General features: G+C 66.7%; 52 protein-coding genes (2 of these 52 cut by a window edge). 41 read left to right on the top strand and 11 right to left on the bottom strand.

From position 1 onward, the window contains the following. A protein-coding gene (locus tag AL3_RS12595; protein ID WP_066301400.1) for an MFS transporter crosses the window boundary here: on the bottom strand, window positions 1–848 show its 5' portion. The gene continues 583 nt to the left of window position 1, outside the view; only the first 848 of its 1,431 coding nucleotides appear in the window; it begins with the start codon at window positions 846–848; its stop codon lies beyond the left edge, outside the window. A gap of 188 nt (window positions 849–1,036) precedes the next feature. Between AL3_RS12595 and AL3_RS12590 the strand changes: the two genes are divergently transcribed. The 7 genes from AL3_RS12590 (at window position 1,037) to AL3_RS12560 (ending at window position 8,511) form a co-directional block, all read left to right on the top strand. Beyond that, the gene (locus AL3_RS12590) at window positions 1,037–1,249 is read left to right on the top strand and encodes a heavy-metal-associated domain-containing protein (RefSeq protein ID WP_066301399.1); all 213 of its coding nucleotides are present in this window, start codon (window positions 1,037–1,039) and stop codon (window positions 1,247–1,249) included. After that, window positions 1,246–2,247, top strand: a complete 1,002-nt coding sequence (locus tag AL3_RS12585) for a DUF8832 domain-containing protein (RefSeq protein WP_066301395.1) — start codon at window positions 1,246–1,248, stop codon at window positions 2,245–2,247. The genes AL3_RS12590 and AL3_RS12585 overlap by 4 nt, the downstream gene beginning before the upstream one ends. 109 nt (window positions 2,248–2,356) lie before the next feature. Then, a complete protein-coding gene (locus tag AL3_RS12580) occupies window positions 2,357–4,627 on the top strand; it encodes a heavy metal translocating P-type ATPase (protein WP_066301393.1) in 2,271 nt (756 codons plus the stop codon). 53 nt (window positions 4,628–4,680) lie between these two features. Further along, window positions 4,681–4,953, top strand: a complete 273-nt coding sequence (locus AL3_RS12575) for a YHS domain-containing protein (RefSeq protein WP_066301387.1) — start codon at window positions 4,681–4,683, stop codon at window positions 4,951–4,953. A 149-nt stretch (window positions 4,954–5,102) separates the two neighbouring features. After that, a complete protein-coding gene (locus tag AL3_RS12570; protein WP_151723922.1) occupies window positions 5,103–6,437 on the top strand; it encodes an FNR domain-containing protein in 1,335 nt (444 codons plus the stop codon). A gap of 176 nt (window positions 6,438–6,613) precedes the next feature. Further along, entirely contained in the window at window positions 6,614–7,387 is a 774-nt protein-coding gene (locus tag AL3_RS12565) for an SDR family NAD(P)-dependent oxidoreductase (RefSeq protein WP_066301381.1), read from the top strand. Between the two features lie 14 nt (window positions 7,388–7,401). Further along, on the top strand, window positions 7,402–8,511 hold the full coding sequence (locus AL3_RS12560) for a PQQ-dependent sugar dehydrogenase (protein ID WP_066301378.1): 1,110 nt from the start codon (window positions 7,402–7,404) through the stop codon (window positions 8,509–8,511). A gap of 15 nt (window positions 8,512–8,526) precedes the next feature. Here AL3_RS12560 and AL3_RS12555 read toward each other — a convergent pair whose 3' ends face one another. After that, entirely contained in the window at window positions 8,527–9,138 is a 612-nt protein-coding gene (locus tag AL3_RS12555) for a GNAT family N-acetyltransferase (RefSeq protein WP_066301377.1), read from the bottom strand. A 157-nt stretch (window positions 9,139–9,295) separates the two neighbouring features. Here AL3_RS12555 and AL3_RS12550 point away from each other — a divergent pair, with 157 nt between their 5' ends. Continuing rightward, complete coding sequence (locus AL3_RS12550; protein WP_083521709.1) at window positions 9,296–10,882, top strand: FAD-dependent monooxygenase; 1,587 nt, start codon at window positions 9,296–9,298, stop codon at window positions 10,880–10,882. Between the two features lie 10 nt (window positions 10,883–10,892). Then, complete coding sequence (locus AL3_RS12545; RefSeq protein WP_066301372.1) at window positions 10,893–11,300, top strand: RidA family protein; 408 nt, start codon at window positions 10,893–10,895, stop codon at window positions 11,298–11,300. 34 nt (window positions 11,301–11,334) lie between these two features. Here AL3_RS12545 and AL3_RS12540 read toward each other — a convergent pair whose 3' ends face one another. Then, the gene (locus AL3_RS12540) at window positions 11,335–11,724 is read right to left on the bottom strand and encodes a winged helix-turn-helix transcriptional regulator (protein WP_066301367.1); all 390 of its coding nucleotides are present in this window, start codon (window positions 11,722–11,724) and stop codon (window positions 11,335–11,337) included. A gap of 96 nt (window positions 11,725–11,820) precedes the next feature. On the opposite strand from AL3_RS12540, the gene AL3_RS12535 reads away from it, so the two are divergent. The 8 genes from AL3_RS12535 (at window position 11,821) to AL3_RS12500 (ending at window position 18,232) form a co-directional block, all read left to right on the top strand. Beyond that, window positions 11,821–12,426 carry an NAD(P)-dependent oxidoreductase gene (locus tag AL3_RS12535; protein WP_066301365.1) on the top strand — a complete coding sequence of 202 codons (606 nt, stop codon included), beginning with the start codon at window positions 11,821–11,823 and terminating at the stop codon, window positions 12,424–12,426. Window positions 12,427–12,543: 117 nt separating this feature from the next. Beyond that, entirely contained in the window at window positions 12,544–14,259 is a 1,716-nt protein-coding gene (locus AL3_RS12530; protein ID WP_083521708.1) for an MFS transporter, read from the top strand. Next, window positions 14,256–14,843: a TetR/AcrR family transcriptional regulator gene (locus tag AL3_RS12525; protein WP_066301362.1), complete on the top strand. Its 588-nt coding sequence runs from the start codon at window positions 14,256–14,258 to the stop codon at window positions 14,841–14,843. Before AL3_RS12530 ends, AL3_RS12525 begins: the two co-directional genes overlap by 4 nt. Before the next feature lie 46 nt (window positions 14,844–14,889). Continuing rightward, window positions 14,890–15,465 carry a class I SAM-dependent methyltransferase gene (locus AL3_RS12520; protein WP_066301355.1) on the top strand — a complete coding sequence of 192 codons (576 nt, stop codon included), beginning with the start codon at window positions 14,890–14,892 and terminating at the stop codon, window positions 15,463–15,465. A gap of 158 nt (window positions 15,466–15,623) precedes the next feature. Further along, window positions 15,624–16,094, top strand: a complete 471-nt coding sequence (locus tag AL3_RS12515; RefSeq protein WP_066301353.1) for an FHA domain-containing protein — start codon at window positions 15,624–15,626, stop codon at window positions 16,092–16,094. Between the two features lie 12 nt (window positions 16,095–16,106). Then, the gene (ftsR, locus tag AL3_RS12510) at window positions 16,107–16,862 is read left to right on the top strand and encodes a transcriptional regulator FtsR (RefSeq protein WP_066301351.1); all 756 of its coding nucleotides are present in this window, start codon (window positions 16,107–16,109) and stop codon (window positions 16,860–16,862) included. A 5-nt stretch (window positions 16,863–16,867) separates the two neighbouring features. After that, a complete protein-coding gene (locus tag AL3_RS12505) occupies window positions 16,868–17,365 on the top strand; it encodes a bifunctional nuclease family protein (protein WP_066301348.1) in 498 nt (165 codons plus the stop codon). A gap of 276 nt (window positions 17,366–17,641) precedes the next feature. After that, on the top strand, window positions 17,642–18,232 hold the full coding sequence (locus AL3_RS12500; protein WP_066301345.1) for a MerR family transcriptional regulator: 591 nt from the start codon (window positions 17,642–17,644) through the stop codon (window positions 18,230–18,232). Between the two features lie 84 nt (window positions 18,233–18,316). On the opposite strand, the gene AL3_RS12495 is transcribed toward AL3_RS12500, so the two are convergent. Beyond that, window positions 18,317–19,159, bottom strand: coding sequence for a ParA family protein (locus AL3_RS12495; protein ID WP_066301342.1), 843 nt, complete (start codon window positions 19,157–19,159; stop codon window positions 18,317–18,319). Between the two features lie 243 nt (window positions 19,160–19,402). Here AL3_RS12495 and AL3_RS12490 point away from each other — a divergent pair, with 243 nt between their 5' ends. Together AL3_RS12490 and AL3_RS12485 are read left to right on the top strand one after the other, a co-directional pair. Next, on the top strand, window positions 19,403–22,801 hold the full coding sequence (locus AL3_RS12490) for a pyruvate carboxylase (protein ID WP_066301339.1): 3,399 nt from the start codon (window positions 19,403–19,405) through the stop codon (window positions 22,799–22,801). A gap of 41 nt (window positions 22,802–22,842) precedes the next feature. Next, window positions 22,843–24,273, top strand: a complete 1,431-nt coding sequence (locus AL3_RS12485) for a mycothione reductase (protein WP_066301337.1) — start codon at window positions 22,843–22,845, stop codon at window positions 24,271–24,273. Window positions 24,274–24,385: 112 nt separating this feature from the next. Here AL3_RS12485 and AL3_RS12480 read toward each other — a convergent pair whose 3' ends face one another. After that, a complete protein-coding gene (locus AL3_RS12480; RefSeq protein ID WP_066301335.1) occupies window positions 24,386–26,194 on the bottom strand; it encodes an AMP-dependent synthetase/ligase in 1,809 nt (602 codons plus the stop codon). A 254-nt stretch (window positions 26,195–26,448) separates the two neighbouring features. On the opposite strand from AL3_RS12480, the gene AL3_RS12475 reads away from it, so the two are divergent. Next, window positions 26,449–27,411: an ROK family glucokinase gene (locus AL3_RS12475; protein ID WP_066301333.1), complete on the top strand. Its 963-nt coding sequence runs from the start codon at window positions 26,449–26,451 to the stop codon at window positions 27,409–27,411. Window positions 27,412–27,427: 16 nt separating this feature from the next. On the opposite strand, the gene AL3_RS12470 is transcribed toward AL3_RS12475, so the two are convergent. Together AL3_RS12470 and AL3_RS12465 are read right to left on the bottom strand one after the other, a co-directional pair. Beyond that, on the bottom strand, window positions 27,428–27,958 hold the full coding sequence (locus AL3_RS12470) for a hypothetical protein (RefSeq protein WP_066301331.1): 531 nt from the start codon (window positions 27,956–27,958) through the stop codon (window positions 27,428–27,430). Next, window positions 27,955–28,719 (bottom strand): alpha/beta hydrolase, encoded by a 765-nt coding sequence (locus tag AL3_RS12465; protein ID WP_066301328.1) that lies wholly within the window; start codon window positions 28,717–28,719, stop codon window positions 27,955–27,957. The genes AL3_RS12470 and AL3_RS12465 overlap by 4 nt, the downstream gene beginning before the upstream one ends. A 166-nt stretch (window positions 28,720–28,885) precedes the next feature. Here AL3_RS12465 and AL3_RS12460 point away from each other — a divergent pair, with 166 nt between their 5' ends. Both AL3_RS12460 and AL3_RS12455 read left to right on the top strand, forming a co-directional pair. Further along, the gene (locus tag AL3_RS12460) at window positions 28,886–29,797 is read left to right on the top strand and encodes a lysophospholipid acyltransferase family protein (RefSeq protein WP_083521706.1); all 912 of its coding nucleotides are present in this window, start codon (window positions 28,886–28,888) and stop codon (window positions 29,795–29,797) included. A 75-nt stretch (window positions 29,798–29,872) separates the two neighbouring features. Next, window positions 29,873–31,261: a class II 3-deoxy-7-phosphoheptulonate synthase gene (locus tag AL3_RS12455; RefSeq protein ID WP_066301327.1), complete on the top strand. Its 1,389-nt coding sequence runs from the start codon at window positions 29,873–29,875 to the stop codon at window positions 31,259–31,261. A gap of 18 nt (window positions 31,262–31,279) precedes the next feature. On the opposite strand, the gene AL3_RS12450 is transcribed toward AL3_RS12455, so the two are convergent. Both AL3_RS12450 and AL3_RS12445 read right to left on the bottom strand, forming a co-directional pair. Continuing rightward, on the bottom strand, window positions 31,280–33,397 hold the full coding sequence (locus AL3_RS12450; RefSeq protein WP_246168515.1) for a Stk1 family PASTA domain-containing Ser/Thr kinase: 2,118 nt from the start codon (window positions 33,395–33,397) through the stop codon (window positions 31,280–31,282). 113 nt (window positions 33,398–33,510) lie between these two features. Continuing rightward, entirely contained in the window at window positions 33,511–34,863 is a 1,353-nt protein-coding gene (locus AL3_RS12445; protein WP_083521705.1) for a LysM peptidoglycan-binding domain-containing protein, read from the bottom strand. Window positions 34,864–35,087: 224 nt separating this feature from the next. Here AL3_RS12445 and AL3_RS12440 point away from each other — a divergent pair, with 224 nt between their 5' ends. Beyond that, complete coding sequence (locus AL3_RS12440; RefSeq protein ID WP_066301324.1) at window positions 35,088–35,441, top strand: Rv2175c family DNA-binding protein; 354 nt, start codon at window positions 35,088–35,090, stop codon at window positions 35,439–35,441. A 10-nt stretch (window positions 35,442–35,451) separates the two neighbouring features. On the opposite strand, the gene AL3_RS12435 is transcribed toward AL3_RS12440, so the two are convergent. Next, a complete protein-coding gene (locus tag AL3_RS12435; protein WP_066301322.1) occupies window positions 35,452–36,564 on the bottom strand; it encodes a polyprenyl synthetase family protein in 1,113 nt (370 codons plus the stop codon). Window positions 36,565–36,573: 9 nt separating this feature from the next. After that, window positions 36,574–37,092, bottom strand: coding sequence for a hypothetical protein (locus tag AL3_RS12430; protein WP_066301317.1), 519 nt, complete (start codon window positions 37,090–37,092; stop codon window positions 36,574–36,576). A 140-nt stretch (window positions 37,093–37,232) separates the two neighbouring features. On the opposite strand from AL3_RS12430, the gene dinB reads away from it, so the two are divergent. From dinB to AL3_RS12340, 18 genes are all read left to right on the top strand, one after another. Continuing rightward, window positions 37,233–38,468, top strand: coding sequence for a DNA polymerase IV (gene dinB, locus AL3_RS12425; protein WP_066301315.1), 1,236 nt, complete (start codon window positions 37,233–37,235; stop codon window positions 38,466–38,468). Between the two features lie 137 nt (window positions 38,469–38,605). Next, window positions 38,606–38,986 carry an SCO2097 family morphological protein gene (locus AL3_RS12420; RefSeq protein ID WP_066301313.1) on the top strand — a complete coding sequence of 127 codons (381 nt, stop codon included), beginning with the start codon at window positions 38,606–38,608 and terminating at the stop codon, window positions 38,984–38,986. 282 nt (window positions 38,987–39,268) lie between these two features. Continuing rightward, window positions 39,269–39,700, top strand: a complete 432-nt coding sequence (mraZ, locus tag AL3_RS12415; RefSeq protein ID WP_066301308.1) for a division/cell wall cluster transcriptional repressor MraZ — start codon at window positions 39,269–39,271, stop codon at window positions 39,698–39,700. Window positions 39,701–39,917: 217 nt separating this feature from the next. Continuing rightward, window positions 39,918–40,916 (top strand): 16S rRNA (cytosine(1402)-N(4))-methyltransferase RsmH, encoded by a 999-nt coding sequence (gene rsmH, locus AL3_RS12410; protein WP_066301306.1) that lies wholly within the window; start codon window positions 39,918–39,920, stop codon window positions 40,914–40,916. After that, a complete protein-coding gene (gene ftsL, locus AL3_RS12405) occupies window positions 40,913–41,599 on the top strand; it encodes a cell division protein FtsL (RefSeq protein WP_066301304.1) in 687 nt (228 codons plus the stop codon). The genes rsmH and ftsL overlap by 4 nt, the downstream gene beginning before the upstream one ends. A gap of 26 nt (window positions 41,600–41,625) precedes the next feature. Beyond that, a complete protein-coding gene (locus tag AL3_RS12400) occupies window positions 41,626–43,413 on the top strand; it encodes a peptidoglycan D,D-transpeptidase FtsI family protein (RefSeq protein ID WP_246168516.1) in 1,788 nt (595 codons plus the stop codon). A gap of 51 nt (window positions 43,414–43,464) precedes the next feature. Then, window positions 43,465–45,054 (top strand): UDP-N-acetylmuramoyl-L-alanyl-D-glutamate--2,6-diaminopimelate ligase, encoded by a 1,590-nt coding sequence (locus AL3_RS12395; protein WP_066301294.1) that lies wholly within the window; start codon window positions 43,465–43,467, stop codon window positions 45,052–45,054. A 6-nt stretch (window positions 45,055–45,060) separates the two neighbouring features. After that, complete coding sequence (locus AL3_RS12390) at window positions 45,061–46,554, top strand: UDP-N-acetylmuramoyl-tripeptide--D-alanyl-D-alanine ligase (protein WP_066301291.1); 1,494 nt, start codon at window positions 45,061–45,063, stop codon at window positions 46,552–46,554. After that, complete coding sequence (gene mraY, locus AL3_RS12385) at window positions 46,554–47,660, top strand: phospho-N-acetylmuramoyl-pentapeptide-transferase (RefSeq protein ID WP_066301288.1); 1,107 nt, start codon at window positions 46,554–46,556, stop codon at window positions 47,658–47,660. The genes AL3_RS12390 and mraY overlap by 1 nt, the downstream gene beginning before the upstream one ends. Continuing rightward, window positions 47,657–49,198 carry a UDP-N-acetylmuramoyl-L-alanine--D-glutamate ligase gene (gene murD / locus AL3_RS12380; RefSeq protein ID WP_066301285.1) on the top strand — a complete coding sequence of 514 codons (1,542 nt, stop codon included), beginning with the start codon at window positions 47,657–47,659 and terminating at the stop codon, window positions 49,196–49,198. The genes mraY and murD overlap by 4 nt, the downstream gene beginning before the upstream one ends. Before the next feature lie 186 nt (window positions 49,199–49,384). Next, on the top strand, window positions 49,385–50,536 hold the full coding sequence (gene ftsW, locus AL3_RS12375; RefSeq protein ID WP_151723984.1) for a putative lipid II flippase FtsW: 1,152 nt from the start codon (window positions 49,385–49,387) through the stop codon (window positions 50,534–50,536). Next, window positions 50,533–51,642 carry an undecaprenyldiphospho-muramoylpentapeptide beta-N-acetylglucosaminyltransferase gene (gene murG, locus AL3_RS12370; protein WP_066301284.1) on the top strand — a complete coding sequence of 370 codons (1,110 nt, stop codon included), beginning with the start codon at window positions 50,533–50,535 and terminating at the stop codon, window positions 51,640–51,642. Before ftsW ends, murG begins: the two co-directional genes overlap by 4 nt. Then, window positions 51,639–53,060 carry a UDP-N-acetylmuramate--L-alanine ligase gene (murC, locus tag AL3_RS12365; protein WP_066301283.1) on the top strand — a complete coding sequence of 474 codons (1,422 nt, stop codon included), beginning with the start codon at window positions 51,639–51,641 and terminating at the stop codon, window positions 53,058–53,060. Before murG ends, murC begins: the two co-directional genes overlap by 4 nt. A 193-nt stretch (window positions 53,061–53,253) precedes the next feature. Further along, complete coding sequence (locus tag AL3_RS12360; protein WP_161599341.1) at window positions 53,254–54,210, top strand: cell division protein FtsQ/DivIB; 957 nt, start codon at window positions 53,254–53,256, stop codon at window positions 54,208–54,210. Between the two features lie 219 nt (window positions 54,211–54,429). Next, entirely contained in the window at window positions 54,430–55,599 is a 1,170-nt protein-coding gene (ftsZ, locus tag AL3_RS12355) for a cell division protein FtsZ (protein ID WP_066301280.1), read from the top strand. A 62-nt stretch (window positions 55,600–55,661) separates the two neighbouring features. Continuing rightward, complete coding sequence (locus AL3_RS12350; RefSeq protein WP_066301278.1) at window positions 55,662–56,390, top strand: purine nucleoside phosphorylase YfiH/LACC1 family protein; 729 nt, start codon at window positions 55,662–55,664, stop codon at window positions 56,388–56,390. 90 nt (window positions 56,391–56,480) lie between these two features. Further along, a complete protein-coding gene (locus tag AL3_RS12345; RefSeq protein ID WP_066301275.1) occupies window positions 56,481–57,227 on the top strand; it encodes a YggS family pyridoxal phosphate-dependent enzyme in 747 nt (248 codons plus the stop codon). A gap of 100 nt (window positions 57,228–57,327) precedes the next feature. Then, window positions 57,328–57,671, top strand: the 5' portion of a protein-coding gene (locus AL3_RS12340) for a cell division protein SepF (RefSeq protein WP_066301273.1). 190 nt of this gene lie beyond the right edge of the window; the window shows 344 of its 534 coding nt (coding positions 1–344); the start codon lies at window positions 57,328–57,330; its stop codon lies beyond the right edge, outside the window.

Here is a 57,671-nt window from a genome sequence, read left to right as displayed (position 1 = left end):
CAAGCTGCGCCCAGCAGGAACTGCGCGCCGTTGGCTGCACCAAGCTGGGGTGCGCGGAACAGTCCAAGGCCAAGCAGTGGATTGCGGATCCGCGCCTGGATGAGGAAGAAGACCAGCAGCAGCACCAGGCCTGCGGCCAGCACACCCAGGGTTGGCCACGTGAGCCAGCCGATCTCCGGAGCATTGACGACCGCGTAGACGACCACGGCCAGCCCTGCTGTCACGGTGAGGGCACCGCTGATATCGATCGATCCCGCTGTCTTTCGTTCGGTCCGGGGGAGTGCGCTGCCCGTGAAAGCCAGGACCAGGAGGGCTATCGGAACGGTGACATAGAACACCCAGGGCCAGCTCGCGTATTCGGTCAGGACTCCGCCGAGGAACACGCCGGCCGTGCCGCCGATCGGTGCGGCCGCGCCGTAGACGGCAAAGGCTTTGGGGAGATCGGATGTTCCCCCGAAGAGCATCATGAGCAGGGTCAGGGCAGCCGGAGCGATCAGTGCGGAACCGGCGCCCTGGACGGCGCGGCCGGCAATCTCGAGCCCGGCGTTGTCAGCGGCTCCTGCGAGCAGGGATCCTGCGATGAGGACAAGCCAGCCCAGTACGAAAATCTTCCTGGCGCCAAAGACGTCTGCCAGGCGGCCGCCCAGCAGCAGCAGGCCGCCGAAGGCAACCACATAGGCGTTGAATACCCAGGAGAGGGATTCCGGAGTGAAGCCGAGGCCTCGTTGGATGTCGGGCAAAGCGACACCGATGATCGAGGTGTCCATGATGACGACGAACTGCGCTGTGGCGATCAGCGCCAGGCCGAACCACCTTTTCGCCGGTGATAAGGGTGGATGGGGTGACATGGAATTCCTCCTGAGACTGAGAAACCGGAATACCCGGTAGGGGTATAACCTATACCCATAGGGGGTATAGGTTGGCAATCAGGTCGATCGTACGGTTGACCCCTTTGCGTAGTACCCCCATGGGGTATATAGTCGGCGACATAGGTCATACCCAGTGGGGGTATGCGCCACGACGGAAGGAAGACACCATGGCCACGAACGAATACCAGGTAACCGGAATGACCTGCGGGCACTGCGAACTCTCGGTCCGCGAAGAAGTGGAGCAGATCCCCGGCGTCGAGAACATCCAGGTCAGTGCCCAGTCCGGCAAGCTTGCCGTGACGGCCTCCGCTCCGCTCGACGACGCCCAGGTCCTCACCGCGGTGGAGGAGGCAGGCTATTCGGCGGTGCGGACAGCATGAACGCCGGCTCACGCCTGGGGCTCTACGGGGCTGGGCTGGTGGTGGCCTTCGGCGGCGCCTTCGGCGCCGCCGGCGCCGTAGTCCCTGAGAGCGCCGTTGTGGAATGGACCGAAGGCAGCCCGGCAGGAGGAACCGATATGAAAGCCCACGGTGCGGAGCAGGACACTGCCAACACAACGCCGGCCGCAGCAACGCCGGCACCGGAGAGCGTCAAGGGCCTCGCGGCCGGTACCGACGGATATCTCCTGTCCCCGGTCCAGGCACCCGGAGCAGCGGGGGAGACGGGCACCCTCAGCTTCCAAATCCAGGACGCTGCCGGGAAGCCGGTCACGGACTACCAAACCTCGCACGAGCAGGACCTGCACCTGATCGTTGCCCGCACCGACGGCAGCCACTTCCGCCACGTGCACCCGGTGCTCGATGAATCCACCGGTACCTGGTCAATCCCCTGGGAATGGACTGAGGCCGGCAGCTACCGTGTCTACGCGGACTTCACGCCGGCAGCAGCCGGGGAGGACGCAGGGTCCCTGACGCTGACGCGAACGGTGCAGGTGGCTGGAGACTTCACGCCCGCAGCAGCGCAGCCCACCCGGTCGGCCCAGGTGGAGGGCTTCACCGTCTCGCTTGGGGGTGACCTGACAGCGGGCACCTCCAGCGACCTCACTCTTACGGTTACCCGCGGCGGGGAGCCGGTCACCACCCTGGAACCCTATCTGGGCGCCTTTGGGCACCTCGTGGCGCTCCGCGACGGGGACCTGGCGTATCTGCATGTCCACCCCCAGGGCGAGGAACCTGCACCGGGAGAGACTTCCGGGCCGGAGATCGGATTCGCAGCCGAGGTCCCCACGGCGGGCCGCTACCTGCTGTATCTGGATTTCCAGGTGGATGGCCAGGTCCACACCGCCGCATTTGTGCTGGACGCCGCGCACGGCAGCGCCACCAGCAGCAGCGCCTCCCCGGACACCGGAGGCGGACCGCATTCTGAACCCGGCCACTGACCCGGTCCCGGCCACTGACCCGGTCCCGGCAAAAAACCCGGCACCGGCAAAAAACCCGGCACCGGCAAACAACCCGCCCCAGCAGAGAAGCTAAGCGAAGGAACAACACATGAGCACATCAACATCCCCGGGCGTGGGCACCGGCATCGAGCTGGAGATCGGCGGAATGACCTGCGCTTCCTGCGCCATGCGGATCGAGAAAAAGCTCAACAAGCTCGACGGCGTCACGGCGACCGTGAACTACGCCACCGAAAAGGCGAAAGTCACCGTTCCGGCGGGTTACGACCCTGCGCAGCTGATCGCGGAGGTGGAAAAAACCGGGTACACCGCCGTCGTTCCCGCGCCGAAGGGCGGCAAGGACGGCGGCGCTGCATCCAGCGCCGCCGGGGACGAAGACCCGGAGCTGGTCTCGCTGCGCCACCGGCTGATCGGCGCGGTGGTGCTGACGGTGCCGGTGATCGCCATGGCCATGATCCCGGCGCTGCAGTTCACCTACTGGCAGTGGGCGTCGCTGGCGCTGGCTGCCCCGGTGATCGTGTGGGGGGCATGGCCCTTCCACAAGGCGGCCTGGGCCAACCTCAAGCAGGGCGCCGTGACCATGGACACACTCATCTCCATGGGCACCTCCGCTGCCTTCCTCTGGTCGCTCTATGCACTGTTCTTCGGCACCGCCGGCACTCCCGGCATGACACATCCGTTCGAGTTCGCGCTGGCGCCCTCCGACGGGGCCGCGAACATCTACCTTGAGGTGGGCGCCGGGGTAACAATGTTCATCCTGGCCGGCCGCTACTTCGAGAAGCGGTCCAAGAAGCAGGCCGGCGCCGCCCTGCGGGCACTCCTTGAACTCGGCGCGAAGGACGTTTCGGTGCTGCGCGGCGGAGTCGAGGCGAAGATCCCCGTCGAGGAGCTGAAGGCCGGCGACGAATTCATAGTCCGCCCGGGCGAGAAGATCGCCACCGACGGCGTTGTGGTCTCCGGGACGTCCGCCGTGGACGCGTCCATGCTCACGGGTGAATCCGTCCCGGTGGAGGTTGCCGAGGGTGATGCCGTCACCGGTGCGACCACCAATGCCGGCGGCCGGCTGGTGGTCCGCGCCACACGGATCGGAGCGGACACACAGCTGGCGCAGATGGCCAGGCTCGTCGAGGATGCCCAAACCGGGAAGGCCGAGGTGCAGCGCCTCGCGGACCGGATTTCGGGTGTGTTCGTACCGGTCGTGATCGTGATTGCAGTCATCGCCCTTGGGGGCTGGCTGGGAGCCGGCTTCCCCGTGACAGCGGCGTTCACCGCAGCCGTCGCCGTGCTCGTGATCGCGTGCCCCTGTGCCCTGGGCCTGGCCACACCGACGGCACTGCTGGTCGGCACCGGCCGCGGCGCCCAGATGGGTGTGCTGATCAAGGGGCCGGAGGTGCTGGAATCCACCCGTAAAGTCGACACAGTTGTCCTGGATAAGACCGGTACCGTCACCACCGGCAAAATGACGCTGGTCGACGCGCTCGCTGAGCCCGGCACCAGCCGGGCCGAACTGCTCCGGCTGGCTGGAGCGCTGGAAGACGCCTCGGAACATCCGATCGCCCAGGCCATCGCCAAGGGCGCGGTCCAGGAGACCGGCCCGCTGCCGGCACCTGGGGAATTCGCGAATGTGGAAGGCAAAGGCGTCCAGGGCGTCGTCGACGGGCACGCCGTCGTGGTCGGCCGCGAGTCGCTGCTCGCCGAATGGTCCCTGAAGCTGAGCCCCGGACTAACCGCCGCGAAGGCCCAGGCAGAGGGCGAAGGCAAAACCGTCGTCGCGGTGGGCTGGGACGGGCAGGCCCGGGGCATCCTAATTGTGGCGGACACCGTGAAGCCGACCAGCGCTGAAGCCATCGCACAGTTCAAGGCAATCGGCCTCACCCCGGTCCTGCTCACCGGCGACAACGACGCCGTCGCCCGGCAGATTGCCGACGAGGTGGGCATCGAGGAAGTCATTGCCGAGGTCCTCCCGCAGGACAAGGTCGACGTCGTCCGCCGGCTCCAGGCCGAAGGCAAGGTGGTCGCGATGATCGGCGACGGCGTCAACGATGCCCCGGCCCTCGCCCAGGCGGACCTTGGCCTGGCCATGGGCACCGGCGCGGACGTCGCCATCGAAGCCTCCGACATCACGCTGGTGCGCGGTGACCTCCGCAGCGCGGTCGATGCCATCCGCTTGTCCCGCAAAACCCTCGGAACCATCAAAACCAACCTGTTCTGGGCCTTTGCCTACAACGTCGCCGCTGTTCCGGTCGCGGCGCTCGGGATGCTCAATCCCATGCTCGCCGGAGCCGCGATGGCCCTGTCCAGCGTCTTCGTCGTCGGCAACAGCCTGCGGCTGCGTGGCTTCAAGAGCACCGCCAAGCAGTAGCCGGGCCCAGGGCATCAGTTCCCATCAATCACGCAGAACACGAGAGGCACACCATGACGAATGACTCCCAGGCGGCCGCCGGCTGCTGCGGCACCAGCGCTCCCAACCCGGCCGCGGCAGGCAACGGCCGCGCGAACCTGCTCGGCAGCCAGGCGGATGACCTGACCACCTGTCCGGTGATGGCCGGCAGCCCCGTCAGCAAAACCGCCGCCGAGGCAGCCGGCCTCTACCGGGACTACGAAGGGGAGCGCTACTACTTCTGCTGTGCCGGCTGCGGACCCGCCTTTGACGCGGATCCGGCCAGGTATGCCGCCAGCATGGCCTGACTGCGGCGCTCCTGCGGGGCCAGCATCCCGTTTTCGGACGGGGAGCGGGCCCCGCAGACAGTTCCGGAGAAGCAGCAGCAACCGCCCGGACATGGGTGAGTGAACCGTCATAATGCGAAATCTTGGACCCAGTCCAAGAAGATGGGGGTGTGAAGACAACTCAAGACGCGGTAGCCGAGCCTGCCGGAACCGTTGATACCCACTCACGCGGCCGCGCGCGGGTCATGACCTACGTGGCACTGTTCGCCGGAGTGCTGGTGGTGAACGCGGCACTGTTTGTGTGGGGCCTCGCCGCCGGCTGGTGGCAGCCGCACGCCCGCAGCCTGCAGGTGATCGCGGCAATCTCCCAAATCAACATCCTGTTCTCCATCCTCCCGCGGCAGCACTGGATGGTGAACCTGATTTCCTACCTGGCCACCAGGGCTCCCGTCTCGTGGCCGCTGCGGCTGCGCTGGCGGCTGGCGCAGTACTACCACGTCGGCGGACTGCACGTCGGCGGCGCCATTGCCGGAACCTTCTGGTACGTGGCGTACGTCGTGCTGCTGGCCCCGGCCTGGGCCGACGGAGAAGCCGGGTACGACGACGTCTCGGTTGCCCTGGCGCTCGTCGTCTCCGCGGTGCTCATCACCATCTGCGTCCTGGCCAATCCCGGATTCCGGACCCGCCACCACGACGTCTTCGAAGCGTCGCACCGCTTCGGCACCTGGACCGTGCTGGTGCTCGGCTGGACCAACGCGCTGCTCCTCGCCAAGCTGCAGACGCCGGCGCGCAGCTTCAGCGAAGCGCTGCTGACTTCTCCGATTTTCTGGATGCTGGTGATCTCCACCGGTCTCGCCGTATGGCCGTGGATCCTGCTGCGCAGGGTTCCGATCACCACCGAGCGGCCCTCCGACCACACGATCATTGTGCGGCTCGACCATGGCTACGTTCCGCAGGTTGGCACCACCCGGGCGATGAGCCGGCATCCGCTCCTGGGCTGGCACCCGTTCGCCTGTGTGCCGGCCGCGCCGGGGGAGTCCGGCTACCGCATGGTGGTTTCCCGGGCGGGAGGCTGGACCGGCGATTTCATCAACAACCCGCCGACACACGTCTGGGTCCGGGGCATCCCCACCGTAGGTGTCGCGAACGCGAAGCGCCTGTTCAAACGGGTGCTCTACGTGACCACGGGCAGCGGGATCGGTCCTGCCCTGGGGCACCTGCTCACCGACACCCAGGGTGCCCGGCTGGTCTGGGTCACCAAGACTCCGCGGGCAACCTACGGAGACGCCCTGGTCGACGAGGTGGAGGCCGCGCAGCCTGACGCCGTCATCTGGAACACCACGGAGCAGGGCAAACCCGATGTGTTCGAACTGTCCTATGACGCGTTTGTGGCCTCCGGAGCGGACGCGGTGATTATTGTTTCCAACAAGTCCGTCACCGGTCGGGTCGTCAGCGAGTTTGAACGCCGCGGCATTCCGGCCTTCGGCCCCATCTGGGACTCCTAGAACGAAACTGCCCCTGCCGTCCCGGGCCGGGACGGCAGGGGCAGCAGGGGGCGATTGGGGCCGGGCCGGGCGGAAGGCGGCAGGCCGCAGGTGACTGCCGGCACCGGCACTGCTAGCGTCGTCCCACCGGGAACCGAAGCAGGTTCCCGGGTCTGCCTCACGACAGGAGCAGGTCCATGGCGGCTGACGCGCCCGCACAAAAGGTCATCATCCACGGCGCCGGAGGCGCGATTGGCGGGGCCGTGGCGGAGGAGTTCGCCCGCCACGGCGCGGAGCTGTTCCTGGCCGGACTCCACCGGAACTCCGTGAATGCAACAGCGGAGCGGATCCGGGCGGCCGGGACGGCACGGGTGCATGTGAGCGAGGTGGACGCCAGCGATCCGCTGGCGGTAGACGCCCACACCAGCGCCGTCGTTGATGAGGCCGGCCGGATCGACGTGCTGCTCAATGCTGTGAGCCTTCCCCTGGTGCAGGGGACCCCGCTGCTGGACATGTCCGTGGAGGACGTCACCGCTCCGGCAGCGGCCTGGCTGCGGACGCAGTTCATCACCGCGAGGGCTGCGGCAGCCCAGATGGTGCCACGGGGGAGCGGAGTCATCCTGACCCTGTCCGCGTCACCGGCCCGCGTTGCGATTGCCGGTGTGGGCGGTTTCGCCGCGGCCTGCTCCGCCGTTGAGGCGCTGACACGGACGTTCGCGGCCGAGCTGGGGCCGGCCGGCGTGCGGGTGGTCTGCCTGCGCCCCCAGCGCATCCTGGAAACCATCGGCAGCACACCGGACCTGCCCATGCCTCTGGAGGAGTTCACCCGCTTCCTCGAAGCCCTCACCACCACGGGGAAGCTTCCGACGCTCAGCGAAGTGGCCAAAGCAGCCGTCTTCCTGGCCCACGGCGGCGCGGACAGCCTGAACGGCTCCGTCCTCAACCTGACCGCCGGCATGAGCGCGGACTGAGCCGGCAGCAGGCAATGAACGGACGACGGCGCCTGGCCGCCTGGCTCGCGGCCGCCGTGTTGGCGGTTCCCACCATTGCAGGGTGCACCGCAGGAGAACCGGAACCTCAGGTGCCCTCCCCGGCATCCCCAGAGGCAGGCGCCACCGGAGCGGAGGACGCACCGGAGGTCCTCGCGGCCGGACTCGAAGCGCCCTGGTCCATCGCCTTCCACGACGGTACTGCGCTTATCAGCGAACGGGATTCCGCCCGGATCCTCGAACTCAGCGGCGGAAACCTCCGCGAGGCCGGCACCATCGGCGATGCGGCCGGGCAGGGAGAGGGCGGCCTGCTGGGAATCGCAGTGCGGGACGGCTTCCTTTATGCCTACCTCACCGCAGGAGGGGAGAACCGCATCGAGCGCCGCGCCTTGACCGGCAGCCCGGGTTCCCTGGGCCTGGGCCAGGCCGAAACAATCCTCGACGGCATCGAGGCCGGGCCCATCCACAACGGCGGGCGCATTGCCTTCGGTCCGGACGGAGAGCTTTACGCCACCACCGGGGACGCCGGTGACCGGGCCAGCGCGCAGGATCTGCGGTCCCTGAACGGGAAGATCCTGCGCCTTGCTCCGGACGGCTCCGTCCCGGAAAGCAATCCCTTTCCCGGGTCCCTTGTCTACAGCTATGGGCACCGCAACCCGCAGGGCCTCGCCTGGGACGCAGGAGGTAGCCTCTACGCCAGCGAATTCGGACAGAACACCTGGGATGAACTGAACGTGATCCTGCCCGGCGGGAACTACGGCTGGCCGGAGGTCGAGGGGATAGCCGGGGAGAGCCGATACCTGGATCCCTTCCAGCAGTGGACCCCGGCGGATGCCAGTCCCAGCGGCATTACCGTCACCGGCGGTTCGGTCTTCATTGCGAACCTGCGCGGGGAACGGTTACGGGAGGTGCCGCTGGACGCGCTGGGATCATCTGAAGAACACCTGGCCGGCCGGTACGGCCGGCTCCGCGACGTCGTCAACGCACCGGACGGTTCACTCTGGATCCTCACGAACAACACCGATGGGCGGGGCAATCCCGGACCGGACGACGATCAGGTGCTGCGTCTGGACCCCGCTCAGTGGACTAGCGCGTCAGAGGACTAGCCCGTCAGCGGTATGTCAGGTCGGTGGATTAAGCGCCAGCCGCATCAGCCACCGGGTTTTACCTCCGGTGCTGGATGCGGTTGGCAGGATGCGCTGGAACCCGGCGGCTTCGAAGAGCTCCGTTGTGCCGGTATAGGCGAAAGCAGCGCTGAGCCGCTCGCCCGCGGCATCGGCCGGATAGGCCTCGAGCGCCGGTGCGCCCTGCGAACGGGCATAACCGGCGGCGCCGTCGAGCAGCTGATAGGCCAGGCCCCGCCTGCGGAACTCAGGCCTGATAACCAGGCAGACGATGCTCCACACCGGGAGCTCATCCACGGCAGGAATGGTCCGGGAATGTGCCAGCCGGGAATGGGAAGCACGGGGGCTGACGGAACACCATCCGGCGGGAACCCCGTCGACGTAGGCGATGACGCCCGGGGGAACACCGTCCTCAGCGAAGCGGCGCAGGCGCGCAGGGCGTTCATTCCCGGCGAGGGTGCGGAATTCCGGGCCCGGGACCCGGTAGCTGAGGCACCAGCAGGCGGCGGTGGCAGGTTTCCTGGCCGCCAGAACAGCGGTGAGGTCATCGAAACGGTCGACCGTGGCGGGATGGACCTCAACCCGGGGCAGGCGCGCATCGGCATTCATCGCCCCACTGTAACTCCCTGCCCTTTCCAGTTTAGGCGCGGACCCGGGGCTTGCGGCAAGACCGGGGTCCGCGGGGAGAATGGTCAGCCGCGGCCGGAAAAGCGCGGCAAACACCCGCCGGCCTGCCGGGACCGCGCATTGCGAACCGAGGTGCAGCATGATCGACGTCATCATTGCCGGGGCCGGACCCACCGGGGTTTTCCTGGCCAGTGAACTGCGGCTCCAGGGATTGGAGGTCCTGGTGCTGGACAAGGAAGACGCACCCACCAAGGTGGTCCGCGGACTCGGCCTGCACGCGCGCAGCCTCGAGATCCTGGACCAGCGCGGTATAGCCGATGAGTTCCTGGACCTCGGCACGAAACACCCGCTCGCCGGCTTCTTCGCCGGTATCACCACCTCCCAGCCGGAAGGTCTCGACACCACGCACCCCTACGTCCTCGGGATTCCGCAGACCACCACCGAACGCCTGCTGACGCAGCATGCCCTGGATCTCGGCGTCGAAATCCGGCGCGGAACGGAGGTTACCGGATTCACCCAGGACGATGACGGTGTGGAGGCCGTGCTCAGCGGGAGCACGCGGCTGCGCTCGCGGTATCTGGTGGGGTGCGACGGCGGCAGGAGCACGGTGCGTCGGGAGCTCGGCGTCGGCTTCCCCGGGGATCCGAGCCGGCACGACCACCTCATGGGGGAGCTGGAACTGACAGCCGCCCCGGAGGAAGTGGCCGCCGTTGTGGCCGAAGTCCGCAAAACGCATAAGGACTTCGGTGCCGGACCGGCCGGGAACGGCGCCTACCGGGTTGTGGTGCCCGCTGCCGGCGTGGCCGGGGACCGGACTGTCCCACCCGCACTGGAGGAGCTGTCAGCGCAGCTGATCCGGCTGGCGGGCACGGATTTCGGGGCGCACTCACCGCGCTGGCTGTCGCGCTTCGGCGACGCCACCCGGCTGGCGGAACGCTACCGGTCCGGGCGGGTCCTCCTGGCCGGGGACGCCGGCCACGTTCATCCGCCGTTCGGCGGGCAGGGGCTGAACCTGGGGATCCAGGACGCGTTCAACCTTGGCTGGAAACTGGCGGCCCAGATCACCGGCTGGGCGCCGCCGGAGCTGCTGGACAGCTATGCGGCCGAGCGGCGTCCGGTGGCGGCGCAGGTGCTGGACAACACCCGGGCCCAGTCGGAGCTGACGCTGTCCGAGCCGGGCCCGCAGGCGGTCCGCCGGCTGCTGGCTGAGCTGATGGAGTTCGCGGAGGTGAACCGGTACCTGACCGAGAAGGTCACGGCCACCGGCCTGCGCTACGACTTTGGTGAAGGGCACAGGCTGCTGGGCCGGCGGCTGCCGGATGTGCAGCTGGCCCACGGCCGGCTGTACGAACGGATGCACACCGGGCGCGGCATCCTGCTGGACACGTCCGGGCAGCTCTCCGCCGCTGGCTGGGAGGACCGGGTGGACCTCGTCACCGAATTGGGGAACCAGGGACAGGAGCTGTCCCGGAAACTCGACGCTCCCGCGTTGCTGCTGCGGCCGGACGGCCACGTTGCCTGGGCCGGTGACGCTGACGGTACCGGTACCGGTAACGGTAACGGTGGCGGCAGCCAGGCGGACCTGCCTGCGGCTGCGGTCCGCTGGTTCGGGCCGCCGGCCGGATCGGCGGGAACCGGATTGCCCGGGGGAACCGGCCACGGGAAACCCGGGGGACGGCGTCCGGACAGCCCCGGTACGCCTACCGGACGCCGCGGCTTCATGTGATCGTTTGGGGATGACATCCATCCAGCGCCTCCGCCCAGAGGGGCTCGTTGTGAGCCCTGCCTTCAGCCACGTTGCCGTCGTGCCGCCCGGAGCGGCCACCATTTACATCGGCGGCCAGAACGCAGTTGACTCCACCGGTTCCCTGATCGGCGGCAGCGATACGGGTGCACAGTCCGCCCGGGCCCTGCAAAACGCCAAAACCGCGCTCGCGGCCGCCGGGGCGAGCCTCACCGACGTCGTGCAGTGGACAGTCCTTTTCACCGAGGGAGCGGACCTCGCGGCGGGCTACGGGGCGGTGGCACAGGAACTCGCCGCCGACGAGCCAGCCCTGGTGCTGGCCGCCCGCGTCAGCGAATTGGGTGTGCCGGGCGCGCTCGTGGAAATCAGCGCCATCGCTGCCGTACTCCCCACCGCTTAGGGGCTGGAGCTGGCACCGGCGCCGCTGGCGGGCGTCACCGGCCGGCCAGGACCTCCGAATCGCGGGCGTCGTCGTACCTGTCCCTTGCCTCCAGGATGGTGGGAACGTGGTTTTCGGCCCATTTCCTCAACTGAGCCATTGGCTCCAGGAGTGAACGGCCCGTGTCCGTGAGTTCGTAGTCGACCCTGGGCGGCACCTGGGCATGAACGGTCCTGGTGATCAGCCCGTCGCGCTCCAACGCCCGCAGGGTCTGGGTGAGCACCTTGGGGCTCACCGCACGGACCTTGGAGCGCAGGTCGGAGAACCGGACCGGCCCATCGGCGAGAACCTGGACAATGAGTCCGGTCCATTTATCTCCGATGCGCTGGAAGATCACCCGCGAGGGGCAGTTCGGGTCGAAAATGTTGACCTCATTGGTATCCAATAGGTAACCCAGTTTCTTTGAGGCTATCAGTATCAAATAGATACTCTCATGAGTGTCAAAGGGACAGCAACACCGAGCGTTACTTGAGGAGTACCAATGAAAATTGCCGTTTATGGAGCCACAGGCATGGTCGGAAGCCAGATTGCCGCAGAGGCGCTGCGCCGCGGACATGACGTCACGGCGGTCTCGCGCAGCATCTCGGAGATTCCCGGGGCGCTCAGCCGCCAGGCAGACCTGGGTGATGCCGCCGTGTTCGCCGAAATTGCCGGCGCGCACGACGCCGTCGTCCTGGCCACCGGACCCAGCCGCACAGGAGGAGACCACGGTGACTGGCTGGAGGCCATGAAGCAGGCCTACAGCAGTGCCGGCAGTACCCGGCTGCTCATAGTGGGAGGCGCCGGAGCCTTGGAGGTTGACGGCAAGCGGCTCGTTGACACCGCCGGGTTCCCGGAGGAATACCGGGCCGAGGCACTCACCTTGGCCGAGGCCTACGAGGCTGTCCTGGCAGCTCCGGCACAGCTGGACTGGACCATGCTCGCTGCCGCCCCGGAGATTGCGCCCGGTGTCCGGACCGGCTCCTACGTCACTGCCAAGGACTCTCCGGCCGGCGGCAGTATTTCCACCCAGGACTACGCAGTGGCCATGCTCGACGAAATTGAACGTCCCGCCCACCGCAGGGAGCGCTTCACTGCCGCAAACTGACCCGGCTGGTTCCGGACCGCGGGAGCGGCGGTGCAGATGCTTCCGCGGCCCACCGGGAGGTGCCGTGCAGACTAAACAGTTTCTTGTACAGACCATTTGGTCGGCTACACTGGAGGCATGTTAAGAACGACTGCCCCGCCCTCTTCCGCCGGACCCCGCGAATGGGCCTCACTGGGCGTCCTCACGCTCGCGGTGATGCTTCTGGCTGTGGACGGCACCGTGCTTGCACTGGCGGTGCCCTCCCTTAGCGCTTCCCTGGAACCGACCTCTACGCAGCTGCTCTGGATCGGCGATATTTATTCCTTCGCGCTGGCGGGCCTGCTGGTGACCATGGGTAACGTGGCAGACCGGATCGGCCGCAAACGGCTCCTGCTGATCGGCGCAGCCGGATTCGGTGTCGCCTCGGCCCTCGCGGCATTCGCTCCCACCCCGGAGATCCTGATTGCAGCCCGGGCACTGCTGGGTATCAGCGGCGCCACCATCATGCCCTCGACCCTGTCGATCATCCGGAACGTGTTCGCCGTGCCGGCGGAGCGGACCCGTGCCATCGCCATCTGGTCCGTCGGTGCCGGCGGCGGCGCGGCGCTGGGCCCCCTCGTCGGTGGAATTCTTCTGGAGAACTACTGGTGGGGATCGGTCTTCCTGATCAACATCCCCGTGATGCTCCTGCTGCTGGTCAGTGGCGCCATCCTGCTGCCGGAGTCCCGGAATCCGGCGCCGGGCAAGCTGGACCTGTTCTCGGCCGTCCTCTCGATTGCCGCGATCGTGCCGATTGTCTACGCCGTCAAGCGGGCGTTCGGCTACGGTATTGAACCCCTTGGCATCGCCGCGCTGCTGGTGGGACTGGTTTCCGGCTGGATTTTCATTCGCCGCCAGCGCAGCGTCCCGGATCCGATGCTGGACGTGGAGCTGTTCCGGCGTCCGGCGTTCCGCGGTGCCGTCATCGCCAATGGGCTGTCCATCTTTGCCCTGAGTGGCCTGCTGTTCTTCTTCTCCCAGTACCTGCAGCTGGTGCGCGGCTTCGGGCCGCTCCAGGCGGGCCTTGCCGAGCTGCCCGTGACCTTGGCCATGATGGCCGTCGTTTTTGTGGTTGGCACTTTGGTGGCCCGCACCGGGGTTGGTCCAGCCATCGGCGGCGGCCTGATCCTTGGAGGAGTGGGCCTGGTGCTGCTGTCCATCACTGAGGGGTTCGAAGGCTATATCGGCATTGCGGCCGCGCTGGCGCTGACCGGACTGGGTATCGGTGTGGCCATGACGCTGTCCACTGACGCAGTGGTCGCCTCTGCCCCGCGGGAGCGGGCCGGAGCTGCGTCCTCGGTCTCCGAGACCGCCTATGAACTCGGCGTTGCCCTGGGAATCGCCGTGCTGGGGTCTGTGCTTTCGGCCCTCTACCGGACCGGTCTTCCGGATTTGTCTGCCCTGCCGGCCGATACCCGTGCAGGCGTGACAGACTCCTTGGCATCCGCCCTCAACGCCCTCGAGGGTGGTCAGACCGGATTGATCGCCGAAGTCCAGCACGCCTTCACCGGAGCCATGCAGATCACCGCACTGGTCGCTGCCGCGATCCTGCTGATCGCCGGCACCATCGCCTGGCGCGTCATCCCCGCGGTCCTTGAGACCAATGACGGCGGCGCCGTCGATGGGGCTGTTGAAACCAGCGGCGCTGTTGAGGCCAGCGGGGCTGTTGAGGCCAGCGGGGCCGGGGAAACCCGCAGCGCGGAGGAACCCAGTGGTGCGGCTGCAACCAACGCCGGCGCGGTACCGGAACCGGCCGAAGAAGGAACTGCTGCCGGCACGGACCCGCACCTTTCCGGACGGAGTGAGCAGCCGTGACGGACGCTGAGGGGAAGCGGAACCCCGAGCGGACCCGGCGCGCCGTACTCGATGCCGCGGTCAGTGTGCTGGCCGAGCGCGGGACGGCCGCCACGCTGCAGGACATTGCCACTGCCGCGGGTCTGTCCAAGAGCGGTCTGCTGCACCATTTCCCGGACCGTGAGGCACTGCTCTGCGCGGTGGCGGAGGATTACCTGGAACGGTTCCGGGTGCGGGTCCTGGAGCTGGTGGACCTGTCGGAGAACCGTCCGGGCAAAGTGCTTCGTGCCTACGTGCGTGCGCTCTGCGGAACGGATTCCGCGCTCCTGGCCGAGTACGGGACGTTCGGCGGTATCTGGCCCGCCCTGGAGAAAATCCCCGGCGTGCAGGCTCTCAGCGACGCGGACAGCGACAGCTGGTTCACACTGTTTGAACAGGACGGGCTGGACCCGGACCGGATCCTGGTGGTCCGGTACGCCGCTGAGGGGTTGGCCATTGCCCACTCCTACGACGCGAACGTCTCCACCAGGGTGCTGGAGCGGGCCCGTACGGTGCTGCTCGGGCTCATCGACGAAGCAGCGGAGCGGGCCGTGCGGGAAGGATAACCTGCGCCAGTACCCGCTGCCCCGGTTCAGGAGTACCTTCGTCTCCATGACGAAGGTCAGTTACGCGGAGTTCGAGAGGCGCTGCGCGCTGGTGATCGGCACCCTCCGGGGCACGGTGCTGGAGATCGGGGCGGGCACGGGCGGCAACCTTGGGCTGCTGGCTGCCGACGCCGACTGGATCGGCCTGGAGCCCGACGCCGGCCGGCGCCGGGAACTGGACGCGGCCGCAGCAGCCCGCGGCTACCCGGCAGCGCTGGCCCGGAATGCTGAGGACACCGGGCTGGCTGCCGGGAGCGTCGACGCCGTACTGGCGACGAAGGTGCTGTGTTCGGTCGCGGATCCGCAGGCAGTGCTGGCAGAGGTCCTGCGGGTCCTGAAACCGGATGGCCGTGCCGTCTTCGCAGAGCACGTGGCGGCACCGGAGGGAAGCTTCAAGCGGGGGCTGCAGCGGGCGGCGTCGCCGTTCAGCGCCAAATGGGATCACGGGTGCCGCTGGGACCGGGATTCCGCCGTCCTGCTGGCTGATGCAGGCTTCCGCGGACGGATGGAGAGCCTCGACGTCAGTCAGGGGATCCTCCCCTCCGTCCCGGTCATCCTCTTTGACGGCACCCCGCCCGCCTAGCAGGACGGGGACGAAAAATCTCCTGTGCCGCCCGGGCCGTGTAACAGGTAGGCTAAGACAGCCGGTACGGCACGAACGGTAAGCAATTTAGATCAGGGTAAATCAGGCCAGCCGCAAACCAACGCGGGATGGCCGGTTCTTTTTGGGGAGGAAACACCATGGCGGGCGAGGACTACAACGCCGCACGTGCGGATGATCAGCGTGGCTTCAGTGCGGAGGACACGACGTCGATCAGCCTTCCGCCCATCTCGGATGCGGCGTCGATCGAGCCTAAGCTCAGCGCTGACGAGCGTGCCGCGGTTGCTGCACTTCCCGCAGGGTCGGCCCTCCTGATCGCCCACTCCGGCCCCAACGCCGGAGCCCGCTTCCTGCTCGATCAGGACGTCACCACTGCCGGGCGCCACCCGAACGCAGACGTCTTCCTGGATGACGTCACCGTCTCCCGCAAGCACGTCGAGTTCCGGCGCAGCGCCGAAGGGTTCCGGGTTGTGGACTCCATGAGCCTCAACGGCACCTACGTCAACAACGACCGTGTGGACACCCTGCTGCTGCGCACCGGAAACGAAGTCCAGATCGGCAAGTTCCGGCTCACTTTCTACGCTGCACGTCCGGCTGCCGGTACGGCCTAAAGGCGGAATCGAATGCCAGGACCAGAGGCTGCGCGGCGCGCCGTCGGAACCGCCGGGGAGCGTGCGCGTCCGCGCGTGCTCAACATCGGCCAGGTCCTTGCCGACCTCAGCGGCGAGTTCCCCGGGATCAGCGCCTCCAAAATCCGGTTCCTGGAGGAGAAAGGCCTGGTGGCGCCGCAGCGCACCGCCGCCGGTTACCGGAAATACTCCATCCAGGACGTTGAGCGGCTGCGCTTTGTCCTGGCACTGCAGCGGGACCAGTACCTGCCGCTGAAAGTCATCAAGGATTACCTCGACGCGATCGACAGGGGAGAGCGCCCGGAATCGCTGCCCGGCGGCATCAGCCTGGCGCCGCGGGCCGTTTCGGAACAGCTTGCGGAGGAGCTCGCCGCCCGGACGCGGGCACGGCTGTTCACCTTCGATGAGCTGGTTGCTGAATCCGGTGCCACAGCGGAGCTGGTCCGAAGCCTCATCAGTTTTGGCCTTATCAGCGCCCCGGCCCAGCAGTATGATGAACACGCCCTGAAAGTCGCCAGAGCCTGCACGCAGCTGGAAGCCCACGGCATAGAGCCACGCCATTTGCGGCCCTTCCGTGCCGCTGCAGACCGGGAACTGGGGCTGGTGGAGCGGGTGATCGCACCCGTTGCCTCACGCAGGGACGTCGCCTCGAAAGCGCGGGCGGCAGAAACAGCGCGGGAGATCAGCGAACTTTGCCTGAACCTGCACAGCGCCCTGGTCAACGGCCAGATAGCCCGGATGGAGAGCTGAAGCCGATGCAGGAAGTCGAAGTGGTAGGCGTGCGGATCGAGCTGCCTTCCAATCAACCCCTGGTGCTTTTGAAGGAACTGGAGGGTGAGCGCCACCTTCCCATCTGGATCGGAGCCCCCGAGGCCAGCGCCATCGCCTTCGTGCAGCAGGGGATTGTGCCACCGCGCCCCATGACCCACGATCTGATGGTCAGTGTCATCAAGGCACTGCAGCACCTCGTCACCGAAGTCCGGCTGGTGTCGGTGGAAGACACGGTCTTCCATGCGGAACTGGTGTTCGACGACGGTACCCGGGTCTCTTCCCGGGCTTCCGACGCGATCGCCGTCGCCCTGCGTGTTCCCTGCCCGATTTTCTGTGCCGAAACCGTGCTGGATGAGGCGGGAGTGCGCATCACGGAGGCTGACGCCGATGAGGATGAGGACGAGCAGGAAAACGCAGAGCAGGAACTGCGCCAGTTCCGTGAGTTCCTTGCCGACGTTGAACCCGAGGATTTTGAGCGCTGAGCGGCTCGACACGCCTAGAGAAAAAGAGGCCGCATCTTTGACCTTGGGCGCCCACGGATCTAACGTCGAAGCATAGAGTTCCCATTGCGCTAATGGGTCATCAGGAAGACACTTAGACGAAAACCGGGACAGGGTCCGCAGGGGCTGGTTGAGATACCGGCCAAGGCAGCAAACCCTACCCGGAGTGCCTCACAGGCAAGTGTCTAACTGGGTTACACCAGTCCCGATGACCTCTGGCAGCCGCCGACTTCACGGGGACCATTACTAGGAGGAACAGTGAGTCCGAAAGGCGATGCCGGCGAACACCGCGCCGTTGCACCCGGAAAGGTACTTCCGGCCAGTGCCCAGGGACTGCTGTTCACCGAAGACCTGCCGGTCCTGGATGAAGATGCCGGTTACCGCGGTCCCACCGCCTGCAAGGCGGCCGGGATCACCTACCGCCAGCTGGACTACTGGGCACGCACCGGACTGGTGGAGCCCGCCGTCCGCGGCGCTTCTGGATCCGGCACCCAGCGTCTTTACAGTTTCCGGGACATCCTGGTCCTGAAGGTCGTCAAGCGGCTTCTCGACACCGGTGTTTCGCTGCAGCAGATCCGCACCGCCGTCGAGCACCTGCGGGAGCGCGGGGTGGAAGATCTGGCTCAGATCACTTTGATGAGTGACGGCGCCAGCGTCTACGAATGCACCTCCGCTGATGAGGTCATCGATCTGGTCCAGGGCGGACAGGGCGTCTTCGGTATCGCCGTCGGCCGGGTCTGGCGCGAGGTCGAAGGAAGCCTGGCCCAGTTGCCCAGTGAGCACGTTGATGATCATTCCTACGCTGAGGACGAACTCAGCCGGCGCCGCGCCGCCCGCAAAATCAGCTGATCCTTTCAATGCAAGAGGCCGCTTCCTTCGGGAAGCGGCCTCTTGCATTGTGTCTGGCAGCCGGCCTGGAGCCGGCAACGGCGCTTAGCCGGCCGGGCGGCGCATCACCCGGTTGCGGACGCTGCCGGTCTGCACCAGGTTCTTCAGCAGGGCATCGAAGGTTCCCGCAGCCTGCTTCGCCGATTCTCCGGGCCAGTGGTGCACCGAATGCGCAGCGCCCTGGATCTGCTGCCAGTTGGCCTGCTCGGCGATGGTCGGCTCCAGGAGCAGGTCACCGAACATCTGCTTCATTTCCGCGAGGCGGAAAGTGTGTTCGTTGGAGGTCGAGCGGACCCGGTTGGCCACAATGCCCGCGGGTGCCAGGTTCGGGGCGAACTCCTGGCGGAACAGGTCCAGGGCACGCATGGTCCGTTCGGTGCCCGCCACTGAGAAGAGTCCGGGTTCGGCCACGAGGAGCACCCGGTTGCTGGCCGTCCATGCCATCCGTGTGAGGCCATTGAGAGACGGCGGGCAGTCAATGAGGACCAGCCCGTAGCCGCTGATCTTTGCGAGCAGGGTGGAGAGGCGCTTCAGGTCCCGCTTGCCGAGGTCCGGGCGGTCGTAGATGCCGGAGAACGCTGATCCCATCGCGACGTCGAGGACGGGCTGGCGGGGAGTGCCCTGCCCATTGAGCTTGCGCGCCGTTTCGGCCCACCCGCTGGGAACCACGTTGGCGGCCAGATCCGCCCTGCGCGCAGTGCGGAGCATCTCTCCGATGCCCAGGTGGTCTCCCGCAGAGACTGCCAGGCCGGTGGTGGCATCTGCATGTGGATCAAGATCCACGACCAGGGTAGGAATTCCGGCAGCCAGTGCGGCTGATGCCAGGCCCAGCGTCACGGAGGTCTTGCCGACGCCGCCCTTCAGGCTGCTGATGCTCACTACTTGCACTTGTTGAACCAATACCTAACGTGTCGAGGATCACGGGCGCCGGGTCCGTGCCGGGGAACCACACTCATTCTATGTGACGTGTGCCGACAAGCCGGGCAGGCTCGGGTTTGCACATCTGCGCCCGGCGCTGAACTATGCTCGAAGTGATCTGTCTCACTGGTTCTTGCCGTTTTCGGCGGCCGTCATGAGACTGAAAGCTGATGGCTGGTCCGCTTAACCCACCCGAAACTGTGCAGGAGTGCAATGTTCTCGAAGATCCTGGTCGCCAACCGCGGCGAAATCGCCATCCGCGCCTTCCGCGCAGCCTATGAGCTTGGCGCGAAGACAGTTGCGGTTTTCCCTTATGAGGACCGCAACTCCATTCACCGGCAGAAGGCCGATGAGGCCTACCTGATCGGCAGCGAAGGCCATCCCGTCCGGGCCTACCTCGACGTCGATGAAATCCTCCGCGTGGCGCGGGAGGCCGGCTGCGACGCGATCTACCCGGGGTACGGATTCCTCTCAGAGAATGCCCAGCTGGCCAAGGCGGCCCAGGAAGCGGGCATCACCTTCATCGGTCCCGGGGCGGATGTCCTGGAGCTGGCCGGGCACAAGGTCCATGCCCTGAATGCCGCCCGGGAAGCCGGAATCCCGGTCCTCCGTTCCACCGAACCGAGTGCTGACCCTGAGGAACTGCTCACCAAAGCGGAGGACATCGGTTTCCCCATCTTCGTCAAGGCCGTTGCCGGCGGCGGGGGCCGCGGTATGCGGCGGGTGGATACCGCCAAGGATCTCCCGGAAGCGCTGAACGCCGCCATGCGGGAAGCGGACACCGCCTTCGGCGACCCGACCGTGTTCCTGGAGCAGGCTGTGCTGCGCCCGCGCCACATTGAGGTGCAGATCCTGGCGGACAAGGAGGGCAACGTTGTCCACCTGTTCGAACGTGACTGTTCGCTGCAGCGCCGCCACCAGAAGGTCATTGAGATTGCTCCGGCGCCGAACCTGGATGAAGGGATCCGGCAGGCGCTGTACCGGGACGCCGTCACGTTCGCCAAATCGCTGAACTACGTCAACGCCGGAACGGTCGAGTTCCTGGTGGACACCATCGGCGAACGGGCCGGCCAGCACGTTTTCATCGAGATGAACCCCCGCATCCAGGTGGAGCACACGGTCACGGAGGAAATCACCGACGTGGACCTGGTTCAGGCGCAGATGCGCATCGCGGCCGGGGAGAACCTTGCCGATCTGGGCCTGGTGCAGGACGAACTGCAGATCCGCGGTGCGGCCCTGCAGTGCCGCATCACCACCGAAGATCCGGCCAACGGTTTCCGGCCTGACGTCGGCAAGATCAGCGCCTACCGCTCCGCCGGCGGTGCCGGTGTGCGGCTCGACGGCGGCACCGTGTACGCCGGTGCCGAGATCAGCCCGCACTTCGACTCGATGCTGGTGAAGCTCACCTGCCGCGGGCGGACCTATCCCGCCGCGGTGAACCGGGCCCGCCGTGCCTTGGCGGAGTTCCGGATCCGCGGCGTTTCGAGCAATATTTCCTTCCTCCAGGCGGTTCTGGATGACCCCGACTTCATTGCCGGGGACGTTGCCACCTCCTTCATTGAAGAGCGGCCGGAACTGCTCAACGCCCGCGGACCCGCAGACCGCGGAACCAAGCTTCTGAACTGGCTGGCCGATGTCACCGTGCACAAACCCCATGGGGAACTGCCGGCGCAGGTTAACCCGCTGGAGAAACTGCCGAAGGACCTGCCGGAACCCCGCCCCGGCTCCCGGCAGCGGCTGCAGGAACTGGGACCGGAGAAGTTCGCTGCGGCCCTTCGCGCGCAGCAGGCCCTTGCCGTTACCGACACCACGTTCCGGGATGCCCACCAGTCGCTGCTGGCCACCCGGGTCCGCACCCGCGACCTGATTGGCGCGGCGCCTGCTGTGGCCGCCCTGACTCCGGAACTGCTGTCGGTGGAGGCCTGGGGCGGAGCGACCTATGACGTGGCGCTCCGCTTCCTGGGCGAGGACCCGTGGGAGCGGCTGGACGCGCTCCGCCAGGCGCTGCCTAACGTGTGCATCCAGATGCTGCTGCGCGGTCGGAACACCGTGGGTTACACGCCGTACCCCACCGAGGTCTCGGATGCGTTCGTCGAAGAGGCGGCGGCAGCCGGCGTCGACATCTTCCGCATCTTCGATGCCCTGAACGACGTGAGCCAGATGGCCCCCGCCATTGAAGCGGTGCGCCGGACCGGCACCGCCGTCGCCGAAGCGGCGCTCTGCTACACCGCCGACATGCTTGATCCGAAGGAAACCCTCTACACGCTGGACTACTACCTGGGCCTGGCGCAGAAGATGGTGGATGCCGGGGCACACATCCTGGCGATCAAGGACATGGCCGGGCTGCTCCGCCCGGCTGCAGCGGCAAAACTGGTGGCAGCTCTCCGCGAGCGTTTCGACCTTCCGGTCCACCTCCACACGCACGACACCGCCGGCGGGCAGCTGGCCACCCTCCTGGCAGCCGCTGAGGCGGGGGTTGATGCAGTGGACGTCGCCAGTGCCACTCTGGCCGGCACGACCAGCCAGCCCTCGGCGTCGTCCCTCGTGGCCGCCCTGGCCAACACCCCGCGGGACACCGGGCTGAGCCTGGATGCCGTCAGCTCGATGGAACCGTACTGGGAAGCGGTCCGCCGCGTGTACGCCCCGTTTGAGTCCGGGCTGGCCGGCCCCACCGGGCGGGTGTACCAGCACGAGATTCCCGGCGGACAGCTGTCCAACCTGCGCCAGCAGGCCATTGCCCTCGGCCTGGGGGAGCGGTTCGAAGCCATCGAGGACATGTACACCGCCGCCGACCGGATCCTGGGCCGCCTGGTCAAGGTGACGCCCTCGTCCAAGGTCGTCGGGGACCTCGCGCTCCAGCTCGTCGGCAGCAATGTCTCACCGGACGACTTCGAAGAGAATCCGCAGAACTACGACATCCCGGACTCCGTTATCGGGTTCCTCAGCGGCGAACTGGGGGACCCTCCCGGTGGCTGGCCCGAACCTTTCCGCACCAAGGCACTCCAGGGGCGCACGCCCAAGCCGCGGTTGGTGGAGCTCACCGACGTTGATGAACAGGGACTGACCGGAGATTCCGCCACCCGGCGGACAACCTTGAACCGCCTGCTCTTTGCCGGCCCGGCCCGCGAATTCGCCGCGACCCGGGAAGCTTACGGGGACCTCTCGGTCCTGGATACGCGGGACTACCTGTACGGCCTGCGGCCCGGGGTGGAGCACATCGTCGAGCTGGAAAAGGGCGTGCGCCTGATAGCCACGCTGGAAGCTGTCTCCGAACCCGATGACAAGGGCATGCGGACGGTCATGACAACCCTGAACGGGCAGATGCGCCCGGTCATGGTGCGGGACCGCCGCGTGGAGAGCAGCGCCAAGGCAGCGGAGCGGGCTGATTCGGCGCAGGCCGGCCATGTGGCCGCCCCCTTTGCCGGAGCAGTGACCCTGACCGTTGAGGAAGGCGCGGAGGTCGCTGCCGGAGAGACAGTCGCCACCATCGAGGCCATGAAGATGGAGGCTTCAATCACAGCTCCGGTCGCCGGAACCGTCAAGCGGCTCGCCATCGCCGGCGTGCAGCAGGTGGACGGCGGCGACCTCCTGGTGGTTATCGAGCCCAGCTGACACTCCCGGGGCCCGGGGCCGGCCGCCGATAGACTGGCTGAGTGACTCACTACGATCTCGCCATTATCGGCTCCGGCTCCGGCAACTCCCTGATCACCCCGGAATGGGACGGTCGGAAAGTAGCCGTCATTGACGGCGGTACCTTCGGTGGAACCTGCCTGAACGTCGGCTGCATCCCCACCAAAATGTTCGTTTATCCGGCCCAGCTCGCCGGCTCCACAGCGGAAGCCGGGCGCCTGGGTGTGGACCTGCGCCTCGACGGCGTGCGGTGGCAGGAGATCCGCGACCGCATCTTCGGGCGGATCGATGCCATTTCCGACGGCGGACGGCGCTACCGTGCCGATGAGCTGGAGAACGTCACCCTCTACAGCGAATACGTCCGGTTCACCGGCTCCCACCGCCTGGAGACGGCATCCGGTGAGGAAATTACGGCAGACCAGATCGTGATCGCCGCCGGATCACGGCCGGTGCTGCCGCAGATCCCCGGGATCGACCTGCCGCAGGTCCATACCTCCGACACAGTGATGCGCGTTGATGACCTGCCCGAACGGATCCTGATCCTGGGCGGCGGCTACATCGCGGCCGAGTTCGGCTTCGTCTTCTCTGCGTTCGGCTCGCAGGTCACCATGGCTGTCCGTTCCGGCGCGCTGCTCCGGGCACAGGATGAAACCGTCTCGGAACGCTTCACGGCGGCCGCTGCGGCCCAGTGGGACGTCCGGCTGCACCACACGCTCGATTCGCTGGCGGAGAACGCCGACGGATCGGTCCGCGCTGTCCTGTCCGGCCCCTCCGGCCCGGCCGAAATCGACGTCGACCTGGTCCTCGTCGCCACCGGCCGGACTCCCAATACCGACCGGCTCGACGTGCAGGCCGCAGGCCTCGACCTCGAGGAAGACGGCCGGCTGGCCGTCGATGAATACCAGCGTGTGCTCAGCGGCGGCCGTCCCGTCTCCGGGATCTGGGGACTGGGCGACGTGAGCAGCGAACATCAGCTGAAGCATGTTGCCAATCACGAAGCCCGGGTGGTCAGCCACAATCTGCTGCATCCAGGGGAGCTCCGGGCTTCGTCGCACCGCTTTGTTCCGGCTGCGGTTTTCAGCCATCCGCAGGTCGCCTCCGTGGGCCTCACCGAGGCGCAGGCCAAGGTGTATGCCGCTGAGCACGGACTCGAGCTGGCAACGGTGGTGCAGGAGTACGGTTCGACGGCGTACGGCTGGGCAATGGAGGACACCACGGGATTTGTGAAGCTCCTGGCCGACCGCTCCAGCGGGCGCCTGCTCGGGGCCCACATCATGGGCCATGAGGCTTCCATGCTGCTGCAGCCACTGGTCCAGGCGATGGTCTTCGGCCTGGATGCGCACACCATGGCGCGCGGCCAGTACTGGATCCACCCGGCGCTCACCGAGGTGATCGAGAACGCCCTGTTGTCCCTGGAGACCCAGCCGCAGGAACCGGCCGCTCTCCGGCCCTAGCAGCACCCCGGAACCGAAACCGGACCGGAACCACGGAAAACAAGAACAGCAGGGGCACGGGAGGAATCCCGTGCCCCTGCTGTTCGCTGGCCGGTGCGGCCGGGCTGCGCGGCTAGACGCGCTGCCCGGAGTAGATCTCTTCGACCACGTCCGAGAAGTCCTTGAGCACCTGCGCACGCTTGATTTTCATGGACGGTGTCAGGTGGCCGCTGGCCTCCGTGAAGTCGGTGGAGACCACCCGGAACACCTTGATGGCCTCGGCCTTGGAAACAGCCTGGTTCGCTCCATCCACCAGCGCCTGCAGCTCATCCTGCAGCTGCTGGGTCTGAGCGGCTTCGGCCACGGTGGTCCCGGCCGGAAGGCTGTGCCGCTCCAGCCATCCGGGCAGCGCCTCCTCGTCCAGGGTAATGAGCGCGGAGATGAACGGCCGGTGGTCGCCCACCACAACGCACTGCGAGACGATCGCGTCGGCCCGGATGGCGTCTTCCAGCACGGCGGGAATCACGTTCTTGCCGCTGGCGGTCACGATGATTTCCTTCTTGCGGCCGGTGATCTTCAGGAATCCGTCGGAATCGAGCTGGCCGATGTCACCGGTGCGGAACCAGCCATCAACGAAGTTCTCCTCCGTCAGGTCCGGGCGCTTGAAGTATCCCTTCATCACGCTGACGCCCTTGGCCAGGATTTCTCCGTCGTCGGCGATCCGGACGGCGTTGCCGGGCAGCGGGGCGCCGACGGTGCCGATCTTGATCAGCTTCGGCGTGCTGACGCTTACCGGGGCCGTGGTTTCGGTGAGCCCGTAGCCCTCCAGGACCATCACGCCGATGCCGTTGAAGAAGTGGCCCAGGCGGTCGCCCAGCGGTGCGCCGCCGGACACGGCGTACTGGACACGTCCGCCCATGGCAGTGCGGATTTTGGAGTAGAGCAGTTTGTCGAACAGGGCGTGCCGCAGCTTCAGGCCCAGCGGAATCTTGCCCTCCTCCTTGGCCTTGGACCACTCGATGGCGGTCTGCGCGCCGGCGTGGAAAATCTTGCCCTTGCCGCCGTCTTCGGCTTTGAGCATTGAGGAGTTGTAGACCTTTTCAAAGACGCGCGGCACTACCAGGAGGAAGGAGGGCTGGTAGCTCTGCAGATCGGGCAGCAGGCTCTTGACGTCGGGGGTGTGGGCAACCGTGGCTCCCGCAGCGACGCACAGCACGGAGATGAACCGGGCAAAAACGTGCGCCAGCGGCAGGAACATAATCGTCTGGGCATCCTCCCGGGCGACCTCCGGCAGTGCCGCCATGGCGTTGCGGGAGAGTTCAACGAAGTTGCTGTGCGTCAGTTCGCAGCCCTTGGGCTTGCCGGTGGTTCCTGAGGTGTAGATGATCGTGGCGGTGTCTTCCAGGTTCGCCAGCGACCGCCGGGCTTCAAGCTCCTCATCGGTGATGGCTGCTCCGGCCTCGCGGAGCTGGTCCAGCCCGCCGCCGTCCAGCTGCCAGACATGCTTCACCCCCGAGAGGTCTTCATCGGCGGCGGCCTGGCGGACGACATTTTCATGCCGTGCTGCCTCGACGATGATGGCGCTGGCTTCGGAATCACCGAGGATCCAGGCAACCTGTGCGGGGGAGGAGGTCTCATACACGGGTACGGAGATGCCGCCGGCAAACCAGATGGCGAAGTCGACCAGGGTCCATTCATACCGGGTGCGGGCCATGATGCCGACGCGGTCCCCGGCACCTATGCCGGAGGCCATGAGCCCCTTGGCGATCCGCTTGACATCGGCGAGGAACTCGGTGGCGCTGATATTCGTCCATGCATCACCGGTTGAGCGCACGGCGAAAAGAGCGGGGTTGGAGGGCTTGGCAGCCTGTTCCAGAAGCAGGTCCGTTGTGTTCGTGTCCGGTGAGGACTCCACCAGGACGGGGACGCTGTATTCGCGCACGATAGCTCCTTCGATATCATTTCGGACGGCGGGGTGTTCCCCACCCTATAACTTAGATCACATTTTCGTACTCGCTGGTAACTTTCGAAACCATAACGCTTGACGGTGCCGGAACCGGGTCCAGCCCGGGCGCCTAGAATTGGTTGTTGATGCCTCACGTAAATCCAGCTCCTGTTCCCCCTTTCCCTGCTGCCCGGTGGTCCCGGCGCGCGGATCCTTTCCGGCCGCGGCGGACCGCCAGGCTTTCCAGTCCGATGCGCCGGCGGGGCCTGGCCATCGGCATAGACATCGGCGGCACGAAAGTCGCGGCTGGGCTGGTCGATTCCAGCGGCCGGGTCCTTGCGGAAGTCCGCCGCTCCACTCCGGGGCAGAACCCCCGGGAGGTAGAGCAGGTCATCGTGGAACTGGTCCGGGAACTCTCGGCGGAGAAACACGTCTGGTCCGTGGGAATCGGTGCTGCCGGGTGGATGGACCTGGCCGGCAGCACGGTGCTCTTCAGCCCGCACCTGGCCTGGCGGAATGAACCGCTGCAGGCCAACCTGGAAAAGCTGCTCAAGCGGCGCGTTTACCTGGCCAACGACGCCGACGGCGCGGCGTGGGCGGAGTGGCGCTTTGGCGCCGGGGTGGGGGAGAGCAGAATGGTCTGCATCACCCTGGGCACCGGGATCGGCGGGGCCATGATCATGGACGGGCGGCTGGAGCGGGGCCGCTTCGGGGTGGCCGGCGAGTTCGGGCACCAGATCATCATGCCGCAGGGCCGGCGCTGCGAATGCGGCAACCGTGGATGCTGGGAGCAGTATGCCTCGGGTAATGCGCTGGGCCGGGAAGCCCGCGAACTGGCGGAGGCCAATTCGCCGGTGGCCCAGGAACTGCTGCGCAGCGTCGACGGCCGGATCCCTGACATTACCGGCGCCGTCGTGACCCGCCTTGCCCTCGAGGGGGACCGGACCGCCATCGAGCTCCTCGGCGAAGTTGGGGAGTGGCTGGGCCTGGGCCTCGCGAACCTCGCAGCCGCCCTGGACCCCGGGATGTTCGTCATCGGCGGTGGCCTCAGCGACGCCGGCAACCTCCTCCTGGAACCGGCCCGGAGGTCCTTCTCCCGCAACCTCACGGGGCGGGGGTTCCGGCCCGAGGCCAGGATCGAGAAGGCGGCCCTCGGCCCGTCCGCGGGCCTGATCGGCGCGGCCGACCTTTCCCGGGTGGCCGCCCGGCGCTGACTGGTTCCCGCTGCGGCTAGACCGCAGCGCCGTCGTCGTCCTCATCCCGGTGCTGGGGAAGGCGGTAGAGCAGGTAGCCGGAGGACACGACAAACAGGGCGACGATGCCCAGCACAACGGTGAGCGGAGCGCTGCGCCAGAACATGGCGAAGAGCAGGAGCAGCAGCGGTCCACCCGCGGCCCCGAGCCAGGCGAGGATGACCAGGGGTTCCCCGCTGCCCAGCGGCGGCGGTTCCTCCGGGACGAAGCTGCCGTCGGACTCGTCCTCCTGCGGGCTGTAGTCGCGCGGCCCGGTGCTCGGACCGGTCAGCGGTTCGCGGCGCAGGGGCTGGTTTTCGAAGATGGCACGCGTGCGTTCGGCCGGTGTTCTCGGATCAGACGGCGTGCGGGAGTCCGGCTGCACAGCTGCGGCCGGTCCCGGATGGGTGTCCCGCTCCGGGGTGTCCGCCCCGGGATCGAGGTCCGGGGTCTCCTGCAGGCGGGCCACCAGATCCTGCCAGGTGGCGTCGTCAGTGGATTCGTTGCGTTCCGGTTCGCGGTCAGTCATGCCGGGGCACCTGCACTCACCCGTTGGATAAATTCATGGGAGCGTTCAAAGATCAAAGGAGCATCGTGGTCCATGGTGGCCACGTGGTAACTGTTTTCCAAAGGGACAACCTCGAGTTCGGTACTTCCGATCAGCTTCCGCAGCAGATCCATGCTTGATTCCGGTACCACCGGATCCACTGTGGAACGGAAAGCGATGACGGGTGCGGTGACGCTGGGCAGATGAGCCGCGGTGTCCTTAAACAACCGCAGGAGTTCAGCCACGGCGCCCACGGGGGTGCGGGCGTACGCGATTTCATCCTGACCCGGCAGCTTGATGCTGTTGCCGATGGCCGGAACGGAAGGCATCACGTATTTGAGCAGGCGGGCATACCGCGCGCGGGGATCTGCCACAGTCAGCCCGGGATTTACGACGGCGACGCCGGCTACCGGACGGAGGGCAGCCAGGCGGAGCGCCAGCGCCCCGCCCATCGACAAACCTGCCGCCACGACCCGGTCGGTCCGGTCAGCGAGGCTGGCATATGCATCGTCATAGGCCTGGTACCAGTGCTCCCACGGGGTGCGCGCCAGCTCCTGCCAGGTTGTCCCGTGTCCCGGAAGCAGCGGAAGGCTGACGGCGTAGCCGGCATCGGCCAAATAGCGGGCCCAGCCCAGCATGCTCACGGTGGAGCCGGTGAAGCCATGGCTCAGCAGCACGCCGGTGGCAGCATTCGGGCCGTCGCCGGCGCTCGAAAACGGCGTCGGGCCCCCAGGGGATGTCATAGCTCTATGGTTGCATTAGGATGCTGATTTTCCACCCCGCAGATAACAAAGTTCCGGGTCCGCGCCGCGGCAGAAATCCTATGCCGTGCCTGCGGCCCTTACAGTAGTACGTAGGGGAGCCAAACAGGCGCCCAAAAGTGTTTGTCCGGACGGGAGAGCTGGCCGCGTGTTCTATTGGGTGATGAAGACGATTTTCATCGGACCGGTGGTGAATCTCCTGTTCCGGCCGTGGGTCAAGGGCATGGACAACGTACCTGCCACCGGACCGGCGATCCTCGTCAGCAACCATCTCTCCTTCTCCGACTCGATCTTCCTGCCCCTCGCGGTTCCGCGCCCGGTGAGTTTTCTGGCCAAGTCGGAGTACTTCACCGGCAAGGGACTCAAAGGCAAGCTGACCGCCATGTTCTTCCGGCTGACCAATCAGCTGCCGATCGACCGGTCCGGAGGGGCCGCATCGGAAGCTGCCCTGCGCGCCGGCGTCAAGGTGCTCGAAGGCGGGAACCTGCTCGGCATTTATCCCGAAGGTACCCGCAGCCCGGACGGCCGGCTGTACCGGGGCAAGACGGGGGTTGCCAAGATGGCGCTGCAGACGGGGGTCCCCGTGATTCCCGTGGCCATGATCGGCACCGACAAGGTCCAGCCGATCGGACGCCGGATCCCCAACATCCGCCGCATCGGCATTATCGTCGGTGAACCCCTGGACTTCTCCCGCTATGCCGGGCTGGAAAATGACCGCTTTGTGCAGCGCTCCGTGACGGACGAGATCATGTATGAACTGATGCGGCTCTCCGGGCAGGAATACGTTGATGTGTACGCGAGCACGGTTAAGGACAGGATGGCCGCGGCACGCAAGGCCTCCAAAACCGCAGAATCACGCAGCGCCGCCGTCCGGCTGCCTGCCCCGGACGAGCCGGAGACCGGCGTGGGCCCCGCGGCCGGCCGGCGCAGGAACCACAAGGAACCCGGTGAAGTCACTGTGATCGGCGCACCGGAAGCTGTTCAGCCCGCGCCCACGGACATCAGCCCGCAGGGCCCGCAGGAAACCGGCGGAGCAGAACAGACGCCGCACAGCGCCTAGGGGTTGTCCCGGCAGGCTGCGTAACAGGACACATTTGATCGCCCCGCGTCCCTGCCTGCCAGTAGGATTTAACCCGTGAGCCATACACCTGCAGAACTCGACCCCAGTTTCCCTCCTTCGTCCGGCGCGGCCGTGTATCCGGGCCTGGATGAATGGCGGTCCCTGCCGATCTCCCAGCAGCCCACATGGCAGGACGATCCGGGATATGCCGCAGCAGTGGCAGAGCTTTCCATGGTTCCGCCGCTGGTCTTTGCCGGTGAGGTGGACATCCTCCGCGACCGCCTCGCCCAGGCTGCCCAGGGCAAAGCCTTCCTGCTCCAGGGCGGCGACTGCGCAGAGACCTTCGAAGCCGCCACGGCAGACAAGATCAGCGCGCGGGTCCGCACCATCCTGCAGATGTCCGTGGTCCTGACCTACGGCGCCTCCCTCCCGGTCATCAAGATGGGCCGCATGGCCGGCCAGTTCGCCAAGCCGCGCTCCTCCAACGATGAGGCACGGGGCGGAACCACGCTTCCGGCCTACCGCGGCGACATGGTTAACGGCTTCGAATTCACGCCGGAATCCCGCCGCCACGACCCGGCACGCATGGTCCGGGCCTACCACACCTCGGCATCCACGCTGAACCTGATCCGGGCCTTTACCCAGGGCGGTTTCGCCGACCTGCGGCTGGTCCATCACTGGAACCGGGGCTTCACTGCCAACCCCGCCCACTCCCGCTACGAATCCCTGGCACGGGACATCGACCGTGCCGTGCGCTTTATGGACGTCTGCGGAGCAGATTTCGAAGCACTGAAGCGGGTGGAGTTCTTCGCCAGCCACGAGGCCCTGCTGCTGGACTACGAACGCGCGCTGACCCGGATTGATTCGCGCACCGGACAGCCCTATGACACGTCGGCACATTTCCTGTGGATCGGGGAGCGTACCCGGGATCTGGATTCCGCCCACGTCGACTTCCTTTCCCGCGTCCGCAACCCCATCGGCGTGAAGCTTGGTCCGAACAGCACCCCCGAGGACGCCCTGGCCCTGATCGACAAGCTGGATCCGAACCGCGAACCCGGACGCCTGACCTTCATTACCCGGATGGGTGCCCAGAACATCCGGGAGAAGCTGCCCACGCTGGTGGAGAAGGTGACTGCTTCCGGGGCGCAGGTCCTATGGGTCACCGATCCCATGCACGGCAACACCGTGACCTCGCCGAACGGCTACAAAACCCGCAACTTCGACGATGTTATGGATGAAGTCCGCGGATTCTTCGAAGTGCACAACGCCCTGGGTACGTTCCCCGGCGGCCTGCATGTGGAAATGACCGGAGACGATGTTTCCGAGTGCCTCGGCGGCGCCGATCCGGTTGACCAGGAAGCGTTCGTGGAAGGCTACGAATCGGTCTGCGATCCCCGCCTGAACCACATGCAGTCCCTGGAAATGGCGTTCCTGGTAGCAGGGGCACTGGCCGAGAAAGGCTAGTTTCTCCGGCCCCTCCGGCTAGACGACGGTCAGCGTGATAACCGACCCTTCGGGCGCGGTTCCGCTGGAGGGATCCTGGGCGCGGACGGTTCCGAAGAACCCGCCCAGGATCTCGTTTACCTGGACCCGGAAGCCCAGCGCCTCAAGCTCCTCGCGGGCGGTGTCGGCCTGCTTGCCGACGTAGCTGGGAACCTGGATCATCCGCGGTCCATCCGAAATGGTCAGGGTGACCGTTCCGCCGCGCTCCAGCAGACCGGATGCCGGTGTCTGGGTCACAACGGAGCCCTTCGGGACATCTGTGCTGTTGACCCGGCTGGGCGCGACGGAGGCTGTGAGTCCTGCACTTTCCAGCGCCCCTACGGCGTCGTCCTCTGTCCGGCCAACAACGGAGGGCACGTCCACGGGGGCCGGCCCCTTGGACACGGTCAGATCCACCGGAGTGCCCCGCCGCAGTTCCGCATCAGCAGCCGGGACCTGGGCAATGACCTGGCCCGCCGGGACGGTTTCGTTGAACTCCTCCGTGACCTTCCCGGCAGCCAGGCCCGCCTCGGCGAGCTCGTCCCCGGCCGATTCCACGGTGCGCTGGATAACGTTGGGAACAGTGAACAGCTCCGGACCCCTGGACACGAGCAGCGTGACGGTCTGGAACCGCCGTACCTGCTGCGGGGCAGCCGGATCCGTGCCGATAGCCAGACCGGCAGCAACCACCTCGTCATAGACCTCGTTGGTGGTGTACCGCAGCCCCTCATCGCCCAGGCGGGCGGAGGCCGCAGCAGCGGACGTATTGGCTACCTCCGGGATGGAGACCAGTGCACCCGGCCCGGCTCCGAAGAACCAGCCGGTGAAAGCGGCCGCCGCCACCAGGAGGAAGAGCAGGAGGCCCACCAGCACACCGCGCCGGCGCGGGCTGCCGGACCGAAGCGACACCTCGGGACGCTGGGCGTCCCGGGAGGACTGCTTCTGCTGTGCCTTGAAGTCCCTGCGCGCCTGCCGCCGCCCCGCACGGGCAGAGACCACCGGATAGCCGCCGCCCTCGTCCTCATCGTCGTCGTCGTAGTCCTGTTCATCGGCCTGGGCCCGCAGCCCCGGCATGACACTGGTGGCGTTATCAGCGCGCTGGATGACCTCGGTGGCGTGGGGTTCGGTGCGGCCAATCACCTCGGTGGCACCGGAGGGGGCTGCCGGGCGGACCACCGCGGTCCGGGCCGTGGCGCCGTCCTGCTGACCTGGAAGTGCCGCCTGCGTTGGGTTTCCGGCTGGATGTCCGGGCGCGGGCGTAACGGGAGCGTGGAAGTCCAGCTGCTCGTCAGTGAGGGACGTGCGGATATGCCGGAGTTCCCCCAGGAGCGCCCGGCCGTCCACGGGACGTTCCTCCGGGTCCTGGGCGGTGCACCACTGCACCAGCTCATCGAGATCCTGGGCGAGGCCGGGGCAGGCTGCAGATGGTGCGGGCACGGTGGAGTGCACATGCGCGAAGGCCACCTGGATGGGTACCTCGCCGGTGAAGGGCTGGGAGCCGGTAAGCATCTCGTAGAGCATGATGCCCGCTGAGTAGATGTCGCTGCGTTCGTCCGCACCGTCCCCGGTGACCAGCTCCGGCGCCAGATAGGCGACAGTGCCAACCAGGGTTCCGGTGTTGGTGCTGGTGGTGACTGCCCGGGCAAGGCCAAAGTCGGCAATCTTGATGGCACCGCTGCTGGCCAGCAGCACGTTCTCGGGCTTTACATCGCGGTGCACCAGTCCGGCTTCATGGGCCGCGGCGAGGCCGTCGACCACTGCATCCATCATCGCCAGGGCAAGCCGCGGAGTGAGGCGCGTGCGTTCGTTCAGGACATCCCGCAGGGTGTGCCCCGGGACGTACTCCATGACCAGGTAGGCCAGCGAATCCTCGATCCCCTGATCCAGCACACCGACGACATGGGGGTGGGACAACCGGGCTGCGGATTTGGCCTCCCGCTCGAAGCGGTCGAGGAACCCCCGGTCCGCGGCGAGATGCGGATAGAGCACCTTCAGCGCCACGTCCCGGTCCAGCCGGGTGTCTGTGGCGAGATAGACCGTGGACATTCCGCCGCGGGCAATACGGGAGCGCACCAGATAGCGGTTATCTACCAGGGTCTCCAGAAGTGGGTCATTCACGGGCTCATGCACCCTTTGATCCTATAAGCGCGGACGGGCAGGAGGAGGATCGACACCCGATCCCGCCTCCTGCCCTTTGTTTGTCCTACGCTCAGCGTGGTTCCTGCTAAGGCCTAAAACGTTGCCCGGTGTGCGAGCACGGAAGCCACGTAGGCCTCCGTATCCGCATACATGCCCTGGGTCGTTACCGAGTACTGGCCCTGGTAATACGAGGCAATCGCGATTTCGAGGCTGGAGCTGGTGCGGATCAGGGAACGGATGATCGCGACGCCGGCGGTAACGTTGTCCTGCGGGTCCAGCAGGTTGAGCTGGCGGCCGACCAGGCCCGATGCCCACTCGCCGGAAGAGGGAATGACCTGCATGGTGCCGATGGCGTTGGCGGGGGAGACCGCCCGCTGGTCGAAGCCGGATTCCTGGAAAGCGAAAGCCTGGGCCAGGGCCGGATCCACGCCCATGGACAGGGCGGTTTCCGCTACCAGCTGCTGCATCTGGGCACGGGAGGGAACCTCAATGGAGTTCAGCGCCTGCTTGTTGAGGTTCGCACCAGCCACGACGTGCTGCGGGTAGGTGTAGTGCAGGAACGTGCTGGGCACCAGGTCAGTGGGAGCCTCAGCCGCGGGGGCGGCAGGCGCTGACGGGGTGGCCAGGGTGGTGACGGAGGACGATCCGCCGAGGGCCAGCTCCTGGCCGGGGCGGATGACCGAGGTCATGTTCAGGCCGTTGGCCGCCAGGACGGACTGCAGTTCGACACCGTGCTTGGCAGCGATGCCTCCAAGCGTGTCACCTGCGGCAACCGTGTAGGTCCCGGAAGATGCCGGAGCTGCGGGCGCTGCGGCCGGTGCGCTGGATGCGGTGGAGATTTCGGCGGCGCCGGAGCCCAGGGAGATTTCCTGGCCCGGCTGAATGATCGAGGTCATGTTCAGGCCGTTGGCCTCCAGGAGCGACTGCAGGGAGACATCGTGCTTGGCTGCGATCGCGCTCAGCGTGTCTCCCGGGACCACGGTGTAAGCCGCTGCGGGGGCAGCAGCCTCGGGGGCCTTGGCTGTTCCGGTCAGCTTCAGTTCCTTGCCGGCGTAGATCACCGAGGCCGGCTGCAGGTTGTTGGCTCGGAGAACCTCGTTCATGTCCAGACCGTACCGGGCAGCGATGGAGCTGACGGTATCGCCCGGAACGATGCGGTGCGTCGCGGGGACGGCGGACTCAGCAGCAACCGTTGCGGGCATCTGCGTGGCCAGCTGGGCAGCCGGGATGGTTGCGCCGGCGGCAATGTTCTTCTGCGCCTGCAGGGGAAGCTGCGGGAAGAGGGCCTTCGCCGGCGTCTGCGGCTGGACTGCTTCTGCGGTTTCCGCCAAAGCCAGGGAGGACATCATGACGGCAGGAATCGCTGCCGTAGTGACGGCGACGCTCAGTTTGCGGGGCATTCCCGCGGTCGCTGAACGCGGCCGGGGTTTGGGCTGCACGGTCATAAGGGGTTGTTTCCTCATCTGTTGGCGGTGCGGCCTTTACCGCAGTCCGTGTGACAAAAAACAAGTAGTGATACGGGTGATGCTCATGTGAATACTGTGACTTATGTGAATTTACACGAGAATGGGGCTTCCGCAATACCCGAGTAGCAATAAATCAAGGACCGGGCGGCGGCAAAACGGTGTCGACTGGCCCGCTCCGCCACAGGCGTGGCAATCTTGGGAGGGTGAATGAACTTGAGGAACTGGTTTCCGACTGGCTAACCCTGCCCGACGTGGCTGAACAACTAGATATCTCCATCAGCAAGGTGCACAGCCTGCTGGAGGAGCGTGCGCTCCTGGCGCTGCGCCTGGGCGAACGGAAAATCCGCAGCGTTCCAGCCGCCTTTATTAACGACGGCGCCATCCTGGACAGCCTTAAAGGAACCATTTCGGTGCTTACCGATGCGGGCTTTACTGACGAGGAAATGATCCGCTGGCTTTTCACAGCGGACGAAACCCTGCCCGGCCGTCCCGTGGACGCGCTGCTGGAAGGACGCAAGACGGAAATCCGCCGCCGCGCCCAGGCCCTGGCCTGGTAGCAGGCTTCGGTTAGGAGGTCCTGGTTACGGCTGCATGCGCCAAGGATTCCAGAGCTGAGCGGGTCTGTTCGTCCACTGCCATTGTGGCAAGGGTGCTGAACGCCTGCTCTGTATGCTCTGCGATCAGCGACTCGGTCGTAGCCAGGGCTCCGCTGTCCTCGATGATCCGGCGAAGCGACGCCACGGCGTCGTCGCTGAGATCCGGGCGGCCGAGCCCGGCGGTGATTTCGCGCCGCGCCGTATCGGAACTGCCGAGGGCATAGGCGATCAGCACGGTGCGCTTGCCTTCGCGCAGGTCATCTCCGGCAGGCTTCCCGGTAACCGCAGGATCGCCGAAAACGCCCAGCACATCGTCACGAAGCTGGAAGGCTTCTCCCAGCGGCAGGGAAAATGCGGAGTAGGAGGCCAGCAGTTCCCCGCTGGCTCCTGCCAGGGCACCGCCAATAGCCAGTGGATGCTCAATGCTGTACTTGGCTGACTTATAGCGCAGGATGTTGCGCGCCCGCACGACGGCCCGCTCCGGCTCATGTCCCGGCCCGACTACCTCTTCCAAGATGTCCAGGTACTGCCCGGCCATGACCTCGGTGCGCATCCTGTTGAACACGGCGCGGGCCCGGGTCGCGTAACCCGCCCGGTCTCCCACGGACGTAAAGGCTTCTTCACTGAGAGCCAGGCAGAGGTCTCCGGCCAGGATGGCTGCGGAGGAACCAAAATGGGATCCGTCCAGGAACCAGGCCGCTTCCGCATGCCGGTTGGCAAAGTGACGGTGGACGCTTGGCGCCCCACGGCGGGTGTCGGAGCGGTCAATGATGTCGTCGTGGATCAGGGCCGCACTCTGGAAGAGTTCCAGAGCAACTCCGGATCGCACGGCGGGTGCTCCCAGCGTTTCTCCGCCAGCCCCGCGCCAGCCCCAGTAGTTCAGCAGCGCACGCATCCGCTTTCCACCCTTTGCCAGGGAATGGACAGCGTCCAGCAGCGGCACGGATTCCTCCGAGACGTCTTCGAGAACCTCCCGCTGCCGGCCGAAGAATTCTTCCAGATCGGCGGCAAGCTGCTTCCGGTAGGCGTCCTGTTCACGGGAGGCCTGCTCTGCTCCCGTTGTGGGTGCCTGGGCCTGGCTCATGGCGGTGTCCTACTCTGCGGATTCAGGAAGCACGTTGGCTCCCACTGTATAAATGGTCTGCCCCTCGCGGATCACCATCGAAACGTTGGCGGTTTCGGTCTCCGTGCCGGTGGTCCGGGCGAAGTCCTTGGTGCTGGTGGAGTCCACGGCATCGCCTTCCAATGCGGCGAAGCCCTGGGCCTCGAAATGCTGCGTGTAGAAGGCTGCGATTTCCTCCGGAGCCGCGGCAGAGGAGGCGGTCAGGGAGGCGGTCAGCAGCTTGCCGTCTTCAGCAAAACTCGTGGCAGTCGGGGTGGAGCCGGCAAACAGTGGAATCAGGGTCTGCGGAAACCCCTCGGCGATGGCCGGGGATTCAGACGGCGACGGCGAGGCGGACTGGGGTGCCGAGGCCTCCGGTGACGCCGCGGCAGACTTCGGTGCGGTGGGGGAGGAAGACGCACCCGAAGACGGGCTGTCGCCCGAACCGCATCCGGCTAAGCCGGCTATCACGGCCGCGCTGCCGGCAAGGACAAGTAGTTTCTTCTTCATTCGGACTCCGCATCGACGAAGGGACAGGGCCTGGGATCCAGTCTAGGCGACCGCCCGGAACCTCCCGGCGGCACGGCGCCACGGCGGGAAAAGGAGGGAGGTGGCCGGCCACTGCTGTCACCGCTGCGCTTTAGGATGAAATGGTGGGAACAGAGCCGAACGCCGTGGGGGATAACCGCGACTGCGCCATCATGCACGTGGACATGGATGCCTTCTATGTTTCCGTGGAACTGCTGCGCCGTCCGGACCTTGTGGGTGCCCCCGTCATCGTCGGCGGCCTGGGCGGTCGGTCGGTGGTGCTGTCCGCCTCCTATGAAGCCCGGAAATTCGGCGTCCGTTCGGCCATGCCCATGGCCAACGCGCGCCGGCTGTGCCCGCAGGCCACAGTCCTGGAACCCCACCAGGAGGTCTACCGCCGCGTCTCGGCCCAGCTGATGGGAATCTTTGACTCCATCACACCGCTGGTGGAACCCCTGAGCGTTGACGAAGCCTTTCTGGACATTGCCGGATCCATGCGCCGGCTTGGACCGCCGCGCGGGATTGGCGAGCTGATCCGGGCGCGCGTGTCCGACGAGCTGGGCATCACCGCCAGTGTGGGAATCGCCGCCACGAAGTTCGTGGCCAAGATCGCTTCCACCCGCTCCAAGCCGGACGGACTGCTGCTGGTTCCGAAAGCAGACACCATCCGCTTCCTGCATTCACTTGACGTCTCGGCTCTTTGGGGGGTGGGAGCCAAAACCCGTGAAGCCCTGGCACGTGTGGGAATTTCTACGGTGGCTGACGTCGCGAACACGCCGCCTGCGGTTCTGCAGCGGCTCCTGGGTGCCGCTGGCCTGCACGTGTATGAGCTCTCCTGGGGCCGGGATCCGCGGGTTGTTACACCTGTCCGGGTGGAAAAGAGCATTGGTGCCGAGGAGACGTTCGCCCGGGACGTGGACGGGGATGAAATCCTGGAGACGGAACTGCTGCGCCTGGCCCACCGCACTGCAGCCCGGATGCGTGCCGCCGGCCTGCAGTGCAGATCGGTGGCACTGAAGCTGCGGTACGAGGATTTCACCACGCTGACCCGGACCAGAACCCTGACAGAACCAGTTGACAGTGCGCAGCTGCTCTACGAAGCCGTGCGGGGGCTGCTGAAGGCGCTGGGACGCAGGCCCATGAGCGTCCGGCTCGTCGGGCTGCGTGCGGAAAACCTTGAACCGGCGCAGGGTGCGGCCCAGCAGCTGACCCTGGACGGGCGAGACGACAACTGGCGCTCCGCGGAAGACGCCCTGGACCGGATCAACCGCAGGTTCGGAGACAGCGGAATCATGCCTGCCCGGCTCCTGAAGCCGGAAAAACCGGGAACCAGGGGTGCCGGCGATAAGCAGGCTTAGTCGTGGGTTTCCCCTGACCCAAATGCAACCTATCCTTGAAGTAGTGCAGATCAGCGTCGAGACCTCAGCGGGAACAACCGCCACGTCGGGTTCGTTGCTTGGTTTACAGGGCATATTTGGACCGCAAGGAGGCAGTGATGGCACTCTCAGAACACGAGCAGCGCTTGCTTGATCAGCTGGAGCAGCAATTGCACGCCGAAGACCCAAAGTTCGCCAATTCCATGGCGACGTCGGGCGGCCGTGGAATGTCGACCCGGCGCATCGTCCTGGGCGCACTCGTGGCAGTGGCAGGCATAGCCGTCCTGATCCTGGGAATTTCCCTCGAGAGTCCGTTCAATATCGTCGTCGGGATCCTTGGCTTTATGGTCATGGGAGCCGGTATGTACTACGCGACCACCAAGGGCAAACAGAGCCAACCGCACGTACCCGCAGGTAAGAAGGAACGTGAAGCCGCTCCGCGGGGCTTTATGTCCAACCTCGAAAACAAGTGGGATGAACGCAAGCGGGACCAGCCGTAGGTCCGCCTTCCACCACTTTCCTCCCCAGCGTTCCGCTGGAACCTGAAAAGACCCGCCTTGGCGGGTTTTTTTCGTTTAACCCGGTCCCGGTGACGCCATTCCCCTCCACAGTGCCCCCTGCCGGTCCTTCCCGCGCCATTACTGGGAAGCGGCGGCACGCCGCGCCGGAAACCGTTACCGAATTGCGTTGACTGTGGAGCAAAGTGGAGTAAAGTGGGGGACGTAAGAGGGTAGGGGCGGTGCAGGAGGGGTAAAACTCCCATATCGGACAGGCGGTGGCTGATGTTCCTCGGAACGCATTCACCGCGCCTGGACGAGAAGGGGCGAATCATCCTTCCCGCCAAATTCCGCGATGAGCTGGCCGACGGGCTGGTTTTGACCCGGGGCCAGGAACGCTGCATCTACGTCTTCAGCCAGAAGGAATTTGAAAAGGTTCACGAGCAGATGAGGCAGGCGCCGCTGTCATCACGCCAGGCCCGTGACTACATTCGGGTTTTTCTGTCCGGAGCCTCGGACGAAATCCCTGACAAGCAGGGCCGGATCACCATCCCGCCGGCACTGCGCTCGTATGCCGGGCTCGGTCGTGAACTCGCCGTCATTGGTGCAGGCACCCGTGCTGAGATCTGGGATGCCACGGCATGGCAGACCTATCTGGAGGAGCAGGAAAACGCCTTCTCGGAAACCGATGAAGACGCCATCCCGGGGATCTTCTAGAAGCAAATCAGCGGGACAGCAGTAAACAGCAGGAAACAAAGTACAGGCACCAAACACAGGAACCGGGAAGCCGGCGGGATCTTGAACGAGATCTCCAGCCGCCCCGCGGAATGTTCACCTGGCTCACCTTCCCCGGAGCCAGGCGGGCACCGTGAGGCGCGGATGGGGATCTGGTCCAAGAACCGCCGTACCGGATCAGCAGCGGAAGGAGAGACCAATGAGCGAAGACCGTCCCACCGAAGACCGGCACATCCCCGTCCTGCGGGACCGCTGCATTAATCTGCTCGCCCCGGGCATTGAGGCCGCCGAAGCGGCAGGCCGGACCGCCGTCGTCGTTGACGCGACCCTGGGCATGGGCGGGCACACCGAAGCGATGCTGGAGCGCTTTCCCAAACTCCACGTGATCGGCATTGACCGGGACCAGCAGGCACTGGCCCTGGCCGGGGAACGGCTGGCCGCATATCAGGACCGGACTGACCTGGTCCACGCGGTCTACGACGAAGTCGGCGACGTCGTCCGGGACCTCGGGTTCGACTTCATCGACGGCGCACTCTTCGATCTGGGCGTCTCTTCCATGCAGCTGGACGAGCGGGACCGCGGGTTCGCCTACTCCTACGATGCACCGCTGGACATGCGTATGGACACCAGCCGCGGCCGTACGGCTGCGGACATCGTCAACACCTATGACGAAGCCGAACTGGTTTCCATCATCCGCCGCTGGGGCGAAGAGAAGTTCGCCGGCCGGATCGCCTCGGCAATCGTGGCTGCCCGGGCCAAGACACCCTTCACCACCACCGGCGAACTGGTCGAAGCCATCCGCTCTGTTGTTCCGGCCGCCGCCGCACGCACCGGAGGACACCCCGCCAAGCGGACCTTCCAGGCCCTGCGGATCGAGGTCAATGAGGAACTGGACGTCCTGGAACGCGCCATCCCCTCCGCACTGTCGGTGCTGGGCGTCGGAGGCCGGATCGTGGTGATGTCCTATCACTCGCTCGAAGACCGCATCGTGAAGGACATCTTCGCCGCGGGATCCCGGTCCTCGGCACCCAAGGGCTTCCCCGTGGAACTCGAAGAGCACAAGGCGCAGCTGAAGCGGCTGACCAAGGGCACCGAGGTTCCCACGGAGCAGGAGATTGCCGAAAACCCGCGGGCGGCGTCCGCCAAGCTGCGGGCAGTTGAGCGTATTCGGGCAACCATGGACGGGGCACGGTCATGACTGAAGACACACGGCGGCGCCGTCCGGCGGCACCGCTGCGCGCGGTCCAGGGAAATCTGGCACGCAGCGAGCAGTGGGAACCGGCAGAGCCGCAGGCGCCGGCCCCGCGCCGCAGGACCCCGCTCTCCCTTGTGCCAGCGGCGGCCCGCAGGCGGCGGGTCCCCGTCGCGGCCCTGTGTTTCGCAGTCCTGGCAGCAGGCCTGGCAGCCGTGCTGCTCCTGAACATCTCCGTCTCCAGCGGCCAGTATCAGCTGGTTCAGCTGCAGAACCAGCGCACGGAACTCGTACAGAAGAACGAAGCCCTCACCCAGCAGGTGGAAAACCACCAGGCACCCCAGGTGCTGGCGGCTACGGCCGCTGAGCTGGGAATGGTGGCGTCACCGTCATTCGGTACGATCGACCTGCAGACCCTGGCCGTCACGGGCAATCCCGAGCCGGCCAAGGAGGGCACCAAGCGCGAAGCCCTCATCGGCCTGCCGCAGGTCCTGACCCAGCCGGTCACCCCGGCCCAGGCCTCTCCGGCAGAGCCGGAGAAACCGGCGGAGAACGTCCGGGCAGCGGAGGCACAGGACAGTGCGCCGGCAGCCGCGGATGCATCCCCGGAGGCACCGGCACCTGCCGTCCCCGAAGCAGACCTGAACGGCGGCACCATTCCGGCCCCGAGCCAGAGAAGCGGACAGTAACCACCAAGCACCCACGAGGACACGTTGTGGCAAGAGCAGGACAGACTCCGGCCCCGGAGGACCACAGGGTGTTCCTCGTCTCCGGACGGCTTCGCGCAGGACTGGTGATAGCCCTTGTCCTGCTCACCGTGCTTGGGGTCCGGCTGTTCCAGGTCCAGGGCTTGGACCCGGAAGGCAAAGCAGAAGCCGCCGTCGCCAACCGGCTGGTAACCACCACCGTTCCCGCCCTGCGCGGCGGAATCCTCGATGCCAACGGCAACTACCTGGCGCGCAGCGTGGAACGCTTCGACATCGTGGTGGACCAGCGGCTGTCCCAGGACAAAGACGAGTACCCCCGCCGGACCCCTGAAGGTGAGTGGGAGGACGTCACCTTCGACCAGGCATTCGATGAGCTCTCCGCGATCCTCGGACAGGACGCAGACACACTGCGCCGTTCCATCCTGGGGGAGAAGGGCTTCAACTTCGTCGCAAAGACCGTCACGCCGGAGATCCGCGACAAGGTGCTCGCCGTCAAATTCCCCGGAGTCTACGCCGACCGCACCACCCTCCGCACCTACCCCTCCGGAGCCGTCGCCGGCTCAATCGTCGGTTTCCTCGGCACCGAGGGAGCCCAGGAAGGGCTGGAACTGACACAGGACAGCATCCTGGCGGGCGAGGCAGGCAGCAAGACCTATGAAATCGGCGGCGACGGGATCCGCATTCCCTACGCCACGAACGAAGACGTCCCGGTGAAGGACGGCGACTCGATCAAGCTCACCATCGACCAGGACCTGCAGTGGTTTGCCCAGGACGCTATTGCGGCCCAGACACGGGAATACAACGCGGAGTGGGGCAACGTGGTGGTGGTCGAGGTGGCAACCGGCAACATACTGGCCATGGCCGAATCCACCACGGTTGATCCCAACAACCCCGGCGCCACCGAAGCGGATTCCCGCAAGGCACGGTCGGTCACGGATTCCTTTGAACCCGGTTCCACCACCAAGGTCATCACCATGGCGGCTGCGATCGAAGAGGGGCTCATCACCCCGACCTCCCCCTTCCTGATCAACTCGAACTACACCGTCGACGGGCAGACGTTCAAGGACGCGTACGAACACGGCACGCTGCAGATGACGGCCTCCGGCATCCTGGCCAATTCCCTGAACACCGGAACGGTGATGGTCGGCGAGCAGCTGACCCCGCAGGAACGCTACGACTGGATGCGGAAGTTCGGCATTGGAGCCGAGCTCGGCACCGGCCTCAACGGCGAGACCTCGGGGCTGCTGGCAAAACCGGAGCTGTGGGACAGCCGCCAGCAGTACACCGTCCTCTTCGGACAGGGCCTGACCCAGACGGCGCTGCACACCGCCATGGTCTACCAGACGATCGCCAACGACGGCGTGCGGCTGGCCCCGCGGCTGGTCGACTCGACCATTGATGCCGACGGCGGCGAGCACACCATCGACAGCGGTGACGGTACCCGTGTGGTCTCGAAGAAGACCGCCGAGGAGGTACAGCGCATGCTGGAGACCGTCACGGTGGAAGGATCCGGTTCCTCAGGTGCCCTGGAAAAGTACCGTGTCGGTGCAAAAACGGGTACCGCTGAGGCTCCCAGCCCCAACGGCGGATATGACGGCGTCACCGTCTCCTATGCTGGTATTGCACCCATGGACGATCCGAAGTACGTCGCCGTTGTGACCATTCAGCGCCCCAAAGGCGACCTCTACTACGTCGAACCGGGCAAGACCTTCCAGAAGGTCATGGAACAGGTCCTGACCACCCACAACGTTGCCCCCTCCACGGGGGAACCGGACATTTACCCCATCGAGTACTAAAGCTGGAGCAGTGCAGTGCCACATAGTAATAATCAGCGCGCCGGAAGCGGCATGCGCCCCGAACGGGTCCGCCCGGTCACGCTGGGCGATGCCGCGGCAGCGCTGCCCCCGGGAGCTCCTGCGATCCAGGCCGCTCCCGGCACCGGCGCGTCCGGGTGGGGAACAGAACTGACGGGTGTGAGCATCAACTCACGCCAGATTGTTCCCGGAGACCTTTACCTGGCCCTTCCGGGCGCCCGCCACCACGGCGCGGTCTTCGCTGGCGACGCCGCCGCCGCGGGAGCCGCAGCGGTGCTCACCGACAGCGCAGGGCTGGCTCAGCTTTCCGAGACGGGGCTGCCGGTCTTCACGGCCGAGGACATCCGGCGGCTCGTCGGGCCGCTGTCGGCCGCGGTCTTCAACAGCCAGCCGCGTGACGGCTCCGCGCCCGTGCTGTTCGGCATCACCGGAACGAACGGTAAAACCACCACCACCTACTTCATCAACTCGCTGCTGCAGGCGCTGGGGAAGTCCACCGGGCTGATCGGCACCATCGAGATTCTGGCCGGCGGTGAACCCATTCCCAGCGTCCTGACGACGCCGGAATCACCCCAGGTCCACGGGCTGCTCGCGCTGATGCGCGAGCGGGGGCTCGATGCGGCCGCCATGGAAGTCTCATCCCACGCGATCTCCTACCGCCGCGTGGACGGGGTTGTCTTCGACGTTGCCGGGTTCACCAACCTCACCCAGGACCACCTGGACCTGCACGGTTCCATGGAAGAGTACTTCGAGGCGAAAGCCGCGCTGTTCAGCGCCGGCCGGTGCCGCCGGGCCGTTGTAACCGTTGACGACGCGTGGGGCCGGCAGATGGCCGACGTGGCGGGGGAGCGCGGCATCACCCTCTCCACCGGCGGTGAGGCCACCGGTGCCGACTGGCAGGTCCGTGCCGTCACCCGCGACGGGCTCGGCCACACGTTCGAACTGCGCCCGCTGAAGGGCGAGCCGCTGCGGGTCAGGACCGGTCTGCCGGGAACCTTCAACGTTTCCAACGCCGCCCTGGCGCTGGCCATGGTCCTGCAGTCCGGCGCCTCCGTGGAGGACGTCCAGTGGGCGCTGGATGAGCACGATCCGTTTACTGTCGAAGTGCCCGGACGCATGCAGCTCATCAGCGAGTCCCCGGCAGCGATTGTCGACTTCGCCCACAACCCCGATGCGCTGTCGCGCACACTGGAATCCGTCCGGCGCCCCGGCGGCCGGGTGATCGTGGTTTTCGGTGCCACCGGTGAACGGGACCAGACCAAACGGCCGCTGATGGGTGCCATCGCGGCCAGGCTCGCCGACGTGGTAATTGTCACCGACGACGACCCGCACGACGAGGACGAGGCCGCCATCCGGGCGGATGTGCTCCGCGGTGCACACAGTCAGCAGTCCGCCTCCGGACGCAGCTGCACCATCCTGGAGGTTGCTCCGCGTGCTGCCGCCATTGTCCGTGCCGTGGAGGTTGCCGGACCGCAGGACACCATCCTGGTGGCCGGGCGCGGCCACGAGGTCTGGCAGGAAGTCAAAGGAGTGAACCATGCCCTGGATGACCGGGTCGAACTGCGGGCCGCTCTGGCCCAGGCCGGATTCACGGTGCTTTCAGGCGACGGGGTAGAGTCCTAAATCGTCATGATTGAACTTAATGCAGCCGAAATAGCGGCCATCACGGGCGGCACACTGGTGGGGGCAGCAGCCACCGACCCGTCCATCTCAGTGACGTCAGCCACGACCGACTCCCGCGGGGCGGGGGAAGGCACGCTGTTTATCGCCAAGCCCGGCGAGGTTTCCGACGGCCACCTCTTCGTGGCCCGGGCCTTCGAAGCCGGCGCTTCCCTGGCGCTGACCGAACGCCCCGTCACCGACGCCGGCGGCACCGTTTTCCCCGGCATCGTGGTGCCGGACGCCGTCCTGGCCATGGGCGGCATCGCCGCGGAGATCGTGCGGCGGCTGCGGGCCGACGGCCCGCTGACCGTCATCGGCATCACCGGGTCCGCCGGCAAGACCACCACCAAGGATCTGCTGGCCGGCATCCTGTCAGCCCACGGAGAGACCGTTGCCCCGGTGGGCTCCTACAACGGGGAGGTCGGCGTTCCGCTGACCATCTTCAGCGCCGGCCACGGCACCCGCTACCTGGTAGTGGAAATGGGCGCCACGGGCGTTGGGCACATCTCCTACCTGGCGGACATGGTCCGTCCGGACATCGGTGTGGTCCTTTGCGTCGGCACAGCACATGCCGGTGAGTTCGGCGGCGTCGAGAACATCGCCCAGGCCAAGGGTGAACTTGCGGAGGCCATCGCGCCTGAGGGGACAGTCATCCTCAACGGAGACGATATCCGCGTCGCCGCCATGGACAAACGCACCACCGCGAAGGTCCTGCTCTTCACCTCTTCCTCCGACGAACTCCCGGGCGGCCACCAAACCCTCCGGGCCGTCGACGCCGGCACCGATTCCGAGGGCCGTCCGGTGTTCACCCTCCGCTTCCCGGACGGCAGCTCACACCGGGTCGAATCCGGCCTGATCGGTATGCACCACACCGCGAACCTGCTCGCCGCCGCCGGAGCGGCGTGGGCCGCCGGCATCGCCCCCGCGGACATCGCCGCCGGCCTTTCCGGGCAGAAGGCCGCCAGCCGCTGGCGGATGGAACGGACCGACCGGCCCGACGGCGTCACCGTGATCAACGATGCCTACAACGCCAACCCCGAGTCCATGCGGGCCGCCCTGCGCACCCTTGCGGAACTCGGCAAAGGCCGCCGGACCTGGGCTGTGCTGGGCGAAATGCTCGAACTCGGCCCGGAATCCGTCACCGAACACGACGCGATCGGCCGGTACGCCGTGCGCTTGAACATCTCCAAACTCATCGTCGTCGGAACCGGAGCGCGGGCCCTGCACACGGGTGCCGTCATGGAAGGTTCCTGGGGCGACGAGTCCCAGTTCGTCCAGAACGCCGAAGAGGCGCAGGCGGTTCTTGAAGCCGCCCTGGAACCCGGCGACATCGTTCTCTTTAAATCTTCCAACGGAGCCGGCCTGCGGTTCCTTGGTGATCGGATTGCCTTGAATACCCCACTCGAAGGTCCAGCTGCCGCGGAGACTTCCGCTGATCCCTCCCTGCGGGGTGGACTGTGATGATTTCACTCCTGATCGGTTGCTCCCTCGCGCTGGTCCTGGCCTTTGCGGGCACACCGCTTTTCATCCGTTTCCTCGTCCGCAAGGGCTACGGACAGTTCGTCCGCGACGACGGTCCGACGTCGCACCACACCAAGCGCGGTACACCCACCATGGGCGGGGCAGTGATTGTCGCCTCCGTGGTGGCCTCCTACTTCGTCACACACCTCATCAGCCACGCCATCAACCCGACCAGCTTCGGCCCGTCGGCGTCCGGACTCCTGGTGCTGTTCCTGATGGTGGGAATGGGGCTGGTGGGGTTCATTGACGACTACACCAAAATCTCCCGGCAGCGCTCACTCGGCCTGAACGCGAAAGCCAAGATCACGCTGCAGGCGATCGTTGGCATCATCTTTGCCGTGCTGGCGCTGCAGTTCCCGGACGAGGGCGGACTCACGCCTGCCTCGACCAACATTTCCTTTGTCCGCGACACCGCCATCGACCTGGCCTTCGCGGGAACCATCATCGGTGCAATCCTCTTTATCCTCTGGTCCAGCATCATCATCACCGCGGCCACCAACGGCGTGAACCTTGCCGACGGGCTGGACGGCCTCGCCGCCGGCGCCTCGGTGCTGGTCTTCGGCGCCTACTTCCTGATCGGCATCTGGCAGTCCAACCAGAGCTGCCTGGGTGCCCCCGCCGACGCGGGCGTCTGCTACGAAGTCCGCGACCCGCTGGACCTGGCTCTGCTCGCGGGTGCCATGGCCGGGGCGCTGATCGGTTTCCTCTGGTGGAACACCTCCCCGGCAAAAATCTTCATGGGCGACACCGGGTCGCTGGCGATCGGCGGCGCCATTGCGGCCTTCGCCATCCTGTCGCGGACCGAACTGCTGCTGGTCATCCTGGCCGGGCTGTTCGTCATCATCTCCGCCTCCGTCATCATCCAGGTGGGGTACTTCAAGCTCAGCGGCGGTAAACGCGTTTTCAAAATGGCGCCGCTGCAGCACCACTTCGAGCTCAAGGGCTGGGCGGAAGTCACGGTGGTGGTCCGCTTCTGGATCATCGGCGGGCTCTGCGTCGCACTGGCCCTGGGACTCTTCTACGCCGATTGGGTGGCCGGACAATGAGCACTGCCTACACCGAGACCCCCCGCCTCGCACCGCTGACCACCTGGGATGCGGACTGGCGGGGACTGCGGGTGGTGGTGGCCGGGATCGGCCTCTCCGGATTCTCCGCAGCAGACACGCTGATTGAGCTCGGCGCCCGGGTGGTGGTGTTTGACGGCCGTGACAACGAAGAGAACCGCGGCAAGGCAGACACCCTGCGGATCGTCGGTGCCCACGATGTGCTGCTTGGTCCGGACCATGCGCAGAGCCTGCCGCTGGTGGCGGGCGAGCAGGCCGAGCTGGTGGTGACCTCCCCGGGCTTCAGTCCGGCCCATCCGGTGCTGGCCGAAGCCGCTGCCGCCGGCGTGCCGGTCTGGGGCGACGTCGAACTGGCCTGGCGCGTGAGGATCCGTGAAGGACGGCCGACAGCTCCCTGGCTGGCGATCACCGGCACCAACGGAAAAACCACCACGGTCTCGATGACGGAGAGCATGCTGCGCGCAGCCGGGCTCCGCGCCATCGCCGCCGGGAACGTCGGCACGCCCATCCTCGACGCCATCCGCGACCCGCAGGGCTGGGACGCAATCGCCGTCGAGCTCTCCAGCTTCCAGCTGCACTGGACCCACACCATGTCCCCGCTGGCGAGCGTCTGCCTGAACGTGGCCGAAGACCATGTGGACTGGCACGGAGGGTACGAGGCATACCTGGCTGACAAGGCCAAGGTTTACGAAAACACGCAGGTTGCGTGCATCTACAACGCCGAGCAGGCCGAAACCGAGCACATGGTCGAGGAAGCTGACGTCGTGGAAGGCTGCCGCGCCGTGGGCTTCACCACCGGCATGCCTGCCATCAGCATGGTCGGGATCGTGGAGGGGCTGCTCGTGGACCGCGCGTTCATCGAACAGCGCCGCGATTCGGCCGCCGAACTGGCCTCACTCGGGGATCTCGGGGACCACACGCCGCGCCACCTGGCCGCCAACGCCCTGGCGGCGGCCGCGCTGGTCCGGGCGTTCGGCGTCGAACCTGTGGCCGTCCGCGACGGACTGCGCAACTATGCCCCCGGCGGCCACCGGATCGAGCCGGTCGCCAAGCTTCACGATGTGCTGTGGGTCAACGATTCAAAGGCCACCAACCCGCATGCGGCCGCAGCCTCCCTGGCAGCGTTCCAGCCGGTTGTCTGGATCGCCGGCGGGCTTTCCAAGGGCGTGCATTATGACGGCCTTATCCAGGCCCACCGCGGCCGGCTCCGCGCCGTCGTGCTCATCGGGACCGATTCGAGTGAGCTGCGCGGCGCTTTGGCCCGACACGCCCCCGACGTTCCCGTAATCGACGCTGCGGGAGCGGACACTGGAAGAGAAGGCCCGCCCACCGGCGAGGCAGTCATGGCCGCAGCAGTTGCGGCCGCGGCCGCCGCGGCGGAGGCCGGAGACACGGTCCTGATGGCGCCGGCATCGGCGTCCATGGACCAGTTCCGTTCCTATGCCCACCGCGGTGAGGCCTTCATCGAAGCTGTCCGCGGTTACGTGGAAGGACAGGCGCAGACCACCAAGGAGCCGTAGATGGTGACCACGCCCACGGGCAAGGCCCGGAAGCCGGCGGCGCGGAAACGCCCGGCGGCCCCCGCAGCCACACCGGGCCCGAAACCGGGCACCAGATCAGGTACGGGGCCAGCCGCCGGGAAGGCAGCTGGCAAAACCGTTCCTCCGGCCCCAAAACGGCGGCTCAAGGACCACCTGGAGCGGTTTATGGTCCTGCTGGAGGGCAGCGACGCGAAGGCCACCGGGTCCAGCTACTACATGATCCTCGGATCGACGCTGGCGCTGACCGTGATCGGGCTGATGATGGTGCTCTCCGCCTCCTCCGTGGAAGCGATTGCTGCGGCCGCCGGTTCCGGTGCGAATGCGGCCAGCACCTTCGATCTTTTCGTCAAGCAGCTGATTTTCGCTGCCATCGGTGTTGCGGCGATGCTCATGCTCTCCAAGTTCGGACCGCGTTTCTACCGTTTCATCGCCTGGCCCGCGCTGCTCGGTGCGGCCTTCCTCTTGGTCCTGGTGCTGATCGTCGGTGAAGAGGTCAACGGCAACAAGAACTGGCTGACCTTCGGACCGGTTACCGGACAGCCCTCGGAGGCCGCCAAGCTGGCCATGGCGATCTGGCTGGCCATGGTCCTCTCCCGCAAGAAAGGCCTCATCGACCAGCCGCTCCATGCCCTGATTCCGGCCGTTCCCGGCGCCGGCATCCTGGTGGCGCTCGTGATGGCCGGCCACGACCTCGGCACCGTGCTGATTATGGGCGCCATTATGCTCGCCGCCCTCTTTTTCGCCGGTGTGCGCCTGAAGCTCCTGGGCCTCCTGGCGCTGGCAGCCGGCGCCGGCGGCCTGCTGATGTCCGCCATCAGTGGAAACCGCACCAGCCGGATCAGTGCGTGGCTCCAGATCGATTGCTCCGCGGGGCTCTGCGACCAGGCCAACGCTGGCATGTACGCGCTGGCATCGGGCGGCTGGCTGGGCGTTGGCATCGGCCAGAGCCGGCAGAAGTGGACGTGGATCCCCGAAGCCCACAACGACTTCATCTTCGCCATCATCGGCGAGGAGTTCGGCCTGCTCGGCACCCTGGTGGTCCTGTCGCTCTTCGGTATCCTTGCAGTGGCCACCGTGCGGGTGACCATGCGCCACACCCAGCCGTTCATCCGGATCGTCTGCGGCTGCATCCTGGTGTGGATCATCGGCCAGGCCTTCGTCAACATCGCCATGGTCACCGGACTGTTTCCCGTGATCGGCGTTCCGCTTCCGTTCATCTCCTACGGCGGGTCCTCGCTGACCTTCACGCTGGCAGCCGTTGGAGTCCTCCTGTCCTTTGCCCGCACTATCCCTGAAAGGGAACCCGCAGCTCCATGACGCAGTCCCCACTTTCCGTTGTTCTCGCCGGAGGCGGCACAGCAGGGCACATCAGCCCGCTGCTGGCCATTGCCGACGCCGTTAGGCAGTTGCGGCCCGAGGTCCGCATAAAGGTGGTGGGCACGTCCTCCGGCATGGAGACCCGTCTGGTTCCGGCGGCCGGCTACGAGCTGGCCGTGATTGACCGGGTTCCCATGCCGCGCCGCCCCAGCGGCGACCTTGCCCGGCTCCCGGCCAGGCTCGCGCGCGCAGTGCGGCAGGCAGGCGACATTCTGGACGAGGCCCAGGCCGACGTCGTCGTAGGGGTTGGCGGCTACGTCTCGACTCCGGTCTATCTCGCGGCCCGCAAGCGCCGGATCCCGATCATCGTGCACGAGGCCAATGCCCGTCCCGGCCTGGCCAACCGGGTCGGCGCCCGGAACGCCGAAGTCGTGGGGGTGGCCTTCGAGGAGACCAAGCTGCCCGGTGCCCGCTGGGTGGGGATGCCCATGCGCCGGGAGATCTCCCAGCTGGACCGGACCGCCGCCCGCGGCACCGCCCGTTCCGCGCTTGGCCTGGACCCGGACCTGCCCACCCTGGTGGTGACCGGCGGGTCCTCCGGCGCCGCCAGCATCAACGCTGCCATTACCGCCGCCCTGCCGGCTCTCGCGGCGGCCGGAATCCAGACCCTCCACGTGACCGGCCGCGGCAAGGCTGCGGCGGACGCCGAAGGCAAGGCCCTGACCGCCCCCCTCTACCGCCAGGTGGAGTATGTGGACGGGATGGAACTGGCCTATGCGGCAGCAGACCTGCTGCTGGCCCGTTCCGGTGCCGGAACCGTCAGCGAAATTTCCGCCGTCGGGCTGCCCGCAGTCCTGGTGCCGCTGCCGCATGGCAACGGTGAACAGGCGCTCAATGCCGCCGGGCTGGTGGAGGCCGGAGGCGCCCTGCTGGTCCGCGACTCCCTGTTCACCCCCGAATGGATTTCGGAGAAGCTCATACCGCTGCTGCTGGATCCGGCGGCGCTGGCAACCATGGCAGCCGCATCCGCCGCCCGGGGCATCCGGGACGCCGATACACAGATGGCTGCGCTGATCCTGGAAGCAGCGGAACGGAAAGAAGCATGAGCACGATCGACCTTCCGGCACTGGGCCGCGTCCACTTCATCGGCCTCGGCGGCGCCGGAATGTCCGCCGTCGCTCGGGTGATGCTGGGCCGCGGAACGGCCGTCTCCGGATCCGACGCCAAGGACTCAGCCGGGCTGCGTGCCCTGGAAGCTTTGGGCGCCAGGGTCTCGGTGGGGCACGACGCCGCCAACGTCCGGGACGTTGACACCGTGGTGGTTTCCACGGCCATCCGCCCTGACAACCCCGAGCTGGCCGCCGCCGAATCAGCGGGCCTGCGGATCATCCACCGCTCAGTGGCACTCGCCGCAGCGATGGGCAGCCAGGACCTGGTGGCCGTCGCAGGGACCCACGGCAAGACCACAACGACGGCGATGATCACCGTCCTGCTGCGCGAAGCGGGCCTGGACCCCTCTTTCGCCATCGGCGGGGACGTCGCAGCACTGGGGGTGAATGCCGCCGCCGGGTCAGGCAGCGTATTTGTCGCCGAGGCGGACGAGTCCGACGGATCCTTCCTGAACTACTCACCGCAGATCACCGTGGTGACCAACGTCGAAGCCGACCACCTGGACCACTACGGGACCGCCGAGGCAGTTTTCGCGTCCTTCGACAGATTCGTGGAGCTGCTCCCGGCCGACGGGCTGCTCGTCGCCTGCGCCGACGATCCGGGCGTCCGGGACCTGCTGGCGCGGAACTCACCCCCGCGGACCAGGACCTACGGCTACTCGAGGGACGCGGACGTGCGGATCAGCGGCACCACCGCGGACGGCCGGACCAGTTCCAGCACACTGCATTTCTCCGCCGCGGGCCGCGGCTTCGAGCAGCAGCTGCAGCTGCAGGTTCCCGGCCGGCACAACATCCTCAACGCGGCTGCCGCCTTTACCGTGGCACTGGACCTGGGGGTTGACCCCCAGACCGCCGCGGACGGGCTGGCCGCATTCACCGGAGCCGCCCGCCGGTTTGAAGCCAAGGGCACAGCACGCGGTGTCCGGGTTTTTGACGACTACGCCCACCACCCCACCGAGGTTGCCGCCGCCATGCAGGCAGCCCGTGCGGTAGCGGGGGACAACGCCGTGCACGTGCTCTTCCAGCCCCACCTGTTCAGCCGCACCCGGAACTTCGCCGCGGAGTTTGCCGCCGCTTTGGACCTGGCCGACTCCGTAACGGTGCTGGAGATCTACCCTGCCCGGGAAGATCCGATTCCCGGCGTCTCCAGCGGGCTCATTACCGACCTGCTGAGCACCCCCGGAGAAGTCGCGCCGGATCCCCTCTCCGCAGTGCGGGCCATCGCAGGCCGTGCCGTTGAAGGGGACATTGTCCTGACCGTCGGAGCCGGTGACGTCACCCAGTACGGGCCGGTCATTCTTGAGGCACTCAGCGCAGCCGGTGACGGAGCGGAAAGCGGTGCCGATGGCAGGTAGGAAGCCCAGACAGCCTCCTGCCGGCGCGGGCGGAGAGCACCGGCCGCCTTCAACTGCCCGCCGGGGCAGGGCTGCGGCCTCCCCGGATTCCCTGGAGGGAAGCGCCACTGCCGGCCGTCCCGGTCCGGAGTCACCGGCACAGCAGCCAGCGGCTTCGTCCGCCGGTTCACGTTCCGCCGCGAACTCCTCCAAGGTGCAGCTTCTGCCCAGCGAAGGCGCCCAAATCCACGAACTCTGGCCCGGCGCGGCAGCCGCAGGAGCCGGGGCGCGCGGGACAACCGGTGCGGACGGGGCCTCCGGGGATATCGGTGCCTCCCGGGACTGGGAGCCGGCGGCGGCCCCCTCCGCCCGGTCCGGCGGCAGCCGGGGCACTGCCGCAGCAGGTCAGCCGGCAGACCCTGCGGACGGGATCAAGGGATCCGCCGCCGAAGCCAGCATCCTGGCCTTCCCGGAACCCCCGGTACGGCGACGGCGCCGGTACGTGCTGATCGGCACCGGGGTGTCCGCCGCGCTGCTCGCTGCCCTCTTTGCGGTGCTGTTTTTCTCTCCGGCGCTGGAGGTCAAGAACCTCCAGGTCCAGGGCAATTCACTGCTGACCGTGGAAGAAGCCGAAGCGGCACTTGCTCCGTTGCTGGGTACCCCGCTGACCCTCATTTCCGATGCGGATGCCGGAGAACTGCTGGCGGCCCGCCCGGAAGTGGAAAAAGTTGAGGTGGCGGCGGTGCCGCCCTCGGACCTGCTGGTCACCATCACCGAACGCGTGCCGGTGGCCGTGCTGCAGAACGGCCGCGAGTTCCTGCTCATCGATGAAGACGGGCGTCAGCTCAAAGCCGTGGGGGAGCGGGGAGCGGTGGCTCTGCCGCTGATCGATGGCGGCGCGGATGCGGTCAACAGCGAGGTTTTCTCCACGGTGACCGCGGTGCTGGCGGCCCTGCCCCAGGGTGTGCTGGCGCAGCTGGACCATGCCTCGGCAGAGACCCTCGACTCGGTTGAACTCAAGCTGGCCAACGGCCAGACGGTATTCTGGGGCAGCTCGGACGCCAACGCGGCAAAAGCGAAGGCACTGGAAGCCCTGCTGCTGGTTCCGGCCACGGATCCGCCGGTCCAGGTGTTCGATGTGAGCACCCCGAACCGGCCGGTAACCCGGTGACCGGACACCGCCGGGAAATACCGGCAAAAGATTCTGACCGACACGCGCGGGACGGTAATTGCGGAAGCTATCGCAGCCCCATAGCGTCGTGGATAGAGCATTACTTGACATAACTATAACCCTCAACTCGAGGGTTAAGGTTGTTCGGTTGAAGGTTTTGGCTGGGGAAGTCCCGGCCGCATTGATCAGTTGCACAGATTCGAACAAGGGACACAGGACGTGGCAGCACCGCAGAATTACTTGGCCGTCATCAAGGTCGTCGGCATCGGCGGCGGTGGCGTGAATGCCGTAAACCGAATGATCGACGTCGGACTCCGCGGAGTGGAGTTCATTGCCATCAATACTGATGCGCAGGCTCTGCTGATGAGCGACGCCGACGTCAAGCTCGATGTTGGACGTGAACTGACCCGCGGCCTCGGCGCCGGCGCGGATCCCGAAGTTGGCCGCAAGGCTGCCGAGGACCATGCCGAGGAAATCGAAGAGGTGCTGCGCGGTGCGGACATGGTCTTCGTGACCGCAGGCGAAGGCGGCGGAACCGGCACCGGCGGAGCGCCCGTGGTGGCCCGCATCGCACGCTCGCTGGGTGCCCTGACCATCGGCGTTGTGACCCGGCCCTTCACCTTCGAAGGCCGCCGCCGTTCCAACCAGGCCGAATCGGGCATCGACACCCTGCGGGACGAAGTCGATACCCTCATCGTCATCCCCAACGACCGCCTGCTCTCGATCAGCGACCGCAACGTATCCATGCTGGACGCGTTCCGTTCGGCGGACCAGGTGCTGCTGTCCGGCGTCCAGGGCATCACCGACCTGATCACCACTCCGGGCCTGATCAACCTCGACTTCGCCGACGTCAAGTCTGTGATGCAGGGTGCCGGATCGGCGCTCATGGGCATCGGCTCGGCCAGGGGAGAGGACCGCGCCGTCAAGGCCGCGGAACTGGCCATTGCTTCGCCGCTGCTTGAGGCATCGATTGACGGTGCCCACGGTGTCCTGCTGTCGATCCAGGGCGGTTCCGACCTCGGCCTGTTCGAGATCAACGAGGCAGCCCGCCTGGTCCAGGAAGTCGCCCACCCCGAAGCCAACATCATCTTCGGTGCCGTCATTGACGATGCCCTGGGCGACGAAGCGCGCGTCACGGTCATTGCCGCCGGTTTCGACCAGGTGGACGTCACGTCCCAGCCGTCCGCAGCCAAGCCGGCCGAACCGCTGACTCCTCCGGCTGCCGCGGCCGCCGGTGTTGCGGGCGGAACCTCCGCCTGGGCCCAGCGCCCGCAGGTGAGCGATATTCCCGCAGACGCAGGATTCGACATCGATCTTCCGGCCGTCGTCGAGCCCGACCTGAGTGCAGGACGCCAGGACGATCTGGATGTTCCCGACTTCCTGAAGTAAGAACCAGCTGAAGTAAAAGCAGAACGCAGTACCTGCAGATCGGCGCGAGGTTGTCTGAGCGAATGTTTTGGTGGGAGGGGCACGGCCCCGGCGGCCTTCGGGTTGCATTCACCGGCACTCCCGCAGGCAACCTCGCGCTGCATGTAGGCGATGATCCGGGGGCCGTCCGTGAGCGCCGCCGCTCCCTGGAGAAGCACATGGGGATCCTTCCTGGATCCCTCAGGTTCATGGAGCAGGTCCACTCCGCCACCGTCGCGCGGATCCCGGCCCTGGATGGGGCGCAGGAAGAGGGGCCGGAAGAAGCGCCCCCGGTCGCTGACGCCCTGCTCAGTCCGGACGGATCGGCCCCGCTGGCAGTGATGGTGGCCGACTGCGTGCCCGTGGTCCTTGCCGGGACCTCCACTGCCGGTGCGCCGGTAACCGCCGCCGCCCATGCCGGGCGTGCCGGGCTGCTCGGCGGGATCCTGCTCAACACCGTCCAGGCCATGCGGGCCGCAGGAGCCGGAGAGCTGACGGCCTGGATCGGCCCCAGCGTCTGTGGACGCTGCTATGAGGTCCCCGAAGCGATGCTCGCCGACGCAGCCCACCTCCCGGGTGCCGCGTCCCGGACCAGCTGGGGTACTCCTGCGCTGGACCTTCCGGCCGCCGCTGCGGCCCAGCTCCAGGGCCTCGGGGTGGACACGGTCCGGCTCCCCGGATGCACCATGGAAGAACCGGACCTTTTCTCGCACCGCCGGGATGCACCCACCGGCCGGTTCGCCGGACTGATCTGGCACCCCCAAACGACCTAGCAGTCCAGGGCCTGCCCGCCGCGGAAGACCTTCCGCCGCGGCGCCGGCGGACCGCACACGCATTACCCGCACACGCAACACAAGGAAGACATGAGCAGCGCAACTCCGGACCGGGCCGCCGATCTCCAGGCCCGCCTGACATCCGTCCGCCGGCGGATTTCCGACGCCGCGGCAGCCGCCGGGCGCGGGGAACCCCGCCTGATCGTGGTCACCAAATACTTCCCGGCGTCCGACGCCGCGCTCCTGGCCGGAATGGGAGTGCGCGACGTGGGTGAAAACAAGGCCCAGGAAGCCGAGTCGAAGGCAGCTGAGCTCCCCGGATCCGGGCTGAACTGGCACTTCATCGGCCAGCTGCAGACCAACAAGGCCAAGTCGGTCGTGAAGTACGCCCGGGCGGTGCACTCAGTTGACCGTCCGGGCCTGATCACCGCCCTGGCAAAGGCGATGGCCGCCGAGGACACCAGGCGCCGGGAAGCAGGCAGGGAAGGGCGGGAACCGCTGGACTGCTTCCTGCAGATGGACCTGCGCACGCAGCCTGACGAGGCCGCGGGGCGCGGGGGTGCCAGGCCCCAGGACATGCTTGAACTTGCCGCTGCCGTCGAGCGCGAGCCGGCACTGCGGCTGAAGGGCCTGATGGCCGTCGCTCCGCTGGGGGAGGACCCCGCCGCAGCCTTCGGCCGGCTCCAGGAACTCTCCCGCGAATTGACCGCCCGCCACCCCGGCGCAGCCGGCATCTCCGCGGGTATGAGCCAGGACCTGGAAACCGCCGTCGCCTACGGCGCGACACACCTGCGGATTGGGTCCGATATTCTCGGTCCCCGCCCCGCCGTACGGTAGCGTCAAGCATGGCGGGTCCCATTTTGCGGGCCGCCGCAAACAGGCGAAAACAATGCCCACACTGGACAACGCGGGACGCTGAAGGACTGAAGGAGCAACCATGGCTGGCGCAATGCGCAGGACGATGATCTACCTTGGGCTCGCCGACGGCGATGAGCTGTACGAGGACGAGCAGAAGCCTGTGCGGGAGGCTCCGGCCAGGGATGAGGAACGGGCACCGGAAGACGAGCGCAGCGACCGTGAACCGGCCGCCGCAGCACAGCCGGCCCGTTCCACCGCGGTAGAGGAATACCGTGCGCCCGTTACACCCATCAAGCGTGCCCCCTCATCGGCAAAGGAAGACGTGGCAGGATTGCGGCAGATTACCACTGTTCACCCCCGTTCCTACAACGACGCCAAGCTCATTGGCGAGAGCTTCCGCGACGGAATCCCCGTCATCATGAA

It is taken from the genome of Arthrobacter luteolus NBRC 107841 (assembly GCF_001552075.1).
GTDB classification, from domain to species: domain Bacteria; phylum Actinomycetota; class Actinomycetes; order Actinomycetales; family Micrococcaceae; genus Arthrobacter_B; species Arthrobacter_B luteolus.
Note: the sequence above shows the minus strand (reverse complement) of the source record. Positions and strands in the feature narration are given on the sequence as shown.

Coding starts and splice junctions, on each gene's coding strand:
- ftsL (WP_066301304.1), top strand. CDS start 40,913: ATGACTGAAGACACACGGCGGCGCCGTCCGGCGGCACCGCTGCGCGCG.
- murD (WP_066301285.1), top strand. CDS start 47,657: ATGAGCACTGCCTACACCGAGACCCCCCGCCTCGCACCGCTGACCACC.
- AL3_RS12520 (WP_066301355.1), top strand. CDS start 14,890: ATGACGAAGGTCAGTTACGCGGAGTTCGAGAGGCGCTGCGCGCTGGTG.
- AL3_RS12435 (WP_066301322.1), bottom strand. CDS start 36,564: ATGAGCCAGGCCCAGGCACCCACAACGGGAGCAGAGCAGGCCTCCCGT.
- murC (WP_066301283.1), top strand. CDS start 51,639: ATGAGCACGATCGACCTTCCGGCACTGGGCCGCGTCCACTTCATCGGC.
- rsmH (WP_066301306.1), top strand. CDS start 39,918: ATGAGCGAAGACCGTCCCACCGAAGACCGGCACATCCCCGTCCTGCGG.
- AL3_RS12550 (WP_083521709.1), top strand. CDS start 9,296: ATGATCGACGTCATCATTGCCGGGGCCGGACCCACCGGGGTTTTCCTG.
- AL3_RS12395 (WP_066301294.1), top strand. CDS start 43,465: ATGCGCCCCGAACGGGTCCGCCCGGTCACGCTGGGCGATGCCGCGGCA.
- mraZ (WP_066301308.1), top strand. CDS start 39,269: ATGTTCCTCGGAACGCATTCACCGCGCCTGGACGAGAAGGGGCGAATC.
- mraY (WP_066301288.1), top strand. CDS start 46,554: ATGATTTCACTCCTGATCGGTTGCTCCCTCGCGCTGGTCCTGGCCTTT.
- ftsW (WP_151723984.1), top strand. CDS start 49,385: ATGGTCCTGCTGGAGGGCAGCGACGCGAAGGCCACCGGGTCCAGCTAC.
- AL3_RS12420 (WP_066301313.1), top strand. CDS start 38,606: ATGGCACTCTCAGAACACGAGCAGCGCTTGCTTGATCAGCTGGAGCAG.
- AL3_RS12465 (WP_066301328.1), bottom strand. CDS start 28,719: ATGACATCCCCTGGGGGCCCGACGCCGTTTTCGAGCGCCGGCGACGGC.
- AL3_RS12580 (WP_066301393.1), top strand. CDS start 2,357: ATGAGCACATCAACATCCCCGGGCGTGGGCACCGGCATCGAGCTGGAG.
- AL3_RS12505 (WP_066301348.1), top strand. CDS start 16,868: ATGCAGGAAGTCGAAGTGGTAGGCGTGCGGATCGAGCTGCCTTCCAAT.
- AL3_RS12555 (WP_066301377.1), bottom strand. CDS start 9,138: ATGAATGCCGATGCGCGCCTGCCCCGGGTTGAGGTCCATCCCGCCACG.
- AL3_RS12470 (WP_066301331.1), bottom strand. CDS start 27,958: ATGACTGACCGCGAACCGGAACGCAACGAATCCACTGACGACGCCACC.
- AL3_RS12575 (WP_066301387.1), top strand. CDS start 4,681: ATGACGAATGACTCCCAGGCGGCCGCCGGCTGCTGCGGCACCAGCGCT.
- AL3_RS12530 (WP_083521708.1), top strand. CDS start 12,544: ATGTTAAGAACGACTGCCCCGCCCTCTTCCGCCGGACCCCGCGAATGG.
- dinB (WP_066301315.1), top strand. CDS start 37,233: ATGGTGGGAACAGAGCCGAACGCCGTGGGGGATAACCGCGACTGCGCC.
- AL3_RS12430 (WP_066301317.1), bottom strand. CDS start 37,092: ATGAAGAAGAAACTACTTGTCCTTGCCGGCAGCGCGGCCGTGATAGCC.
- AL3_RS12565 (WP_066301381.1), top strand. CDS start 6,614: ATGGCGGCTGACGCGCCCGCACAAAAGGTCATCATCCACGGCGCCGGA.
- AL3_RS12490 (WP_066301339.1), top strand. CDS start 19,403: ATGTTCTCGAAGATCCTGGTCGCCAACCGCGGCGAAATCGCCATCCGC.
- AL3_RS12390 (WP_066301291.1), top strand. CDS start 45,061: ATGATTGAACTTAATGCAGCCGAAATAGCGGCCATCACGGGCGGCACA.
- AL3_RS12515 (WP_066301353.1), top strand. CDS start 15,624: ATGGCGGGCGAGGACTACAACGCCGCACGTGCGGATGATCAGCGTGGC.
- AL3_RS12350 (WP_066301278.1), top strand. CDS start 55,662: ATGTTTTGGTGGGAGGGGCACGGCCCCGGCGGCCTTCGGGTTGCATTC.
- AL3_RS12345 (WP_066301275.1), top strand. CDS start 56,481: ATGAGCAGCGCAACTCCGGACCGGGCCGCCGATCTCCAGGCCCGCCTG.
- AL3_RS12560 (WP_066301378.1), top strand. CDS start 7,402: ATGAACGGACGACGGCGCCTGGCCGCCTGGCTCGCGGCCGCCGTGTTG.
- ftsR (WP_066301351.1), top strand. CDS start 16,107: ATGCCAGGACCAGAGGCTGCGCGGCGCGCCGTCGGAACCGCCGGGGAG.
- AL3_RS12475 (WP_066301333.1), top strand. CDS start 26,449: ATGCGCCGGCGGGGCCTGGCCATCGGCATAGACATCGGCGGCACGAAA.
- murG (WP_066301284.1), top strand. CDS start 50,533: ATGACGCAGTCCCCACTTTCCGTTGTTCTCGCCGGAGGCGGCACAGCA.
- AL3_RS12585 (WP_066301395.1), top strand. CDS start 1,246: ATGAACGCCGGCTCACGCCTGGGGCTCTACGGGGCTGGGCTGGTGGTG.
- AL3_RS12535 (WP_066301365.1), top strand. CDS start 11,821: ATGAAAATTGCCGTTTATGGAGCCACAGGCATGGTCGGAAGCCAGATT.
- AL3_RS12445 (WP_083521705.1), bottom strand. CDS start 34,863: ATGACCGTGCAGCCCAAACCCCGGCCGCGTTCAGCGACCGCGGGAATG.
- AL3_RS12590 (WP_066301399.1), top strand. CDS start 1,037: ATGGCCACGAACGAATACCAGGTAACCGGAATGACCTGCGGGCACTGC.
- AL3_RS12545 (WP_066301372.1), top strand. CDS start 10,893: ATGACATCCATCCAGCGCCTCCGCCCAGAGGGGCTCGTTGTGAGCCCT.